Annotated in this window: 60 protein-coding genes and 1 pseudogene (2 of these 61 only partly in view); 34 read left to right on the top strand and 27 right to left on the bottom strand. The window is 59.1% G+C overall.

Annotation, left to right across the window (positions count from 1 at the left end):
- The 3 genes in view from ACLH1U_RS10505 to cydB are tightly spaced (at most 55 nt apart) and all read left to right on the top strand, a layout consistent with a single transcriptional unit that may run on beyond the window.
- Positions 1-221 carry the 3' end of a manganese catalase family protein gene (locus ACLH1U_RS10505; protein ID WP_023289215.1) on the top strand. Its footprint begins 667 nt before the window's first position, so 221 of the gene's 888 nt are visible here — the last part of the coding sequence; its start codon lies beyond the left edge, outside the window; the stop codon is at positions 219-221.
- A 55-nt stretch (positions 222-276) separates the two neighbouring features.
- Positions 277-1,683 carry a cytochrome ubiquinol oxidase subunit I gene (locus ACLH1U_RS10500; protein ID WP_023289216.1) on the top strand — a complete coding sequence of 469 codons (1,407 nt, stop codon included), beginning with the start codon at positions 277-279 and terminating at the stop codon, positions 1,681-1,683.
- Positions 1,680-2,690: a cytochrome d ubiquinol oxidase subunit II gene (cydB, locus tag ACLH1U_RS10495; protein ID WP_048297273.1), complete on the top strand. Its 1,011-nt coding sequence runs from the start codon at positions 1,680-1,682 to the stop codon at positions 2,688-2,690. Before ACLH1U_RS10500 ends, cydB begins: the two co-directional genes overlap by 4 nt.
- Here the strand turns inward: cydB and ACLH1U_RS10490 are convergent.
- The 3 genes from ACLH1U_RS10490 to ACLH1U_RS10480 are packed head-to-tail and all read right to left on the bottom strand — an operon-like array spanning position 2,684 to position 5,863.
- Positions 2,684-3,604, bottom strand: a complete 921-nt coding sequence (locus ACLH1U_RS10490) for an HlyD family secretion protein (RefSeq protein WP_023289218.1) — start codon at positions 3,602-3,604, stop codon at positions 2,684-2,686. The two genes, cydB and ACLH1U_RS10490, sit on opposite strands and share 7 nt — an antisense overlap.
- Positions 3,601-3,813, bottom strand: coding sequence for a DUF1656 domain-containing protein (locus ACLH1U_RS10485; RefSeq protein ID WP_023289219.1), 213 nt, complete (start codon positions 3,811-3,813; stop codon positions 3,601-3,603). The genes ACLH1U_RS10490 and ACLH1U_RS10485 overlap by 4 nt, the downstream gene beginning before the upstream one ends.
- Entirely contained in the window at positions 3,806-5,863 is a 2,058-nt protein-coding gene (locus ACLH1U_RS10480; RefSeq protein ID WP_374014225.1) for an FUSC family protein, read from the bottom strand. The genes ACLH1U_RS10485 and ACLH1U_RS10480 overlap by 8 nt, the downstream gene beginning before the upstream one ends.
- 77 nt (positions 5,864-5,940) lie before the next feature.
- On the opposite strand from ACLH1U_RS10480, the gene ACLH1U_RS10475 reads away from it, so the two are divergent.
- A complete protein-coding gene (locus ACLH1U_RS10475) occupies positions 5,941-6,735 on the top strand; it encodes an AraC family transcriptional regulator (protein ID WP_044522244.1) in 795 nt (264 codons plus the stop codon).
- Between the two features lie 59 nt (positions 6,736-6,794).
- On the opposite strand, the gene ACLH1U_RS10470 is transcribed toward ACLH1U_RS10475, so the two are convergent.
- Positions 6,795-6,992, bottom strand: a complete 198-nt coding sequence (locus ACLH1U_RS10470) for a hypothetical protein (RefSeq protein ID WP_023289222.1) — start codon at positions 6,990-6,992, stop codon at positions 6,795-6,797.
- A gap of 568 nt (positions 6,993-7,560) precedes the next feature.
- On the opposite strand from ACLH1U_RS10470, the gene ACLH1U_RS10465 reads away from it, so the two are divergent.
- The 4 genes from ACLH1U_RS10465 to ACLH1U_RS10450 all read left to right on the top strand — a co-directional run bounded on the left by ACLH1U_RS10465 (position 7,561) and on the right by ACLH1U_RS10450 (position 10,055).
- Positions 7,561-8,193 (top strand): helix-turn-helix domain-containing protein, encoded by a 633-nt coding sequence (locus ACLH1U_RS10465; RefSeq protein WP_023289223.1) that lies wholly within the window; start codon positions 7,561-7,563, stop codon positions 8,191-8,193.
- Positions 8,194-8,238: 45 nt separating this feature from the next.
- Positions 8,239-8,394, top strand: coding sequence for a hypothetical protein (locus ACLH1U_RS10460; RefSeq protein ID WP_048334995.1), 156 nt, complete (start codon positions 8,239-8,241; stop codon positions 8,392-8,394).
- A gap of 428 nt (positions 8,395-8,822) precedes the next feature.
- A complete protein-coding gene (locus tag ACLH1U_RS10455; RefSeq protein WP_121936184.1) occupies positions 8,823-9,509 on the top strand; it encodes an EAL domain-containing protein in 687 nt (228 codons plus the stop codon).
- 135 nt (positions 9,510-9,644) lie between these two features.
- On the top strand, positions 9,645-10,055 hold the full coding sequence (locus ACLH1U_RS10450) for a Spy/CpxP family protein refolding chaperone (RefSeq protein ID WP_023289225.1): 411 nt from the start codon (positions 9,645-9,647) through the stop codon (positions 10,053-10,055).
- Positions 10,056-10,139: 84 nt separating this feature from the next.
- Here ACLH1U_RS10450 and ACLH1U_RS10445 read toward each other — a convergent pair whose 3' ends face one another.
- The gene (locus ACLH1U_RS10445; RefSeq protein WP_023289226.1) at positions 10,140-11,642 is read right to left on the bottom strand and encodes a UbiD family decarboxylase; all 1,503 of its coding nucleotides are present in this window, start codon (positions 11,640-11,642) and stop codon (positions 10,140-10,142) included.
- Positions 11,643-11,762: 120 nt separating this feature from the next.
- Here ACLH1U_RS10445 and ACLH1U_RS10440 point away from each other — a divergent pair, with 120 nt between their 5' ends.
- Entirely contained in the window at positions 11,763-12,662 is a 900-nt protein-coding gene (locus ACLH1U_RS10440; protein ID WP_023289227.1) for a LysR substrate-binding domain-containing protein, read from the top strand.
- Here the strand turns inward: ACLH1U_RS10440 and ACLH1U_RS10435 are convergent.
- The gene (locus tag ACLH1U_RS10435) at positions 12,659-14,443 is read right to left on the bottom strand and encodes a sensor domain-containing diguanylate cyclase (protein WP_032452470.1); all 1,785 of its coding nucleotides are present in this window, start codon (positions 14,441-14,443) and stop codon (positions 12,659-12,661) included. The two genes, ACLH1U_RS10440 and ACLH1U_RS10435, sit on opposite strands and share 4 nt — an antisense overlap.
- 72 nt (positions 14,444-14,515) lie before the next feature.
- Positions 14,516-15,724, bottom strand: coding sequence for an HD domain-containing phosphohydrolase (locus ACLH1U_RS10430; protein ID WP_032452471.1), 1,209 nt, complete (start codon positions 15,722-15,724; stop codon positions 14,516-14,518).
- A 303-nt stretch (positions 15,725-16,027) separates the two neighbouring features.
- Here ACLH1U_RS10430 and fraE point away from each other — a divergent pair, with 303 nt between their 5' ends.
- From fraE to ACLH1U_RS10410, 4 genes are all read left to right on the top strand, one after another.
- Positions 16,028-17,071 (top strand): fructose-asparagine asparaginase, encoded by a 1,044-nt coding sequence (gene fraE, locus ACLH1U_RS10425; protein WP_044522254.1) that lies wholly within the window; start codon positions 16,028-16,030, stop codon positions 17,069-17,071.
- A 674-nt stretch (positions 17,072-17,745) separates the two neighbouring features.
- Complete coding sequence (lpxP, locus tag ACLH1U_RS10420) at positions 17,746-18,660, top strand: kdo(2)-lipid IV(A) palmitoleoyltransferase (protein WP_023289231.1); 915 nt, start codon at positions 17,746-17,748, stop codon at positions 18,658-18,660.
- A gap of 89 nt (positions 18,661-18,749) precedes the next feature.
- Positions 18,750-19,388, top strand: a complete 639-nt coding sequence (gene leuE / locus ACLH1U_RS10415) for a leucine efflux protein LeuE (RefSeq protein ID WP_004203730.1) — start codon at positions 18,750-18,752, stop codon at positions 19,386-19,388.
- A gap of 130 nt (positions 19,389-19,518) precedes the next feature.
- Positions 19,519-19,782 (top strand): DUF2534 family protein, encoded by a 264-nt coding sequence (locus tag ACLH1U_RS10410; RefSeq protein ID WP_004203731.1) that lies wholly within the window; start codon positions 19,519-19,521, stop codon positions 19,780-19,782.
- A 59-nt stretch (positions 19,783-19,841) separates the two neighbouring features.
- On the opposite strand, the gene ACLH1U_RS10405 is transcribed toward ACLH1U_RS10410, so the two are convergent.
- From ACLH1U_RS10405 to ACLH1U_RS10390, 4 genes are all read right to left on the bottom strand, one after another.
- On the bottom strand, positions 19,842-19,967 hold the full coding sequence (locus tag ACLH1U_RS10405) for a hypothetical protein (RefSeq protein WP_004203733.1): 126 nt from the start codon (positions 19,965-19,967) through the stop codon (positions 19,842-19,844).
- A gap of 118 nt (positions 19,968-20,085) precedes the next feature.
- Positions 20,086-20,160 carry a protein YoaJ gene (yoaJ, locus tag ACLH1U_RS10400; protein WP_137910537.1) on the bottom strand — a complete coding sequence of 25 codons (75 nt, stop codon included), beginning with the start codon at positions 20,158-20,160 and terminating at the stop codon, positions 20,086-20,088.
- Positions 20,160-20,261, bottom strand: a complete 102-nt coding sequence (locus tag ACLH1U_RS10395) for a YoaK family small membrane protein (protein WP_004150782.1) — start codon at positions 20,259-20,261, stop codon at positions 20,160-20,162. The genes yoaJ and ACLH1U_RS10395 overlap by 1 nt, the downstream gene beginning before the upstream one ends.
- Positions 20,262-20,318: 57 nt before the next feature.
- Positions 20,319-21,332 (bottom strand): sensor domain-containing diguanylate cyclase, encoded by a 1,014-nt coding sequence (locus tag ACLH1U_RS10390; protein ID WP_017898645.1) that lies wholly within the window; start codon positions 21,330-21,332, stop codon positions 20,319-20,321.
- Positions 21,333-21,633: 301 nt separating this feature from the next.
- Between ACLH1U_RS10390 and ACLH1U_RS10385 the strand changes: the two genes are divergently transcribed.
- Complete coding sequence (locus tag ACLH1U_RS10385; protein WP_023289245.1) at positions 21,634-21,873, top strand: DUF333 domain-containing protein; 240 nt, start codon at positions 21,634-21,636, stop codon at positions 21,871-21,873.
- Here ACLH1U_RS10385 and ACLH1U_RS10380 read toward each other — a convergent pair.
- Together ACLH1U_RS10380 and ACLH1U_RS10375 are read right to left on the bottom strand one after the other, a co-directional pair.
- Positions 21,863-22,201 (bottom strand): DUF488 domain-containing protein, encoded by a 339-nt coding sequence (locus ACLH1U_RS10380; RefSeq protein ID WP_072096655.1) that lies wholly within the window; start codon positions 22,199-22,201, stop codon positions 21,863-21,865. The two genes, ACLH1U_RS10385 and ACLH1U_RS10380, sit on opposite strands and share 11 nt — an antisense overlap.
- 4 nt (positions 22,202-22,205) lie before the next feature.
- Complete coding sequence (locus ACLH1U_RS10375; RefSeq protein ID WP_023289247.1) at positions 22,206-22,715, bottom strand: DUF523 domain-containing protein; 510 nt, start codon at positions 22,713-22,715, stop codon at positions 22,206-22,208.
- Positions 22,716-22,860: 145 nt separating this feature from the next.
- Between ACLH1U_RS10375 and ACLH1U_RS10370 the strand changes: the two genes are divergently transcribed.
- Positions 22,861-23,553 carry a CTP synthase gene (locus tag ACLH1U_RS10370; RefSeq protein ID WP_065806315.1) on the top strand — a complete coding sequence of 231 codons (693 nt, stop codon included), beginning with the start codon at positions 22,861-22,863 and terminating at the stop codon, positions 23,551-23,553.
- 31 nt (positions 23,554-23,584) lie between these two features.
- Here the strand turns inward: ACLH1U_RS10370 and ACLH1U_RS10365 are convergent, their stop codons facing one another.
- A complete protein-coding gene (locus tag ACLH1U_RS10365; protein ID WP_072420489.1) occupies positions 23,585-24,760 on the bottom strand; it encodes a CynX/NimT family MFS transporter in 1,176 nt (391 codons plus the stop codon).
- A gap of 107 nt (positions 24,761-24,867) precedes the next feature.
- Between ACLH1U_RS10365 and ACLH1U_RS10360 the strand changes: the two genes are divergently transcribed.
- On the top strand, positions 24,868-25,662 hold the full coding sequence (locus tag ACLH1U_RS10360; RefSeq protein ID WP_072199183.1) for an AraC family transcriptional regulator: 795 nt from the start codon (positions 24,868-24,870) through the stop codon (positions 25,660-25,662).
- Here ACLH1U_RS10360 and ACLH1U_RS10355 read toward each other — a convergent pair.
- The 3 genes and pseudogenes from ACLH1U_RS10355 to ACLH1U_RS10345 form a co-directional block, all read right to left on the bottom strand.
- Entirely contained in the window at positions 25,646-26,092 is a 447-nt protein-coding gene (locus tag ACLH1U_RS10355; RefSeq protein WP_044522266.1) for a DUF441 domain-containing protein, read from the bottom strand. The genes ACLH1U_RS10360 and ACLH1U_RS10355 overlap by 17 nt on opposite strands.
- Before the next feature lie 117 nt (positions 26,093-26,209).
- Positions 26,210-26,710: a YbaK/prolyl-tRNA synthetase associated domain-containing protein gene (locus ACLH1U_RS10350; protein WP_023289251.1), complete on the bottom strand. Its 501-nt coding sequence runs from the start codon at positions 26,708-26,710 to the stop codon at positions 26,210-26,212.
- Between the two features lie 95 nt (positions 26,711-26,805).
- Positions 26,806-26,962, bottom strand: a pseudogene (locus tag ACLH1U_RS10345) (hypothetical protein).
- Here ACLH1U_RS10345 and ACLH1U_RS10340 point away from each other — a divergent pair.
- A complete protein-coding gene (locus tag ACLH1U_RS10340; RefSeq protein WP_072096653.1) occupies positions 26,957-28,093 on the top strand; it encodes a glycosyltransferase family 9 protein in 1,137 nt (378 codons plus the stop codon). The pseudogene ACLH1U_RS10345 and the gene ACLH1U_RS10340 overlap by 6 nt on opposite strands.
- A 160-nt stretch (positions 28,094-28,253) precedes the next feature.
- Here ACLH1U_RS10340 and ACLH1U_RS10335 read toward each other — a convergent pair whose 3' ends face one another.
- Positions 28,254-28,496, bottom strand: a complete 243-nt coding sequence (locus tag ACLH1U_RS10335) for a DinI family protein (protein ID WP_032452490.1) — start codon at positions 28,494-28,496, stop codon at positions 28,254-28,256.
- A gap of 270 nt (positions 28,497-28,766) precedes the next feature.
- Here ACLH1U_RS10335 and ACLH1U_RS10330 point away from each other — a divergent pair, with 270 nt between their 5' ends.
- Positions 28,767-29,186 (top strand): translesion error-prone DNA polymerase V autoproteolytic subunit, encoded by a 420-nt coding sequence (locus tag ACLH1U_RS10330; RefSeq protein ID WP_032452491.1) that lies wholly within the window; start codon positions 28,767-28,769, stop codon positions 29,184-29,186.
- Positions 29,187-29,188: 2 nt separating this feature from the next.
- Entirely contained in the window at positions 29,189-30,454 is a 1,266-nt protein-coding gene (locus tag ACLH1U_RS10325; RefSeq protein ID WP_065805789.1) for a Y-family DNA polymerase, read from the top strand.
- Between the two features lie 6 nt (positions 30,455-30,460).
- Here ACLH1U_RS10325 and ACLH1U_RS10320 read toward each other — a convergent pair whose 3' ends face one another.
- On the bottom strand, positions 30,461-31,366 hold the full coding sequence (locus tag ACLH1U_RS10320; RefSeq protein WP_023289255.1) for a LysR family transcriptional regulator: 906 nt from the start codon (positions 31,364-31,366) through the stop codon (positions 30,461-30,463).
- 166 nt (positions 31,367-31,532) lie between these two features.
- Between ACLH1U_RS10320 and ACLH1U_RS10315 the strand changes: the two genes are divergently transcribed.
- Positions 31,533-32,282: an SDR family oxidoreductase gene (locus ACLH1U_RS10315; RefSeq protein ID WP_012542112.1), complete on the top strand. Its 750-nt coding sequence runs from the start codon at positions 31,533-31,535 to the stop codon at positions 32,280-32,282.
- 88 nt (positions 32,283-32,370) lie between these two features.
- On the opposite strand, the gene ACLH1U_RS10310 is transcribed toward ACLH1U_RS10315, so the two are convergent.
- The gene (locus tag ACLH1U_RS10310) at positions 32,371-32,964 is read right to left on the bottom strand and encodes an ester cyclase (protein ID WP_102002555.1); all 594 of its coding nucleotides are present in this window, start codon (positions 32,962-32,964) and stop codon (positions 32,371-32,373) included.
- A gap of 2 nt (positions 32,965-32,966) precedes the next feature.
- Positions 32,967-34,076 (bottom strand): alkene reductase, encoded by a 1,110-nt coding sequence (locus ACLH1U_RS10305; RefSeq protein WP_102002553.1) that lies wholly within the window; start codon positions 34,074-34,076, stop codon positions 32,967-32,969.
- Positions 34,077-34,176: 100 nt separating this feature from the next.
- Here ACLH1U_RS10305 and ACLH1U_RS10300 point away from each other — a divergent pair, with 100 nt between their 5' ends.
- The 8 genes from ACLH1U_RS10300 to ACLH1U_RS10265 all read left to right on the top strand — a co-directional run bounded on the left by ACLH1U_RS10300 (position 34,177) and on the right by ACLH1U_RS10265 (position 41,426).
- Positions 34,177-35,085, top strand: coding sequence for a LysR family transcriptional regulator (locus tag ACLH1U_RS10300; protein WP_023289259.1), 909 nt, complete (start codon positions 34,177-34,179; stop codon positions 35,083-35,085).
- 124 nt (positions 35,086-35,209) lie between these two features.
- Positions 35,210-36,067, top strand: coding sequence for a MurR/RpiR family transcriptional regulator (locus tag ACLH1U_RS10295; protein WP_064154862.1), 858 nt, complete (start codon positions 35,210-35,212; stop codon positions 36,065-36,067).
- Between the two features lie 128 nt (positions 36,068-36,195).
- Positions 36,196-37,524: an aspartate aminotransferase family protein gene (locus ACLH1U_RS10290; protein WP_032454899.1), complete on the top strand. Its 1,329-nt coding sequence runs from the start codon at positions 36,196-36,198 to the stop codon at positions 37,522-37,524.
- The gene (locus ACLH1U_RS10285) at positions 37,521-38,075 is read left to right on the top strand and encodes a carboxymuconolactone decarboxylase family protein (RefSeq protein WP_171005034.1); all 555 of its coding nucleotides are present in this window, start codon (positions 37,521-37,523) and stop codon (positions 38,073-38,075) included. Before ACLH1U_RS10290 ends, ACLH1U_RS10285 begins: the two co-directional genes overlap by 4 nt.
- 127 nt (positions 38,076-38,202) lie before the next feature.
- Positions 38,203-38,955, top strand: coding sequence for a glutamine ABC transporter substrate-binding protein GlnH (glnH, locus tag ACLH1U_RS10280; protein WP_101861471.1), 753 nt, complete (start codon positions 38,203-38,205; stop codon positions 38,953-38,955).
- A gap of 51 nt (positions 38,956-39,006) precedes the next feature.
- Entirely contained in the window at positions 39,007-39,663 is a 657-nt protein-coding gene (glnP, locus tag ACLH1U_RS10275) for a glutamine ABC transporter permease GlnP (protein ID WP_023289264.1), read from the top strand.
- 2 nt (positions 39,664-39,665) lie between these two features.
- Positions 39,666-40,388 (top strand): glutamine ABC transporter ATP-binding protein GlnQ, encoded by a 723-nt coding sequence (gene glnQ, locus ACLH1U_RS10270; protein ID WP_048295788.1) that lies wholly within the window; start codon positions 39,666-39,668, stop codon positions 40,386-40,388.
- A 21-nt stretch (positions 40,389-40,409) separates the two neighbouring features.
- Positions 40,410-41,426 (top strand): C45 family autoproteolytic acyltransferase/hydolase, encoded by a 1,017-nt coding sequence (locus ACLH1U_RS10265; RefSeq protein WP_072422042.1) that lies wholly within the window; start codon positions 40,410-40,412, stop codon positions 41,424-41,426.
- Here ACLH1U_RS10265 and ACLH1U_RS10260 read toward each other — a convergent pair.
- Positions 41,423-42,613, bottom strand: a complete 1,191-nt coding sequence (locus tag ACLH1U_RS10260; protein ID WP_048297305.1) for an MFS transporter — start codon at positions 42,611-42,613, stop codon at positions 41,423-41,425. The two genes, ACLH1U_RS10265 and ACLH1U_RS10260, sit on opposite strands and share 4 nt — an antisense overlap.
- Before the next feature lie 175 nt (positions 42,614-42,788).
- Between ACLH1U_RS10260 and ACLH1U_RS10255 the strand changes: the two genes are divergently transcribed.
- Positions 42,789-43,670 carry a LysR family transcriptional regulator gene (locus ACLH1U_RS10255; protein WP_032452499.1) on the top strand — a complete coding sequence of 294 codons (882 nt, stop codon included), beginning with the start codon at positions 42,789-42,791 and terminating at the stop codon, positions 43,668-43,670.
- Between the two features lie 9 nt (positions 43,671-43,679).
- Here ACLH1U_RS10255 and ACLH1U_RS10250 read toward each other — a convergent pair whose 3' ends face one another.
- A complete protein-coding gene (locus ACLH1U_RS10250; protein ID WP_285202984.1) occupies positions 43,680-44,732 on the bottom strand; it encodes an SDR family oxidoreductase in 1,053 nt (350 codons plus the stop codon).
- A gap of 97 nt (positions 44,733-44,829) precedes the next feature.
- Here ACLH1U_RS10250 and ACLH1U_RS10245 point away from each other — a divergent pair, with 97 nt between their 5' ends.
- Complete coding sequence (locus ACLH1U_RS10245; RefSeq protein ID WP_411299232.1) at positions 44,830-45,759, top strand: LysR family transcriptional regulator; 930 nt, start codon at positions 44,830-44,832, stop codon at positions 45,757-45,759.
- A 62-nt stretch (positions 45,760-45,821) separates the two neighbouring features.
- The gene (locus ACLH1U_RS10240; RefSeq protein WP_285202981.1) at positions 45,822-46,133 is read left to right on the top strand and encodes a hypothetical protein; all 312 of its coding nucleotides are present in this window, start codon (positions 45,822-45,824) and stop codon (positions 46,131-46,133) included.
- A gap of 170 nt (positions 46,134-46,303) precedes the next feature.
- On the opposite strand, the gene ACLH1U_RS10235 is transcribed toward ACLH1U_RS10240, so the two are convergent.
- Together ACLH1U_RS10235 and ACLH1U_RS10230 are read right to left on the bottom strand one after the other, a co-directional pair.
- Positions 46,304-46,786 (bottom strand): glutathione peroxidase, encoded by a 483-nt coding sequence (locus tag ACLH1U_RS10235; RefSeq protein ID WP_285202980.1) that lies wholly within the window; start codon positions 46,784-46,786, stop codon positions 46,304-46,306.
- Between the two features lie 143 nt (positions 46,787-46,929).
- Entirely contained in the window at positions 46,930-47,589 is a 660-nt protein-coding gene (locus ACLH1U_RS10230; protein ID WP_285202979.1) for a TetR/AcrR family transcriptional regulator, read from the bottom strand.
- A gap of 119 nt (positions 47,590-47,708) precedes the next feature.
- Between ACLH1U_RS10230 and ACLH1U_RS10225 the strand changes: the two genes are divergently transcribed.
- Both ACLH1U_RS10225 and ACLH1U_RS10220 read left to right on the top strand, forming a co-directional pair.
- A complete protein-coding gene (locus ACLH1U_RS10225) occupies positions 47,709-48,602 on the top strand; it encodes an NAD(P)/FAD-dependent oxidoreductase (RefSeq protein ID WP_411299245.1) in 894 nt (297 codons plus the stop codon).
- A gap of 55 nt (positions 48,603-48,657) precedes the next feature.
- Positions 48,658-49,038 carry an antibiotic biosynthesis monooxygenase family protein gene (locus ACLH1U_RS10220; protein WP_285202976.1) on the top strand — a complete coding sequence of 127 codons (381 nt, stop codon included), beginning with the start codon at positions 48,658-48,660 and terminating at the stop codon, positions 49,036-49,038.
- A 460-nt stretch (positions 49,039-49,498) separates the two neighbouring features.
- On the opposite strand, the gene ACLH1U_RS10215 is transcribed toward ACLH1U_RS10220, so the two are convergent.
- Both ACLH1U_RS10215 and yeaG read right to left on the bottom strand, forming a co-directional pair.
- Positions 49,499-50,782: a YeaH/YhbH family protein gene (locus ACLH1U_RS10215; protein WP_012968476.1), complete on the bottom strand. Its 1,284-nt coding sequence runs from the start codon at positions 50,780-50,782 to the stop codon at positions 49,499-49,501.
- Between the two features lie 85 nt (positions 50,783-50,867).
- Positions 50,868-52,802, bottom strand: coding sequence for a protein kinase YeaG (gene yeaG, locus ACLH1U_RS10210; protein ID WP_004203779.1), 1,935 nt, complete (start codon positions 52,800-52,802; stop codon positions 50,868-50,870).
- 416 nt (positions 52,803-53,218) lie between these two features.
- Between yeaG and ACLH1U_RS10205 the strand changes: the two genes are divergently transcribed.
- On the top strand, positions 53,219-53,459 hold the start of the coding sequence (locus ACLH1U_RS10205; RefSeq protein WP_411299231.1) for a MipA/OmpV family protein. Its footprint extends 506 nt past the window's final position; only the first 241 of its 747 coding nucleotides appear in the window; the start codon lies at positions 53,219-53,221; the stop codon falls past the right edge of the window.

The raw sequence follows: 53,459 nt of genomic DNA, 5'->3' as shown, positions 1-53,459 counted from the left end.
TACGCGGCAGCTGGAACAGTGACAAACACTTCGATTATGTCAAGGATCCGCAGCCGGCCGTGGATGGCGGAGATGGCAGCGCCTCTGTCGGCCTGACGCCGGAGCAGGAAGCGCTGTGCAAAGCGATGCTGAAGCGAACAGAGTCTGACCCGCAGGGTGATCCTTTGACCGGCGCTGAACTGGGCGCCGGTAAGCAAAACACGTCATCATCGGCTAAGTGATGTTCGCATAAGCCCCGGCTGCGGCCGGGGCGTTTCATAATGATGGGTGCGGATTATGTTTGAATTTGACGCGTTTCATCTGGCCCGACTGCAATTTGCCTTTACCGTTTCCTTCCATATTCTGTTTCCGGCCATCACTATCGGCCTTGCCAGCTACCTTGTGGTGCTGGAAGGGATGTGGCTGCGAACCCGGGATAACGTCTGGCGCTCGCTCTACAACTTCTGGCTGAAAATTTTCGCCGTCAATTTTGGCATGGGCGTGGTTTCCGGATTAGTCATGTCCTATCAGTTCGGCACCAACTGGAGCGGATTCTCCCAGTTTGCCGGCAGTATTACCGGCCCGCTGCTGCTGTATGAAGTGCTGACCGCCTTCTTCCTCGAAGCGGGATTCCTCGGCGTGATGCTGTTCGGCTGGAGCAAGGTGCCGCCGGCGCTGCATTTTTTTACCACCTGCATGGTAGCCCTTGGCACCCTGGTCTCCACCTTCTGGATCCTCGCCTCCAATAGCTGGATGCAGACGCCGCAGGGTTTTACCCTCGAAAATGGCCACCTCATCCCGCAGGACTGGCTGGCGATTATCTTTAACCCGTCATTCCCGTATCGCTTGTTCCATATGGCGATCGCCGCGTTCCTCAGCAGCGCCATGTTCGTCGGGGCCTCCGCCGCCTGGCATCTGCTGCGCGGCAACGACTCGCCGGCCATCCGCAAAATGCTGTCGATGGCGATGTGGATGGCGCTGCTGGTGGCGCCCATCCAGGCGGTGGTGGGGGATATGCATGGCCTTAACACCCTTGAGCATCAGCCGGCGAAGATTGCGGCGATTGAAGGACACTGGGAAAACCGGCCGGGCGAGGCCACCCCGCTGCTGCTGTTTGGCCTGCCGGATATGGAAGAGGAGCGGACCCGCTATGGCCTGGAGATCCCGGCGCTGGGCAGCCTGATCCTCACCCACAGCCTGCATAAGCAGGTGCCGGCCCTGAAAGATTTCCCGAAAGAGGACCGGCCCTATTCGCCCGCCGTGTTCTGGTCGTTCCGTATCATGGTTGGGATGGGCGTGTTGATGATCGCCTTAGGGATCTGCAGCGCCTGGCTGCGCTATCGGCGGCGGCTGTACCATTCGCGTCCGTTCCAGTGGTTTGCGCTCTGTATGGGGCCCGCCGGTCTTATTGCGCTGGTCGCCGGGTGGGTGACCACCGAGATGGGCCGTCAGCCGTGGGTGATCTACGGTTTGCTGCGCACCCGGGACGCGGTGTCGTTGCACAGTACGCTGCAGATGGCTATCAGCCTGCTGGTGTTTATCGTGGTCTACTGCGCGGTGTTTGGCGTGGGGTATTACTATATCTTCCGGCTTATCAAAAAAGGGCCGCAGCCGGTGACGGAGCTGACCTCGCAAACCGCAGGCACCCCGGCGCGTCCGCTCTCGGCGGCAGAGCCGGTGCGGGATGAGGAGAACGCATCATGAGCATCGATATCTCGGTGATTTGGTTTGTCATCATTGTCTTCGCCACGTTGATGTATATCGTGATGGATGGTTTCGATTTAGGCATCGGGATGCTGTTCAGCGTGGTGCATGACGCCGAAGAGCGCGATGTGATGGTTAACAGCGTGGCGCCCGTCTGGGATGGTAACGAAACCTGGCTGGTGCTCGGCGGGGCAGGGCTGTTCGGCGCGTTTCCGCTGGCTTACGCGGTGATCACCGATGCGCTGGTTATCCCGCTGACGGCGATGCTCATCGGCCTGATTTTCCGCGGCGTGGCGTTTGAGTTTCGTTTTAAAGCGGTTCCCTCGCATCGCACCTTCTGGGACTATGCCTTCGCCGGCGGCTCGCTGCTGGCGACCTTCAGCCAGGGGATTGTCGTCGGCGCCTTTATCAACGGCTTTGCGGTAGCCGACCGCCGCTTCGCCGGCTCGACGCTGGACTGGCTTACCCCCTTTAACCTGTTCTGCGGTCTGGGGCTGGTGGTGGCCTATCTGCTGTTGGGCACCACCTGGCTCATCATGAAAAGCGAAGGCGCGCTGCAGCAGCGGATGCGCGAGCTGACCCGTAAGGTGCTGCTGGCGCTGATGGCGGTGATCGCGGTGGTCAGCGTCTGGACGCCGTTGGGCTGGCGCTACGTGGCGGAACGCTGGTTTACGCTGCCCAATTTCTTCTGGTTCGTGCCGGTGCCGATCCTGGTGCTGACCCTGAGCCTGTGGATCTGGCGCCTGAGCGCGCGCCCCGCCAGCCACGCTCGTCCCTTTATCCTGACGCTGGGCCTGATATTCCTCGGCTTCAGCGGGCTGGGGATCAGCGTCTGGCCGAACATTATTCCGCCGCACATCTCCCTGTGGGATGCCGCCGCGCCGCCCTCCAGTCAGGTATTTATGCTGCCGGGGGCGCTGCTGATCATCCCGGTGATCCTGATGTATACCGCCTGGAGCTATTACGTCTTTCGCGGCAAAGTGTCCGGCAGCGAAGGCTATCACTGAGAGGACAGCAAGTCGGCTACTGATGATTGACCGGCGCGCCGCGCCGTCCGGTCAGGGATGACCGAAATGGTCGCGGACAGACCGGCGACTCGCTCCACACCCGCGGGCAGGGTATCGATATGGATACGCACCGGCACACGCTGCGCCAGCCGCACCCAGCTGAACGTTGGCTCGACCTGCGGCAGGCCCAGGGCGCCGGTTTCATCATTGGTATCGCCGATCCCGTGCCCGATGCTCTCCACATGGCCGGTAATAACCGGGTCGTAGCCCATCAGCGTGATGTGCGCGGTATCGCCAATGTGGATGTGGCGCAGACGGGTCTCTTCAAAATACCCCACCACCCAGAAGCTCTGACCATCGATAATGGCGACTGTCGTCACACCGGCGGTGGCATAGTCGCCGGGGCGCAGCCGGAGATGGGTCACGTAGCCGGATACCGGCGCCCGCACGGTGGCATGCGCTACATTCAGCTGCGCCAGCGCCAGTGCCGCCAGCGCGCCCTGGTAGTTAGCGGCCGCGACGCTGGCCGCGCTGTTGGTCTGTTTCAGATCTTCGCTGGAGATGACGCCCTGGATCTGCGCCCGACGTCTGGCGGCATCCTGGCGCATCGCCATCTCCTGGCGTCGGGCTTCCACCTCCGCCTGAGCGCTGCTGACCGCCAGCTTCAGCCAGCGCGGATCGATGGTATAGAGTACCTCTCCCCGATTGACCCACTGGTTGTCTTTCACCGCCACGCTGGCCACCGGCCCCGAGACATTGGGGGCGATCTGCACCACGTCGGCCCGCATCCGGCCATCGCGGGTCCAGGGCGTCTGCGCCTCCTGTTTCCAGAAAATGAAAGCCAGTAGCGCGGCGGCGGCGACGGCGCCTAAGGTCAGGGCATAGCGGCCCAGAAGTGTCAGATACAGTGTCATACGGATAACCCCAGCGTGTGAACGCCCTGCAGGAGCAGGAAGAAAAGCGCGATAAAAAGGGACAGCCCCCACAGCGGCCGGCACGGCAGGCGACCCGGGCCGCGGGCGGAGAAGATAAGCGGTTGCAGCAACAGTGTAGCGAGCAGGGCGATAAGGCCGACAATCAGCAGGCCGGGGAAAAATACCCCGCCCAGCGCGAGGTCACGCATGGTTCTGGCTCTCCTCAGGCAGGTGTAAGGCGCAATACAGCGCGATGAGCGCTTCCGCGCGTTCGCGCGAGGCGGCATCGGTCGCCGGTAAAGCCTGGGCCAGCAGCGCATTGACCGGTTGCTCCAGGGCCGTTATGTCCGGCTGCGGGTTCAGCGCGTCCAGGAGCGCTTGCACTGCGTCCGCCGACGCACTGTCCGCCTGCTGATAGCGACGGCGCAGATGGATCACGGCGAGACCGGTACGAATATCGCGCAGCATCGTGTCAAGCAACTGACCGGCTGCCGGTCCGCTCTGCGGCAGGCGGGGCAGCAGTAATGCGGTACGGTCGATCATCAGGTTGGTCCAGCGGTGGGCATTGTGCGCCAGCCGGCCGCGAGCGGCACGGCGGATATCGCGCTGGCACAGCGTCAGCAGACGACGGATAGCGGTTTCCGCCTGCACGGTTTGCAGCAGGCGCATACCAAACGCCGCATAACCGACGGCGATAAACAGCGCGAGCGCGGTATTGATCGCCGTCGCGAAGTCGCCGCGGTAGCTGGCCCCCAGCTCGCACAATATCGGCAGCGTCAGGGTGATGCCCATCGCCATAAAGGTGGTGGCTGGCCGCGCCTGCAGCGAGCCGGCCAGCAGATAGACCGGGGCGAGCACCGCCGCCAGCAGCGCAAATTCGTTCACCTGCGGCAGCAGGACGAAGCTGTAGAGCAGGCTGAACAGCACGCCCCACACGCAGCCGATCAGGTATTTCACCAGATGCGCCGCCGGCGCGTCGAAGCTGGCGAACAGGCTACAGCAGACCCCGAGGATCGAGACCGCGGTGCCGCCATCGGGCCAGGCGGATCCTATCCAGATCAGGCAGCCGCTAAGGATGATGACGAAGGCGCCGAAAGAAGTCCGCAGGGCGCTGAGCGGATCGCGATGGAAAACATAACCCTTCGCCGCGCCGGCGTCGGGGGGCAGGGCAGGCGACCGCCGACGATAAACCGCCTTCGCCAGCCGCTCGCTCTCCTGCAGGAGGCGGATGGCTTCCGCCAGATGGCGCGCCAGGCTGAGCCGCAGCGCCTCGTCCATGGTCTGCGCGTCAGCAGCGTACCGGACGATGAGCCGCTCGCAGCGGGAGAGAAGTCCGTCTGCCGAGGGCGCCGACCTGGCGGCTTGCGGGCCTGTCAGCCAGGCCTCTGCCTCCGCCAGCAGCGCCTGCAGGTCGTCAGGTGGCGGCCCGCTCCGCTGTAAACGGTCATACAATTCGCCATTGACGATCAACAGTCGCGCCAGCCGGTCGTGGATCGCTTTTCTCGCCTGGCGGTGAGGGACAGACAGGCCGTCATCCCAGGGCAGGTGGTGGTTGATGCCCTGGAGAAACTGCAGGCTCAGCGCCAGCCGCAGCGTTTCCGCCGCCACCGGCTTGCCTGCCAGCGTATCGGCGATCCGCTGGCGGGCGGTTGCCAGCGTCTGTGCCAGCGTGCTGTTAAACCGCCCGGCGATGCGCACCGGCAGCACGAAGCGATGGATCAGGCCGGCGCATAAGATACCGATGGCGATCTCTTCCACCCGGGTGACGGCGAGATCAAAGATCGTCCCGGGCGCGGAGACGGCGGGAAAGCCAATCAGGCTCGCGGTGTAACCCGCCAGCAGGAAGGCGTACCCGCGCGGCGTGCGTTCAAGCAGGGACAGGCAGAGGCTACCCGCGATCCACAGGGCCAGCACGACGCTGCACAGGATCGGCTGGTTAACGAAGGTGGGCACGATGATTACGGTGGCCGCCGCGCCGACGACGGTCCCGACCAGCCGATAGACGCTACGGCTCAACGAGGCGCCCGCCGAGGTCTGCGAGACGATATAGACGGTGATGATGGCCCAGGAAGGCCGCTGCAGACCGATGGAGAGCGCGAGATAGTAAGCCAGCATCGCCGCGGCGAAACTCTTCGCGGCATAGATCACCGCCTGGCCATCGCTGCGCAGCGCGGCTGAGGGTATTTGCGGCATGAAACGGTGCGCGACGGCGCCTGCGGCCCGCAGCCAGCGGGCCTGACGAAAGAGGATGATGTTCATGCCGCCGATTATTGCCGGCTTGCGCTTGCGGAGAAATACTCTATTCTGTCAAAAAATACCTGAATCTTGCCAACCGTATGCCATCACCTTTTGCCAATACGCTGTACGATCCGGACGCGTCTTCCTGCCCGGCCGTCGCGCGTCATCTTGATTTTGTCGAGTATGAAGCCGAAGTGCCGGTGCATAGCCATCGCAAAGGACAACTGATTATCGTGCTGTATGGCGCGGTGCGTTGTCGGGCGGAAAATAACCTGTGGATCGTGCCGCCTCGCTGCGCGGTATGGATCCCGGGCGGTATTGCCCACAGTGTGACCGCCACCTGGAATGCGCGCCTCAACTACCTGTTTATTGAACCCGGGGCGGCGGCGCTGCCCGACAGCTGCTGCGCGCTGGCGCTCTCTTCCCTGATCCATGAGCTGGTGGGGCGGCTTACTCGCGAAGGGGCGGACTACGCGGCGGATAGCCATGCCGGGAGACTGACCCGGGTGACCCTCGACGAGCTGGCGACCATGCCGGCGCAGCGCCTGAATCTGCCCGTCTCAGCGCACCCCAAAATACGCGCCATGGCCGACAGGCTGGTGAGTCATCCTGACGATCGCAGTACCCTGCCGGTGTGGGCGAAACGTCTGGCGCTGAGTGAACGCTCCCTGGCGCGCCTGATGCAGCGGGAGACCGGCCTCACCTTCGGACGCTGGCGCCAGCAGCTGCATCTGATTATTGCCCTGCAGGAGCTGGCCAGCGGCGTTTCGGTACAAAACGTGGCGGCTAAGCTGGGGTATGAGTCGGTGAATGCTTTCATTACCCTGTTTAAAAAAACGATGGGGACGACGCCGGCGCACTATTTTGCCGAACGGCAGACCGGCACTCGTTAAGAAAAAGGGACGGGCGACGACCGCTGGCCTGACGCCCGCCAGAGAGGGCGGGCAGGGACTTAGGCTTTCGGCGACTTGATCTTAATAATAAATCGCTCATTCAGCCGGGTGATCCTCGCGCCAATGTCGCCAAACTCGGTGGCGATTTTAAAAAAATCGTCCGCGGCGACGTCGAAATCGAGTTCAATTTTCTGATGTTGTCCTGTCGCCAGTAATTCATAGAAATGGTCAAGGCTGCGGGCTTTTTCGCTGGGCATCGTATTTCTCCATGGTCAACCAATCAGCAGGGCGTTTATGACTTATCGCGCTTTCCGGATTATTCAGCAGAATGGCAATGGGGCCTGATATAAGATTATGCAATGACAGTAAGAGTGGGGTAGGGCGATATTATTCCGTGTTGTTAAACCGTGCGGTCGCGCGTTTGCCGGCGATACCATGACGGCAGGAACAATCCTGTGGCGTCGGCTGATGATAGACATTGTTTGATGACAATTTGATGTCAGTAAAATGAACCTGCAAGGGCTCGGGATTTCATATCGCTAAATAATTTTTATTCTGTGGCTGATAAGGTAGTTCTTAACTACTTTATGGTGATGGGGCTTTATTTTTTATGGCCAACGGCGAGGGAACAACGATGCAATTACTTGATTTATTCGCAGGCTTATTGTGGTTAAGCAGCGTTATTTTCCTGCTGTTTGTTCTTGATGTGGTCATCACCCGTTATCTTTATCGTAAATAACCGACAGCGGCGACGGCGCTCGGCGTAGGGTACAGCGCCGGAGGATGATAGTATAACGCCGGGACTGATTCAGGAAGGAATGTGCGGTGGCCGGGAGAGTTGATTACGATATTGAAAAATACCAGTTTACCGAAGCCGGTGAAACGTCGCGGCTGCGGGAGCAGTGGCGCGAAGTCTATCAGGAGTGCCGTCAGCTGCAGGCCGGGGCAGAGGAGCGCCTGCGCATTGCGTTACTGAACGTCGACTATGTCACCAGCTTTGAGCTGCCTTTTCGCCTGCTGCTGGTGCGCGCGCCGCAGCTGATCGCCGACGTCCGCGAGACGCTGCAGCTCAGCCGTAAAGCCGCCGTTTTCAACGGCAAACGTTACGGCTGCGTCTACAGTTTGAAGCAGGATTTACAGGCTGTACCGGAGAGCTTCCATTACCACCTGACAAACCGCATTCGTCGCGTCGAAGCGACGGGCCTGACGGCGGCGCCGTACCAGCAGATCGCCAGGGAGATTAAACCTGCCCGGGATCGACTCCGCCAGGCATTAATCGCCGGCCTGCCGGTTACCGCGCTTGATGCCCTGTTCTGGTTCGGCAGTCAGCGGGTGGCGGCGGACATTGCCCAGCTGCGCCGGTCCGGTATGGCTATTGTCACTGAGGAGGTGGAGGTCAGCGACAATCTGTTCAATACCACCCGGCGGGTACCGGTTTATCGTCTGACCAGCGCGTGAGCGGGTCTCGCTTCGCCCAGCCGCTGCCTCTGCAGGCAGTCGACCATTGCGCCATCAAACCAGACGCACAGCCCTCTGGCGGCATGCCGCGGAGCCGGTTCCAGCCACGCGCTGGCGCTGAGCATGATCAGCATCAGCGCCAGCGGAACCACGTATATTCTTTTCACTTCCCTCTTCCCGCTTCGCCTTTTCTGCCAGTAAGGTAGCGGGAAAATATGACGTTTCGTTGACCCGGCTGCCTGATTTATCGCCCGCAGAAGGCATGGCCGGCGGGGCGTGCCGGGTGATGCGTTATTCATCTTCGGCATAACAATATGACAAAAACTGGCGGCTTGTTTTTTTCGTTTTTATTACATCATGCTTTTTATCCTGCAGGGAAAAAGCATGAAGTCGCCATGCCTGGCGGCGGGGTTATCTTGTAACTGGCTGGTTTGAAACGATATTTTAATTGTGATTTACGCGGGTCTGACAGCGGGGGCAAATTTATATTAATTCACTTTACCGATCAATAAATTATATCTTGATAGCTTTTAGCTATCGAATGTTTCTTATCGATCATTTTAAACTATTTTTGTTAGCGGGAAATATATGACATGCTTTAACCCTTTCTTATTTCTGGTATTTTTTAAATGGTTGAAGAAAACGTGAAAAATACCTCTTATCGCTTCGTTCTGGAGCCCGCTATTAGCGATGGCCGCGGCTACCACTCGTGGGAATTGCTCACTAAAGACATTATAGCACCCGCACAAAATAACACCTCAGCGCCCACGTTTTCTTTCTCCACGCTCACCGAAAGCGATAAGCTTGCACTATTTACCCGACAAATCGAGTTGCTTTCCGTATTTGATTTTTCCCAGGTCGATAATAAGCCGATCTCTCTGAATATTGATGATTTATTAAGCCATTTTATTCTGACCGACCGCTATCTCTGTGATTTTCTGCGCTCCTGTAAATACATTGCTCTGGAAATAAATGAGAATTTTCATGAATTTATCGCTGGCCGTGAACTGACGGCGCTGAGCACGCTGGCGGCGCTTTGCCCGGTCTGGCTGGATGACTTTGGTCGCGGACGAACGACGTTCCGGCTGCTGGAGCGATTTCGCTTTGATTGCGTCAAAGTGGATAAAGACTATTTCTGGGACAAAGAAAACGATCCCGCTTTGCCCGGGCTGTTACAGGCTATTCATACCCTGACCGGGCATGTGATTGTGGAGGGGATCGAAACCGAAAAGCAAAAACGGCTCATCACTGCGGCCGGGGATATCATTGGTCAGGGTCGTTACTGGAAGGATGAATATATCTTTCTTTGCTGCTGAGCGCCCGCCGGGGCCAGGTTTCGGTTACCTGCCATTCTTTTCTTATCCAGTTTTAAACGAATGCTTTGTTACAGATAGTCTTTATTCCCGCGATGATAATCCAGTCTCTTTTACTTGCCTGAAGGATAACTCATTGTGAATACACGCTTGCGTAACACCCTGATCGCCATTGCGCTGACCACCTGCTTCACCGCCGCCAGCCAGGCGTCGACCTCGGCTGACGTGCCGTCTGTCTCGCAGGACCCGGTCGTCCAGCACCTGAAGCTGAGTGAGGATCAGGTCGCCAAAATCCAGGCGCTGCGTCAGGGCTTCGAAAACAGTGTGAGCCAGATTAAAATCAGCGGCTATCAGGACGGCGCCCTGGCCGACGTGATTCACTCCGGGAAATGGGATGAAGCCAAAGTCAAACAGCAGCTGGCTGCCTTTAGCCAACTGGATCAGCAGGTGCGCTATTATCGCGTGAAATACTACTTCGACGTCAGCCAGGTGCTGACCGCCGAGCAGCGTGAGCAGGTGAAAAAAGACCTCGCCGCGGCGATCAACTAACCCGCCTTCGCCATCCGCTCCGGATGGCGCTGCATCGGGCGACAGACGCCGCGTGTCCGGCGCCTGTCGCCCCGCTTGACTGACTTACTGACCGTGGCCGTTTTCCAGACGGGCAAAATACTCCGGGGCAAACGGACGCGGGTCGACATCGGCAAACGGCGCACGCTCAAAGTGCGCTTTCAGCGCCCAGGGAACTGTGCAGTCAAAAATCGTCTTGCAGCTGATACCTTCCCCGCGGATCGACGGACTGTATTCCGGCGTCTGGGAAGGATCGAGCTGGTGACCGCGGATACCGGGGAGGGTGGTGATGCTGACATCCCCCTGCATACGGGTGGTCATCGCCCACAGGATATCGTCGCTGTCAAAGATATCGACATCCTCATCAACCAGAATGATGTTTTTTAGTTCGGAATAGGTCGCCAGCGCCAGCAGCGCAGCCTGTCCCTGACGTCCTTCGTCGGCGGGCTGACGTTTTTTCACCTGCAGGATCCCCAGAAATTTACCGCCGCCCGCGGTGTGGGCGTAGACGTTTTGTAAAAAGCCCGGGATGGCGGCCTCGACGGCATTCCAGATACTGGCTTCGGTCGGCAGCCCGGCGAGGGTGGTATGTTCTTCCCCCGGTCCCACCAGCGTCTGCAGGATGGCATTGTGCCGCATGGTTACCGCTTTGACTTTGATCACCGGCAGCGACGGGTTGGCGCCGCCGCAGTAGCCGGGAAATTCCGGCATCGCGTGGCCGCTGTTGGTGTGTTGATCTTCTCTGACGCGCACGCCGGGCAGCAGTTCGCCTTCAATGACGATCTCGGCGCGGGCGATGGCTTTCTCCGGGACGCTGACGCCCTGCACCAGCTCCACCGGGCGCTGACGCAGCGCGCCGGCGACGCCCAGTTCGTTATAGCCAAACGGCGTGGTGGGGGCTTCGAAGCAGGCGCCAATATAGATGGCCGGATCGAGACCCATGTTGATGGTTATCGGCAGCGGTTTGCCGGCAGCCTCGGCTTTCTGGCGAAACACTTCGATATGGCGGCCGGCGGCAAGAAACATCGACAGCTCATCCCGGCCCTGCACGCACAAGCGGTGGATGGTGACGTCGGTGAGCGAGGCGTCGTCAGGATCGCTGGCCAGCGCCAGGCCCAGGCAGAAGAAGGGGCCGGCGTCGATCGGGGTGTTGGTGGGCGCCGGGAGCAGGGTGCGCAAATCAAAGTCCGGATCGTCGGCCAGAAAAACCTGCTCCTGACAGGGGGCGCTGCCGGCCGGAACCACCACCGGCGCGACCGGTGTTTTCACCGCTTTACCCACCTCCAGCGCCAGCTGCGAAGCTTCGCAGCCCAGCAGCAGCGCCGCCCGCTGGCGGCTGGCGTGCATGCCCACCAGAATACGCGAATGCGGATAGCCTTTAATATTGTTAAACATCATCGCCGGGCCAATGCGGGTGGGGCGCTTCACGGTGCCGCCGGCGCCGATATGACGATAGACGCCGGCCAGCTCGGCGTTAGGGTCCACCGGATGATTGGTTTCGAGGTATTGATTGTCATGCTGTTGCAGCAGTGCGATGGCGTCGCGCAGATCCTGAATCGGTGCGGTCATGATGTTCTCCTTAGCGTGTCGATGCGCACAGTATGCTTCGCAGGCTAATGGTTATCAATTGCATCATTCATGTGTTATTGATAAGATTTTTATTATCAATAAAACCTATGGAGTCCGGGCATGTCCTTGCGAGCGTTACGCCATTTTGTGGTCGTTGCCGAAGAGTTACATATGCACCGTGCGGCGGAGCGGTTACATATCGCCCAGCCCGCCCTCAGCCAGCAGATTAAACAGCTCGAGCAGCGTCTGGGGGTGGTGCTCTTCTCCCGCGCCAACCGCCGTCTGACCCTGACCGCCGCGGGCGAGGCCTTTTGGCAGAAGACGCGGCTGGCGCTGGAGATGGTCGACCAGGCGGCACTGGACGCCCAGCGCACCGCGCGGGGCGAGCAGGGAAGGCTGCATCTGGGGTATGTCTCCAGCGCGATGTACGACAGTAAACTGCCGGGGCTGCTGCGCGAGCTGCGCGCCGACTGGCCGGGGATTGAGCTGTCGCTGGTGCATGGCGATGTGCAAATGCTCTACGAAGCGCTGCTGGATCTGCGCCTGGATATCGCCATCATCCGCGCGCCGCTGGCCTCGCCGCCGGAGGCGCTGGTGGTCAGGCCGTTTGTGCGGGAAAAGCTCTGCCTGGCGCTCTATCAACAGCATCCGCTGGCGGGCGTGGGGGCGCTCAATCTGGCCTCATTGCGCGCGGATAACTGGATCTCGCTTGACGATCCGCAGGGCACCGGGCTGGAGCAGGTGTTTATTGACGCCTGCCGCGTCGCGGGCTTTACGCCGCAGGTGGCGCAGCGGATTAACGACGTCACCTCGATGATTAGCCTGGTCTCCGCCGGGGTCGGGGTGGCCCTGGTTCCGGTCTCGGCGCGGGCCTTACGCCTCGATAACGTGGTGTATATCGATCTTCAGGACCGGCTGGCGGAGAGTGAGCTGAGCATGGTTTACCACCGCCATATCCGTTCGGCGGTGGTGCGGAAAGTTATCTCGTTGCTCAATGCGACCGAGCAATCACCCGGTTAGCTGGTCTTCAGGCGGCCAAAGCTGACAATCCTTGAGCGGCCCAGCTCTTTCGCCCGGTACAGCGCGGCGTCCGCCGCGCGTAGCAGGCTGTCGCTTTGGGTGTGCTGCGGGTAGCTGGCGATGCCAATCGACACATCCACCTGTCCTATCTCGGTCAGACCATCGCGCAGCGTCATCGCGTGCACCTGGGTATAGATCTCGCTGGCGCACTGGTGCGCCTCGGCTTCGTCAAGGCCGGGGAGCAGTACCAGAAACTCTTCGCCGCCGTAGCGGAAAGCCGTGCCGATATCGCGCACCGCGCGCTGCACGATGGTGGCGACGCTCTTAATCACCAGATCCCCGGCCTCGTGGCCGTAGCGGTCATTGATGGCTTTAAAATGATCGATGTCGATCATCAGACAGCTCAGCGGGGTGTGGGTATGGACCGCCAGCGCCATCTGTGAATGCAGCGCTTCGTCCAGATGATGCCGATTACGCAGGCCGGTCAGGGAATCGAACAGCGCTTTTTCCAGCAGGGCGCTGCGTAAGCGCTGATTGGCCAGCGCCAGGCCCAGCGCTTCCGCCATCAGCTCAAGGTAGGCCCGGGAAGGAGCGTCACTGGCGGTAACGTTCTGAAAGGTCAGCAGCCCGATGGCTTCGCCCTGGGCGATGAGCGGTACGCAGAGCGACTGGCCGGCGTACGCCTCCGGCAGATGATAGCAGGTGATATCGGGTTCGCCCTGCACCGGCGGATGGCTGAGTCCCCGACGTATCGCCCAACAGTCGTCGGGTGAAAAGGGCGTCGTCTCCCCGGCGGGCGCCAGCCACTGCGCCACGCAGCGCATCTGCCAGGGATCGGTATCGAGAATATACAGTTTCCCGGGGATCGTCGGGGCGATATTCGGCGCAAACAGTTCCGCCACCTTAATCACATCCTCAATGGTTTCACAGCCCTGCAGACGCTGGGTCATGCGCGCCAGCAGTTCGCGGATCGCCCAGTCAGCGTCGCGCTGCTGCTCCAGCTGCTGGCGGGCCAGGCCGTTCTCGCGAAAAATGCGGATGGCCTGGGCCATATCGCCAATCTCATCCACCTGAGTGAACTGCGGCGTCTCCACCGCATAGTCCTGGGAGGCGAGACGCTGCACCACGTCGCTCAGGCGAACCACCGGGTAGAGCACCCGCCGCTTGAGAATAAAGCCGAGGACGAACAAAAACATCAGCGCGGTCAGGCCGACCATGATTTCCGACAGGGTGCGCCAGATCCGCGAGCGTTCGGTGGCCTGGTCAATGGCGACGGCGGCGCGATTTTCGAGCATCTGGCGGAAGCGATCGATCTGCGTCTGCAGGCGTTCCAGCTCGGTCTCGTATGCATTGCCGTACAGCACGGCGATTGCCGCTGGCGCATCGCCGTGGGCGACATGCGCCAGGGCGGCCTGTTGTTCATCCTGCAGTTCAGCGGCAATCTGCAGGCCATCGTGCAGCAGCGCCAGCTCCTCGCGGCTGGCGCCGTTATCTTTCAATCTGGCCAGCCGCAGCTCAATGCTTTTGTCGGTCCGCTGCAGCTGCTGGTACTGCTCCAGCGTCTCCGGAGAGGGCTTAACCACGTATAGCCGGGCGAGGTCAGACAGCGCCCAGGCGTCGTTTTCCACCTCGTCGGAGAGGGTATCAAAGACCTGGCGCTGCTGTACCGCCTGGCGTTCGACGCGGTCTGCGCTGGAGGCCATGAGCATGGCGCTCCCGGAGGCCAGCGTCAGGCCGACGGTGATCCCGTAGGCCCAGTTGGTGATGGTGGCGATTCTCACCCTGTGTTTCCTTGCATGCAGATGAAGCTGTTTTAATTATAGAACCCGTCCCCGTCACGACGGCGGTCCGCTTCAGGGACGGTGCTCGCTGCGGGGGTGTTCGAGGGTCTGAAGAATGATGGCGTGTAGCGTTTCCGCATGGTGGCGCAAAACGAGAAAGACATCGCGATCCAGAGCGCCATTTATAACATCCGTTTCCATAATCTGTAAGGCCTCCTGCCAGGCCATCCCTTTACGATAAGGGCGATCTTCGGTCAGGGCGGTGAAAATATCGGCGATGGAGATAATGCGGTCGGCGAGGGTCAGGTGATCCTTTTCGAGATGCAGAGGGTAGCCGCTGCCGTCCAGTTTTTCATGATGATTCGAGGCCCAGTTGATAATGTCGCCAAGCTCGCTGTAGTCGCTAAGGAGATCCCCGGTCATGTAGCTGTGCTCGCGTACCTGGCTCAGCTCGTCGTCATCCAGCTCCCCCTCTTTTTCCAGAATAGAAAGAGGGATATAAACCTTACCAATGTCGTGCAGATAGCCGGCAACCTGTATTTGCTGGCAGATGGGCTCCGGCAGCTGCATCCAGTGGGCAAGCTGGCGGGCGATTTCCCCCACCATAATACTGTGGCTGGCGGTAAAGCTGCTGTAGGTGTCGACAATTTTGGCAATCAGCAGGCAGACATCTTTCAGACCGTCAATATCCAGATACAGCGTGTTGATGGGGGCAATAATTTCCAGCAGCCGTTGAATATGCCCGGGATGCAGGTGCTGCCAGAAGTTCGCATTTTCAGCGACCTCGCACAGGGTATCGCAGAGTAACGGATCGATCTCCCGGTGCAGGGTGACGAACTGCTCCACCACTGCCCGCGTGGGCCAGGCGGTCACGCGGCTATCCGCCGGCAGCAGCCGTTCAAAGGCATCGGCGAAATAGACAATATGCTGTTCGCGGCTGCCGCGGTGCTCCGGGCTGAAGTGGTGGTCGCGAATAAAGGGGACGATGGGCCGGAAGGTTGCTAACCCCTCGAGCATCGCCGCCCCCTGGCGCTGATGCGGATCGTGGACATTATCGATGGCATCCAGCGAATGAATGGTGCGTCTATCACCCAGTACGCCGATATCGTGCAGCAGCGCGGCGCAAAAGATGGTCTGCTGCCGCTCGGCAGGCAAGCCCAGCCTTTGCGCCAGCGTCAGGGCGATTAAGGCCGTTCGTTGCATATGCCGGTGCAGATCAGGGTTAATGATCTGAATGACGTTAGTGGTCAGCATCAGGGCCGACTTCAGGGCAATACGCATTTCTGTTCTCCGTTCGCGTCACCCGGCGGGCATAAATGACCTCGGGGGTGACGGAAGTGTCGATAATCTGATCCCAATGCGTGTTGTGTGTTGCTGAAAGGGTAAAAACTCATAATGTATGGGTTCATGGCGCTTGCCCGGTTCAGATCCAGTCATGCACCAGATTTGGGCGATGTTGATGCGAGAACCTTAATATTGTCTGATAGTTAACCATTTACCCCCCGTAAAAGATATCAATTCTGGCAAGCCCTTTGCATTAAGCAAGCGTAAGTTTGATTAATGTCTATGAAGGGAGTGACTTGTATGAATTTTAGAGCATTACTTGCCATTGCGTTACTGACGATGAGCAGCCTGGCGTTTAGCGAGACGCGCTTACCGCATATTGTCATTTTAGCCACCGGCGGGACGATTGCCGGCTCGGCGGCCAGCAATACCCAGACGACGGGCTATAAGGCCGGGGCAATTGGCGTGCAGACGCTGATTAACGCCGTGCCGGAAATAAGTAAAATCGCCCACGTCGAAGGTGAGCAGGTGGCGAATATCGGCAGTGAGAATATGACCAGCGATATTATTCTGCAGCTCTCGAAGCGGGTGAATGCGTTATTAGCCCGGGATGATGTCGATGGCGTGGTGATCACTCATGGCACCGACACCCTCGATGAAACCCCTTATTTCCTCAATCTGACGGTGAAAAGCAATAAACCGGTGGTCTTTACCGCCGCGATGCGTCCGGCGACGGCGATCAGCGCCGACGGGCCGATGAACCTGCTGGAAGCCGTCACCGTCGCCGCCGACCCGGATGCCCGCGGGCGCGGGGTCATGGTGGTGCTTAACGACCGCATCGGCGCGGCGCGCTTCGTCACCAAAACCAATGCCACCTCGCTGGATACTTTCCGGGCGCCGGAGGAGGGTTATCTTGGCGTCGTGGTGGGGGGAAAACCCCAGTTTGAAACGCGGGTGGATAAAATTCATACCCTGCGCTCGGTCTTCGATGTGCGTCAGCTGAAGGCCCTGCCGAAAGTGGTGATCATCTATGGTTACCAGGACGACCCGGAGTATATGTACGATGCGGCGATCGCCCATCATGCCGACGGTATTATTTACGCCGGCACGGGGGCGGGTTCTGTATCGGTACGTAGCGCCGCTGGTATAAAAAAAGCGCAGCAGGCGGGTATCGTGGTGGTGCGCGCCTCCCGCACCGGCAGCGGCGTGGTGCCCCCGGACGACAGCCAGCCAGGGCTGGTGGCCGATTCCCTCAACCCGGCGAAAGCGCGTATTCTGCTGATGACGGCGCTGACGCAGACGAAAAATCCGCAGCTGATCCAGCAATACTTCCACACCTATTGATCCTCTACGGCCGGGTCGTGGTTCGCGCCCTGGCCGCGTTGTTCTCTCAATCACCCGACGCGAGTGCAAACCGGCGGCGGATCATTGTCCGTCATTCACCCCCGCCTGTTTTTATGCGCGAGGCGTAAAGAAATATTTTTTTAGCAGCCGGCGAGGGCGCCATTAAAATGCCTCCGCAGGAAAAGACGAGTATTTTTAAAGCAGGCTTAAATAAGCCTATTCTTAATTATTGTCTTAAGGCGAATTTAATCTTCCTTATGCTGATAGATTAAACATGATGCATTCCACGGCGCGCGCGCTTTAATTATCACGCCCACAAATGACGATGCGACGCGATGCGCCACGCCGCTGGCCGCGCGGCTTAGCGGACGACATCTCCCCGCAGGCACGGCGCTCCCGATGAAGAATTCGGTTTTTTCTGCTAGTAACGCGGATGATTAGCGTGAAAATGATATACATGATGAATATATTAAAAGGGCCGCAAGATTTAAGTTTACATTTAGTAACATTTGTGCCGCAATTATGTTTTTTTGTCAGCACGCAGTTTTTTACTTGCCGGAAGGAATTTCGCCGGATTAGTATTGTCGAACTTGCTGTACGTACCGCCTAATGATGATAAATGGACTCTGTTTTCCTTAAGCGTTACCACAAAATTAATGTTTACAGGAAAAATCATGGCCTGCGTATTTCATAAACAACTTTTACACCCGCGCAACTGGCTGACCTGGTTCGGGCTCGGCATTCTCTGGTTGATCGTGCAACTGCCTTATCCGCTGCTGCATTTTATCGGCACCAGCGCGGGTCGTCTTTCCAGACGCTTTCTCAAACGCCGCGAACATATCGCCCGGCGCAATATTGAACTCTGCTTCCCGGAGATGTCGCCGGCGGCGCGCGAGACCCTCATCGATCAAAACTTTATGTCGCTGGGAATGGGACTGATCGAAACCGGCATGGCCTGGTTCTGGAGCGATGAGCGGGTTAAAAAATGGTTTGATGTCGAGGGCTTTGCCAACCTTAATCATGCGCTTAGCGGCGGGAAAGGGGTGATGGTCGTCGGCGTACACTTTATGTCGCTGGAGCTGGGCGGGCGCGCCATGGGGCTGTGTCGTCCAATGATGGCCACCTATCGTCCGCACAACAGTCCGCTGATGGAGTGGGTGCAAACCCGCGGTCGCCTGCGCTCGAACAAAGCGATGATCGATCGCAACAACCTGACCGGCCTGGTACATGCCTTAAAATCAGGCGAAGCGGTATGGTTTGCTCCGGACCAGGATTACGGCCCCAAGGGCAGCGTGTTTGCGCCGTTTTTCTCCGTCCCGCAGGCGGCTACCACCAACGGCACCTATGTGCTTTCCCGTTTATCGGGGGCGAAAATGCTGAGCATCAGCATGGTGCGCAAGCTGGATCGCCAGGGCTACAGTCTGCACATTAGCGAAGTGATGAATGACTATCCGGGTGAGGATAAGCAGATCGCCGCCGGCTATATCAACAAGGTGATTGAGCGCGAGATCCTGCGCGCCCCCGAGCAGTATCTGTGGGTGCATCGCCGTTTTAAAACCCGCCCGCTGGGTGAACCCTCCGTCTATTAACCTTCCCGCACAGGCTGCGCTTTCAAAATCCCGACAGTTGGGGTAACGTGAGCCGGATCATGTTTTAGTCGTGCGCGAAGGAGTGCAGAGTGTTCGCTGAGTTTGGTGTTCTGAATTATTTGACCTACCTGGTCGGGGCGGTGTTTATCATCCTCGTCCCTGGCCCTAATACGTTTTTTGTGCTGAAGACGGGCATTGCCCACGGCGTAAAGAAAGGCTATCTGGCGGCGGCGGGCGTCTTTATTGGCGACGCGGTGCTGATGTTTCTGGCCTTTGCCGGCGTGGCGACGCTGATTAAGACCACGCCGGTGCTGTTTAACGTCGTCCGTTACCTCGGGGCGATTTACCTGCTGTGGCTGGGGGGCAAAATGCTCTATGCGGTGCTGACCCAGCGTGACGGCCAGGCCGACGCCAGCGCAGAGCCGGCGAGCGCAATCCTTAAGCGCTCCCTGACCCTGAGTCTGACCAACCCGAAAGCGATTCTGTTTTATGTGTCGTTTTTCGTGCAGTTTATCGACGTCAACGCCAAAGCACCCGGGGTGGCGTTCTTTATTCTGGCGCTGACCCTCGAGGTGATAAGCTTCTGCTATATGAGCTTTTTGATCCTCTCCGGCTCGTTTGTCACCCGCTACGTCAAAACCCGCAAGAAGCTGGCCAAACTTGGCAACAGCCTGATTGGCCTGGTTTTCGTTGGGTTCGCCGCGCGCCTGGCTACCCTGCAGTCCTGATCCCCACGGGCCGGTTACCCACAGACCGGCCCGCCGCCTCTTATTCTGCCCTGTAACAAAAACCCTTCATTTTTTATTGCATTGGTGTTACATATACAGCCGTTTATCGCTCAGCAAAAAGGAAGCCCGGATGATTCTGCAAAAACTCCTCAGCAATAAAAACTGCAAAAAATACTGTCTGTCGCTCGCGGCGGTGTTTGCTATCGCGCTGGCGGTGGTGGGACGGGCGACCTTTGGCGGCGTGGTGAGCGAGTACAATATGCCGTACTCGGAGTGGACGACGTCCATGTTCTTCCTGCAGGGGGCGATGGTGACGGTTTACAGCATCGTCTTTACCGCGCTCTTCGCTATTCCGCTCGGCTTTATTTTCCTAGGCGATGAGCGTCAGGATTAAGCGTCAACGGGCGAACCAAAGTTCGCCCTGTTTTATCGGCTCATCAACAGCGTGAAGCATTAATCATCGTCATGATAGTGATGATGGTGGTGATGGCGATGGTGGTGATAGCCATCGTCAACAATGCATCCCGATAACAGCGTGCACAGCGCAATAATCAACGGTAACACGATCGGTTTTTTCATCCTTACTTCTCCCGCTATTTTTCTTTCCCCGGGGCCGAGAATGCCGCGGCGGATAACGTGAGTGTAAAGCGTTAACTTATTGATGGGATAGGACAACTCCGCATTATCGCCGCGGCGATCACCACCAGCCGAACTGGGCGCCGGCCACCGCCACGATGGCGACAACCAGCATAATAATGGTGCTTTTTTTCATTATGCCCCGCCCGGCGCCGCATAGCCGCCGACAAAAAACCAGCCGAGAAAGACGACGGCGATGATAAAGATCGCCACCGGGAAAAGAATACCCAATTTCATGATAGTGTCCCTGTACCCACGAATGATGCCCAGCATGATACTGGATATCGCGTGACTTTAGTCAATATGAATAAAATTCTCCTGCCGGCGAGACTTCTTATCCTGATACATCGCCTCATCGGCAGCGCGTAAGGCCGCTTCAACATCGATACTCTGCGGATCGCAGATGACCACCCCGAAGCTGGCGCCCTCATAGTTGATACGCTGTTCGCCGAGGAAGTAGACGCCGCACAGGGCCTGGCGCAGGGTGGTGACATACGCCTGCTGCGCCGCGGGCGGCTGGGCGCTACCGACGATCAAAAACTCATCGCCGCCAAGGCGGCCAACGATATCTTCACGGCGCGCGACGGCGGTGAGTCGTTCGCCGACCTGCACCAGAAAGCTGTCGCCGCACGGATGGCCGAACCGATCGTTAATGGCTTTGAAACCGTCGAGATCGATAAAAATGAGCGCGACCTGTTGCTGCTGAGCGCGGGCGGAGGCAAAGCGTAGCGCCAGCTGCTTAAACAGCGCGCGGCGATTAGGGAGCTGGGTGAGCTCATCGGTCGACGAATGCAGCTCCAGCGCGACGTTTGCCGCCTGCAGCTGTTGCACCAGGGTGTCTTTTTCCACGTAGTGGGAAATGAGCTTCGCGAACAGGCCCATGACCTGTTCACCTTCAAGGTTATAAGGCTGTTGTTGCCGGCTGGTGGCGCAGAGGGTGCCGAACAGAGAGCCGTCGGCCAGGCGCACAGGAATGCTTAAAAAGGTGGCGATCCCCAGCTCCTGGGCGGCGATGCAGGAGTGCCAGCGACGGGCGACGTCATTGCTAAACGTACACTGATCCTCAAGGGCGCGTTTGCACAGAGATTCATCCCAGGGGACGGAAAATCCTTCCGGGATCTGCATTTCGCTGCTGTTGTGGGCGAACATGATCTGCTGCCGCTGGGCGTTAATATCGATGCGGGTAAGGTAGGTGGACTCCATTCGCGTCACCGCCTCCAGCATCTCCAGCAGCTGGCGCACCAGGGTTTCCAGGGACTGTTCCGTAGCGAGGGTTTGCGACACCCGGGCAAGAATAAAATCTGACATGAATAATACAGCTCCAGCACGCCAAACGTCACCCCAGCATATTGGGCTGCAAACGGACATCAGCGTCGAGTAAACAGTGATATTTTTAAATTTATCACATCTGTCTGGGGAATACTTGTCGACACGGCGGGAAAAAAAGCCCCGTCGGGGGCGACGGGGAAAAACTCATTGATTATGGAATGATCTGTTCTCTGGTCAGTTCGAGAACAAGGGTTAATCTACGGGGGAAAAGTGCAGGCAAGATGGAGAAAACGTGGAGATTCAGGCTAAAATCCCCGGGAATTGAAGAAAGGGAGAAAAGATGAAAAAGTTACTGGCTATTTTGCCCCTGGCGCTGGCCGGCTGCGCCCAGCCGCAGCCCACCGCGCCGACGAAAACCATCGGCATGGCCAATCCCGCGTCGGTCTACTGCCAGCAATCCGGCGGCACCCGGGTGCCGGTGCAAACGCCGCAGGGCGTCAGCACCCAGTGCAAGCTGCCCAGCGGCGAAACCCTCGATGAGTGGGCGCTATGGCGCCGGGACCATCCGGCTAAATCGTAACCGGCAGGGCCGCCAGCCAGGCGGCCAGCACCCGGGCATGATTCTGCTCGGTGTTCTTCGCGGCGTACAGCAGCGTCAGCGGCTGGCGCTGCGCCAGCGCCGCCAGCCGCAGGCCCGTTTCGCGATGGGCGTCGAGCTCCTGACGATAGCGCTGGCTGAAGTGGTCGAAATCGATCGCCTCGCCGTGAAAGGCTTTCCGCAGCTCAGCGGACGGCGTTAACTCTTTACACCACTCATCGCAGGCCAGCGCCTCTTTTTTAATACCCCGCGGCCAGAGACGGTCGACCAGCACCCGATAGCCGTCGCTGCTTTCCTGTGGATCGTACACCCGTTTACATTGAATCATCATCCTGCTCCCTCTGTGCCATCCAGGCGAGCAACTGCGGGATCTGCCCGTCGGAAAATACCGTGATGCCGTGAGCGCGCAGCAGGTCGGCGGCCACGCCGGCGCCCGCTTTGCGCCGCCCGCGAAAGGAACCGTCATAGATAAACTGACTGCCGCAGGTGGGGCTGCCGTCGGTGAGTAATGCCGCCTGACATCCCGCTTCCCGGGCGGCGCTGAGCGCCAGCCAGGCGGCCAGCTGATAATGTCCCGTGACGTCGCGGCCGTCGCTTTCCACGATCCGCGCCCGTCCGGCAAGCACATCGCCGCCGGCGCCGCCGAGGATCTCCGCCGGCAGGCGGGGCGTCGGCAGACCGGCCGCCAGCTCCGGGCAGTGGATCACCAGACGATCCGCCTGCTGCCAGCGGGACAGGGTCGCCGCCAGCTGCGCTTTCTCGCTACCGTTATATCGCACCTGGAATCCCATCAGGCAGGCGCTGACCAAAAGCTTACTTTTCATCCTCTCTCCCTTTTGCGCTTGCTCCAGTATACCTCACCCACCGGCCACGGCGGTGGGGTGAAAATAAGGATTGTGTTCCGCGGAGGGGATCGCTATCCTGACGTGCCTTGTGCTGCTCGTCTCGTCCAGACATAAGGAACCTGCTATGAAAACCCCTTTACGCCTCGCCCTCGTCGGCGATTATCACCCCGATATTGTTGCCCATCAGGCCATTCCCCTGGCGATAGACGATGCTGCCGCCGTGCTGGAGCAGCCGGTGAAATATGACTGGCTCGCCACCCCGTCGATCGCCTCCGGCGACGCGCTGGCGGAGTACGATGCCGTCTGGGTCGTTCCCGGCAGCCCGTATCGTCACCCGGAAGGCGCGTTTGCCGCTATCAGCTATGCCCGTGAAAACAGCATTCCTTTCCTCGGCACCTGCGGCGGCTTTCAGCATGCGGTGATTGAATACGCCCGTAACGTGCTCGGCTGGCAGGACGCGGGCCATGCGGAAACCGACAGCGAAGGGCGGATGGTGATCGCTCCCCTCAGCTGCTCGCTGGTGGAGACTTCTGCCGTCGTCGAGCTGCGGGCGAATACGCTGATTGCCCGCGCCTATGGTCGGGAGAGCATTGAAGAGGGATACCACTGCCGCTACGGGGTGGATAGCGCGTTTGCCGCGGAGCTGGAGCAGGGCGATCTGCGCGTCACCGGCTGGGATGAAGAGGGCGAGATCCGCGCCGTCGAGCTGGTGACGCACCCGTTTTTTGTCGCCACCTTGTTTCAACATGAACGCCACGCGCTGGAGGGGCGTCCTGCGCCGCTGGTGCAGGCGTTGCTGCGCGCCGCGGCACAATAACCCTACCGGCAGCGGGCGCTGCCGGTCATCTTCAGGGATGAATCTCCCGGTCGCGCCCGGCGAGGGCGCCGCAGACCGCCATCACCAGCGAAATCAGCGCCACCGCCAGCAGCGGAATATGCCAGTCGCCATTGGCATCGTGGATCCTGCCCATCAGCGGCGGTCCGCAGGCGGCCAGCAGATAGCCGACGCTCTGCGCCATCCCCGACAGCGCCGCGGCCTGGTGCGCCGAGCTGGCGCGCAGGCCGATAAACGTCAGGCCGAGGATCATCGTGGCCCCGGAGCCAAAGCCGAACAGCAGCGTCCAGCCGATGGCCAGCCCTGGCAGCAGCCACAGCCCGGCGGCGCTGATGGCGCACATCAGGGCGACCAGCACCGCGATCCCGCGCTGGTCGCGCAGCCGATGCAGGATCAGCGGTATCGCCAGGCCGGGCGCGGCGGTCGCCAGCTGCAGCAGGCCATGCAGCGAGCCGGCCTGCGCTTCGCTATAGCCCATACTCTGCAGAATCGACGGCAGCCAGCCGATAATCACGTAATAGACCAGCGAGTTGATGCCGAGGAACAGCGTCACCTGCCAGGCCAGCGCCGACCGCCAGATCCCCCGGTTATGCATGGCGCCTGAGCCGGTCAGCGGCGCCTCCGCTTGACGCCGGGACTGCGGCAGCCAGCTGACGAGCGCCAGCAGCGGGAAGATCATCAGCAGCAGCAGCGCCCCGCGCCAGCCGAATCCGGCCATCGCCACGGGGACCACCAGCGCCGAGCCAAGCGCCGCCGCGCCGCCCATCGTCAGGGAATAGGCGCCGGTCATCCGGGCGACATGCTGCGAGAAATCCCGTTTAATCAGCCCGGGCAGCAGCACGTTACCCAGCGCAATGCCGCAGCCGATCACCGCCGTGCCGATAAACAGCCATGCAGCGGAGGGCAGGGAGCGCAGGGCAATGCCGGCGCAGATCAGCAGCATCGCCAGCAGCAGGCTGCGCTCCATGCCGAACCGGCGGGCAACCCCAGCCGCCAGCGGCGAGACAAGGCCAAAGGCCAGCAGCGGCAGGGTGGTGAGCAGCCCGGTCTGCGCGGTGGTCAGGCCATAGTCGCTACGAATCGCGTCCAGCAGCGGCGCCGCGCCGGTAAAGACCACGCGCAGGGTGGTGGCGATGAGCAGGATACCGGTAATCAGCAGCGCGGGGCGGCGGCCGGTGGAGGAGATCACAGAAGACATATCATTCTCAAGGTAACTAACGAGGGGGGTTACGATAGCGACTTTGCCCCCTGTTTAAATCAAGCTAAAATGACAGATTATCGCTAATATCGGACAACATGATGATCGGACTGGGTCTGGATGGTTATGAACCGGACAATGGCCACGAATCGGCCATTGCCTTTCGTATTCGGGTGGTGGAGGCGGAGCAGTATATTCCGGCGCATTCCCACCGTAAGGGGCAGCTGATCCTCGCCCTGCACGGCGCCTTGACCTGCGAGGTGGAGAACGCGATGTGGATGGTGCCGCCGCAGTATGCGGTGTGGGTCCCGGGGCAGCTTTCCCACAGTAACCGCGCCACCCCCGGCGCCCAGGTGTGCTTCCTGTTCATCGAGCCGGGCGCCGCGCCGATGCCGGACCGCTGCTGTACGTTAAAGATTTCCCCGCTGGTGCGTGAGCTGATCCTCACCCTGGCGGAACGCGGCGGCGAGTCGCTGGCCGCCCCCGCCACGGCCCGGCTGGTGCAGGTGCTGTTTGATGAGCTGCCCCGGCAGCCGCAGGAGCACCTGCAGCTGCCGGTATCGAACCACCCGAAAATTCGCCAGATGGTGACGATGATGGCCGAGGATCCGGCGCGCTGGCAGACCCTGAGCCAGTGGGCGGCGGAGTTCGCGATGAGCGAGCGCAATCTGGCGCGGCTGGTGGTGCGTGAAACGGGGCTGAGCTTTCGCCGCTGGCGCCATCAGCTGCAGCTGATCCTTGCGCTGCAGCAGCTGATCCGCGGGCAGACGGTGCAGCAGACGGCCCAGGCGCTGGGCTACGATTCCACCACCGCCTTCATCACCATGTTTAAGAAAGGGCTCGGACAGACGCCGGGCCGCTATCACGGCAGCCTGGCTACGACTTCCCAATAAACAACGAGATGATCCCGGCGGCAATCAGCGGCCCGACCGGGACGCCGCGAAACAGGGCGACGCCGAGCACCGTACCGACCAGCAGTCCGGCCACCAGCTGCGGCTGGGAGCCCATCAGCGAGACGCCGCGCCCGCCAAGCCACGAGACAAACACCCCGACCGCAATCGCCAGCAGCGATTTCCAGTTCATAAAGGAGTGGATCAGGGTCGACGGCGGCAGCGTGCCGCTGGCGATGGGCGCCATCACGCCGATAGTCAGAATGATGATCCCGACGGTCAGTCCCTGTTTCTCAATCCAGGGAAAGAAGGCGTTCAGCGGCGTGACGCGCACGATAATCAGCACGAGGATGGAGATCGCTACGGTGGTGTTATGGCTGATAAAGCCGAGCGCCGCCAGACCCAGCAGGATCAACAGGGTGGTATCAAACATGTACAGAGGTCCTTGCCAAAAAAAGAATGCCAAAAAATATCCCGCTTACTCTACGCATCATGGCGTGAATAAACAGGATTTTTGCGCCATGCGGCGGAAATCAGGGCCGATGCCCGGTTAGCTAAGACGGCGAAAGGTCGCGATCTCCGGTCGGGCGATATGTAAATAGTCTTCGGTATCGAGAATGATCGACCGGTCCAGGCGCCCGGCGTTAAAGGCGATTTGTGGAAAGCGCTCAAACAGCAGCGGGTCGGCCACCAGGCGCAGCGCCGGATGGAAGCTGAAGGGGGGAATGGCGCCGAACACGCAGGCGGTGAGCGCCTCCACTTCCGCCGGGCTGGCCAGCGAGGCTTTGCTGCCGCCGATATGCCGGGCCAGGCTGGCCAGATCGGCCTGCTGATCGGCGGCGAGGATCGCCAGCACATGCTGGTTGACGCCGTTTCCTTTTACTTTACAGACTAACGCTTTCGCGCCCTGGCCAAGCGCGGTGCCGCGGATCGCCGAGACGGCTTCGCACTGGCCGACCGCGTCGTGCGCCATCACCCGGTAGCGCGCCTGGTGTTCGTCGAGCAGCGCGCACAGCCGCTGGTGGATATTACCTTCTACTGCTTCAAGCATAGCGTCCTCCTGACAGCATAAAGCAGCCAGCTTAGCGCTGTTGCGCCGGCCTGCCAACGGTGGGCCGGGAAATTCACCATTCGCTCATTATTGCTTCACAGTGCTGTGTTGCAATCCCGCAGGGCTGGATGAGTTTTGTAAATAAAAAAAAGAATGATTTTCATTTTCAATCGAACTTTTTTTATTTCGCTCAGTCTTTATCGGACGACACAGAATATTAATGATTGCCGTAATGAGGTTAGGATGATGCACGATGCAACCATGCAGGGTTCCCCACGCAAGAAGTTTAATAAAATAAGGGAACTCAACAGACGGCGAAATTACTTCACTAAGAAAGTACGTAATGCCCTGCGGGTGGGAGTGGCGAAAGCGCTCTGGGACCGCCGACGCCGTCAGCCGGTGGATTTGTCGTCCGCGAAAACCGTCTTACTGATGCGCAATGAGGGGGCGGTCGGCGATGTGGTAGTGGATTCCGCGCTGGTGAAATGCCTGCATCAGTCAGGCTATATCGTTGATTTCCTGCTGACGACCTCTAATAGCCAGGTGATGCGTTATAACCCGCGGATCCGCCATATTTATGAAGCTGACCCGGTCACGTCCGCCGATTTTTTGCGAAAATTTAATCATAACGTTCCCCGCGACGTTATTAATGAACTGGCTAATAATAAGTACGATATTATTATTGACCCTTCGCTGTTCGATATTCCCGTGCATCGTCTACGGCTTTTCCGACAAATAAAAGCGAAATCGGTGCTCGGGTTTAATAAATGGCCGTCGATTAAGCACTACTCCCACTCATTTGATTTTGACTGCCAGCGCTGGCACGTGACGAAAACGTTCGAGTTGATCGCCGACTATCTCAAACTGGACACCTGCGGGCTGGATGCTTACGACCTGGCGATCCCCGGGCCGATTATGCAGGAGGTGGCGCAGTATCTGGCGTCGCTGAGCGGAAAAGCGGTAGTGATTAATATTTTTGCCGGCCATGCCGACCGGAGTCTCTCCCAGACGCAGCTGGCCGAACTCCTCGACAAACTGCTGGCTCGCCATCCGGGGATCGCGGTGATTCTGCTCGATCACCGGCGCGAGATCCGCATCCCGCTGCCGCCGGAGGTGGTGGTTAATCCATTTAACACGTTGCACCATGCGATGGCGCTGATTGCCCAGGCGGAGCTGATTATCTCCCCGGACACCTCGGTGGTGCACATGGCGGCGGCGTGGAACAAACCGCTGATCGCGGTCTACAAGGACGTTCTGCTCAACAACCGTCTGTGGGCGCCGGGCTATGACAACGCCAGGCAGGTTATCGTTAAATGCGGGAAGGTGCATCAGCATCGCGAGCTGGTGGATCGGATAATGGCGGCTCTGCCGGAGACGCTGTGAGGCGATGAGGGGAGGCTCACCTGCTGGCCGTATGCAAGAGCCAGCAGGTGAGCGAAGGTTGCATTGCCAGTCTGCAACCGCCGCTATTGTACTGTTGCCCGTGGCTCTGCCACATCCGGGAAAGCTCTTAAAGAGGGGGGGCCGCGAGGGACGGGCGGGATTACTCTTCAGTGAGCCACATGTCCGCCTCTTCAAACATCTCCTGCACCGTGCGGCTGATCAGCTCTTTTTCATGCTTGCTGGCGTCGGTGTTGATCGCCGGGAGCGTCATCATCGGCTTCACCCGCACTTCCGCCTGCGGAAAAATGCGCTGCATGCGTTTGGTCAGCTCGTTAAGAATGGTCTCTCTGGCGCCCGGCAGCCCGGCAAAATTGCGCTTGTCATAAATCAGTTCCACAAACATCTTCTGTCCTCTGTATGCTGATCGCGGGCGATAGTTTTACTGTATTAATGTACAGTGTCAAGCGATTGCCGCGGCGCTGCGCATCCGCCATCTCGCGCGGCGGGCGGGCTGCGCGCAAAAGCAGCAAACGGTTCGCCACCGACGACGGTGACCTTTAGTGACATCAAGGAGTTATTTCAGTGCTGGCGATTGATAGCTGGAGCCGATATTGACCGGCAAAACCGGCAAAACTACTGTATATATATTCAGTATTATATGGTGGGTTGAAAAATGAACTTTTACACGCCGGTTGAGCTACGTCAGATTGTCTCCTTTCCCTTTTTTGCCGACCTGGTGCAGTGCGGCTTTCCCAGCCCGGCTCAGGACTATGTCGAGAAGCGAATCGACCTCAACGAGCTGCTGGTGCAGCATCCCAGCGCGACCTATTTTGTCAAAGCCGCTGGCGACAGCATGATCGACGCCGGCATTGACGAAGGGGATCTGCTGGTGGTGGACAGCGCGCGCAAAGCGGAGCATGGCGATATCGTGATTGCCGCCGTCGGCGGCGAGTTTACCGTAAAAAAGCTGCAGCTTTTGCCGCGGGTGCAGCTTAACCCGATGAACCCGGCCTATTCGCCCATCGTGGTCGGCCGCGAGGAGACGCTCGATATTTTCGGCGTGGTGACCTACATCATCAAGGCGGCGGGCTGATCATGTTCGCGCACTGTGATGTGAACGCCTTCTATGCGAGCTGCCAGACCGCCTTCCGGCCAGACCTGAAGGGGCGGCCGGTGGTGGTGCTGTCGAACAACGATGGCTGCGTGATCGCCCGCTCGGCGGAGGCGAAGCCGTTTGTGAAAATGGGCGAACCCTACTTTAAGCAGAAGGCGGCGTTTCTTCGCCACGGCGTCGTGGCGTTCAGCAGCAACTATGAGCTGTACGCCGACATGTCCAGCCGGGTGATGTCCACCCTGGAAGAGCTCGCCCCGCGCTGCGAAATTTACAGTATCGATGAAGCCTTTTGCGATGTCAGCGGCGTGCGCCACTGCAGAGATCTGACTGACTTTGGCCGGGAAATCCGCGCCACGGTGCAGCAGCGCACCCATCTGACGCTGGGCGTCGGGATCGCCCCGACCAAAACCCTGGCGAAGCTGGCCAACCACGCGGCGAAACAGTGGCAGCGGCAGACGGGCGGGGTAGTGGATTTATCTTGCCCGCAGCGGCAGCGAAAGCTGATGGCGCTGCTGCCGGTGAGTGAGGTCTGGGGCATCGGGCGGCGGATCGGCAAAAAGCTCGAGGCGATGGGGATCGGCACGGTACTCCAGCTGGCGGAGAGCGATATCCGCTTTATCCGCAAGCACTTCACGGTGGTGCTCGAGCGAACGGTACGGGAGCTGCGCGGCGAGCCTTGCCTGGCGCTGGAGGAGTTTGCCCCCGCGAAGCAGGAAATTATCTGCAGCCGCTCGTTCGGGGATCGCATTACGGCCTATGAGGATATGCGCCAGGCGATCTGCAGCTATGCCGCGCGGGCAGCAGAAAAGCTGCGCGGTGAGCATCAGTACTGCCGGTTCGTCTCCGCCTTTGTCAAAACCAGCCCCTTCGCGCTGAATGAACCCTATTACGGCAACAGCGCCTCGCTGAAGCTGCTGACGCCGACGCAGGATTCCCGGGATATTATCGCCGCGGCGACAAGCTGCCTGGACGCCATCTGGAAAGCGGGGCACCGCTATCAGAAGGCCGGGGTGATGCTCGGCGATTTCTACAGCCAGGGCGTCGCCCAGCTGAACCTGTTCGACGAGCTTGCCCCGCGGCAGAACAGCGCCAGGCTGATGCAGGTGCTCGACCAGCTGAATGCGAAAAACGGCAGGGGGGCGCTCTATTTTGCCGGCCAGGGGATCCAGCAGCAGTGGCAGATGAGGCGAGAGATGCTATCGCCGCGCTACACCACGCGATACGGCGACCTGCTCCGCGTCAGATAACGCGCTTTATCCCTGCACCGCAGCCGGAAAAACTGCCGCCAGCCAGTCAATAAAGACGCGGAGCCGGGGCGGGACGTGCCGGTGCCGGGCATAGACGACGTGAAAGGGATAGGGGGCCGGGCGCCAGGCGGCGAGGATCTCCACCAGTTTGCCGCTTGCCAGCGCGGGTCTTAGCGAATAGGTAAAGGTCTGCACAATGCCTAAGCCCGCCTCGACGGCGGCAATATGCGCATTGCTCTCATTGATGCCGAGATGGGGCTCTGTCTTGAGCTCGGTACTGACGCCGTGACGCGTAAAGCGAAACGGAAACGCTCTGCCGCTGGCCGGCGACAGATAGCTGATGAGCTGGTGGCCATGATGGAGTTCATCCGGCGAGGCGGGCGTGCCGCAGCGCTGAAGATAGCCCGGGGTGGCGCAGGTAACCAGCGTCGCCTCGCCGATTTTACGGGCGATCAGCGTCGAGTCTTCCATCGGCCCGCCGCGGATGGCGCAGTCAATATTGCCGCTGATGAGGTCCGCGGGTTTATCGGCCACCTGCAAATCAATACGGATATCCGGCCAGGAGGTCATAAAGTCCGCCAGCAGCGGGATCAGCACATCGCGCGCGGTCGACCCGCCGATGGCGATCCGCAGATGGCCCTTCGGCTTATTGTGGGCGGTATTGAAGGAGGCGTCGATCTCTTCCAGGTCTTCCAGCAGGCAGCGAGCTTTTTCATAGTACTCCCGTCCTTCCGGCGTTACGGTAATACGCCGGGTGGTGCGCTGCAGGAGGGAAACCCCCAGGTGCGCTTCCAGTTGCTTGATGGTTTTGCTGAGGGTGGCGTTGGGCATATCCAGCGAGTCCGCGGCGCGGGTAAAGCTGCCGGCTTCGACAACGCGGGTGAAGGCTTTGAGGGCTGAAAACCGGTCCATTATGGGCGTGATCCTGGTTATTGGACGTCATTATCCACGGAGGGGAAAAGTGTTTTTCAGATTAGGCCATTTTTCCGCCTCTGTGAGGCGATTACAGTGCTTTCCATACCCGGCGGGGCGCTTTCGCGAGCCTGGCCTGTTTATACTCTAACCAAGGAAATGCACCATGAGCAAAAAACTTGCGGATAAAGTGGCGTTAGTGACTGGCGGCAGCACCGGGATTGGCCTGGCGTCGGCGAAAGCGCTGGCGGAGCAGGGCGCGAAGGTGTATATCACCGGCCGCCGACAGGAGGAGCTGGATGCGGCGGTAAGATTCATCGGGCCCGCCGCCCGCGGGATCCGCGCCGACGCCGCCGTGTTAAGCGACCTTGACGCGGTATTTGCGACCATTGCCGACGAGTCCGGCCGCCTGGATGTGCTGTTCGCCAATGCTGGCGGCGGGGATATGCTGCCGCTCAGCGCCATCACCGAAGCGCACGTCGAGCGGATTTTCGCCACCAACGTGCGCGGGGTGGTGTTCACCGTGCAGAAAGCGCTGCCGCTGCTCACCGACGGCGCCTCGGTGATTTTGACCGGCTCTACGGCGGCGGTCAAAGGGACGGCGAACTTCAGCATCTATAGCGCCAGTAAAGCTGCGGTACGCAGCCTGGCGCGCTCCTGGGCGCTGGAGGTGAACGACCGCGGGATCCGCATCAATGTCGTCAGCCCGGGGCCGGTGCGTACCCCGGGTCTGGGCGGGCTGGTGGCGGAGGCGGACCGTCAGGGCCTGTTCGATGCTCTGGCCGCCAGCGTACCGCTCGGACGGCTGGGCGAGCCGGAGGAGATTGGTCGGACGGTGGTGTTTTTAGCGTCGGATGAGTCGAGCTTTATTAACGCCGCAGAGATCTATGTCGACGGTGGAATGGCGCAAATCTAAGCACAGTCTGTCGCCAGGCGAGCCGCCCTGGCGGAGACCGGGGCGGCTCGTGGTTTTGGCGAGCGTTGACGCACCGTCCGGGAGCAGCTTATTGCGTACCCAGCTGTTTCATCAGCGTCAGGTTATCTTCAATATGCCAGTTGGCGGCAATTTTACCGCCGCTGATCTGATAGATATCGGTGGCGATAAAATCGATATTTTGTCCTTTACCCTGCCGGGTGCCGAAGGTCCCGGTAAAGTGGCCATGAAAATGTAAGTGTGAGACCACCCGGTCACCGGCCACGATCATTTGTTCGACATCACAGCGTAAATCCGGCACCGCCTGGCGAAACGCTCTGGAGGCAAGGATCGCTCCTTCCGGCCCCTGTCGGCGCCCTTCCGGGGGCGTTTTATCGATAAAATTCCCCGCCAGCGCCGCCCGGGCCAGCGCTTCATCGCCGGTATTCCAGAACGTGGCGTATTGCCTGGCGACATATTCATTGGCGGCGCGTGTGGCAGCGGGAAGGCTGCTATCAACGATGAGCTGGGCTGGCTTCAGCAAACCCTGCGGGGCTGAAAACGCGGAGCCGGATATCCCGGCAAGCAGCAGCGCGGTGGCGCAGCGACGGCGCGTGATGCCGCGTCTGGCCTGCGTGCAGACCACAGCGACACCACGCCCGGCAGGTAACATGTTGTGGGTCATTTTCACTCTTTATGCTCCGTATAGAAGGGATAGTCGGTATAGCCCGCCGCCGTTCCGCCAAACAGCGTGCCGGGATCGCTGACGGTCGCCAGCGGCCAGCGGTGCTGAAGCCGCTGCGGCAGGTCGGGATTGGCAATAAACGGCCGGCCGAAAGCCACCAGGTCGGCGAGACCGGCGCCAAGAATACGCTCCGCCTTCTGCTGATCGTAATTGCCGGCCACGATCAGCGTGCCGCTGAAGGTTGCGCGCAGCGTGTCGCGGAAGTGCCGGGGAACGGCTGGCGCATCGTCCCAGTCCGCCTCCGCCAGATGGATAAAGGCGATACCCTGCTGTTCGCACCAGGCCGCCAGGGCAAGGATGGCGTCGATCACCTGCGGGTCATTCATCCCGCGCTGGGTAATGAAGGGGGAAAGGCGGATGCCCGTCCGCTCGCGGCCGATAGCGTCGCTGATGGCGGTCAGCACCTCCTGGGCAAAACGGATCCGGTTGTTCAGGCTACCGCCGTACTCATCGGTGCGCTGGTTGGCGGTACGCCGCAGGAACTGGTCGATCAGATAGCCATTACCGCCGTGCACCTCCACGCCGTCAAACCCCGCCGCGATCGCATTGCGCGCCGCCTGGCGGTAATCGGCGACAATACGCTGGATATCCGACCGGGAGAGCGCCCGCGGCGGTGGGCAGTCCACCATCTGGCCCCGGCCCTGCTCATCCACCACCCAGACCTGGGCGTCCGGCGCCAGCGCCGAGGGGGCCACGGGTTGACCATCCGCATGAAAACGGGCGTGCGACATGCGTCCCACGTGCCAGAGCTGAGAAAAAATAACGCCGCCGGCCTGGTGTACGGCCCGGGTCGTCAACTGCCAGCCGGCAATCTGGTCTGCGGAATGCAGGCCGGGCGTCCAGGAGTACCCCTGTCCCTCAGGAGAGATTTGCGTCGCCTCCGTGACGATTAACCCCGCGCTGGCGCGCTGGCGATAATACTCCGCCATCAGCGCGGAGGGGATATTTCCCGGCTGCAGGGCGCGCGCCCGGGTCATGGGGGCCATGACGATGCGGTTTTTCAGCGGCAGCGTACCGATGCGATGACGATCAAAAAGTGAGAGCGTATTCATAATGATGTCCCTTGCGAGTGGAATGGAAATCACTTTACAGTCGGGATCTGATTTTGATAATTAGACGAAAAACAGATTCACTTTTCGGGAAATGCGAAAAATGGGCAAACTGGAAGATATGGCGCTGCTGGTGGCCGTCGCCGAGGCGGGGGGACTCTCCGCCGCCGGCAGACGGTTGTCGCTCTCGCCGGCCACCATGACTGCACGTCTGAAGGCGATGGAAGAGCGTTATCAGACCCGCCTGTTCCATCGTTCCACGCGGGCTATCACTCTGACCAACGCGGGGGAAGATTTTTATCATGCCGCGCGGCGCGTGCTGGAGGAGGCGCGCCACGCCGAGTCGTTGCTGACGCAAAAAGAGGGGGTCCTGAGCGGCGATATTCGCCTTTCCGCCCCCTCCGACTTTGGCCGACAATACCTTAGCCCGGCCATCGTCGACTTTACCCGCCGTCACCCGGAAGTGACCTTTTCCGTCTACTTAGGCGAGCGCGTGGAGGATCTGGTCGCCAACCGGCTGGATATGAGCATTCGCGTCGGTAACCTGCCGGACAGCAGCCTGGCCATCCGCCACATTCGTCCTAACCACCGAGTGCTGGTGGCCTCGACGGCTTACCTTGCCGCCCGTGGAACGCCTGCTTCGCCCGAGGCGCTGCATCATCATCGCTGCCTGGCGCTGGAGCGGCACGGCGTGGTGATGAACGAGTGGCGCTTTGAGGAGGCGGGAAAAGAGCAGGTCATCCGGGTGACGCCGGCGATGGTCTGCGACGATGGGGCACTGCTGCGGCAGTGGGCGCTCAGCGGGGCGGGGATCGCCGGTAAATCATGGTGGGATGTGAAGAGGGATGTCGAGGAGGGGCGGCTTCAGGTGCTGTTTGCCGACCGCTTCACCGGTTTCAGCCGGTTAGACCGCAAGGAGGTTGGGCTGCAGTTTGTCTTTCCCCAGCGAAAGCTGCAGCCCCCTCAGGTATCGGCGTTTATGGCGTTTTTTATCGACTGGCTGGAGAGGTGACGGGCACGGCGGTTAGTCATGCTCAGAACCGCAAAGGATGGCCCCCGGGTGTTATGCCAGCCTATAGAGTCTTGATCTCAAATATGATTAGATAGCTTTCACTTAAAACCAGTCAGTGGCTGCCATGAATCTCAGGGAAAAAATCATTAATGAATTCGGCGGGTTGTCGCCCGAGCTGCAACGCGCCGCCGAGTTCTCACTGCAAAATGCCAGTCAGCTGGTGGTGTTATCCATGCGCGCCTTCGCGGCGGAAGCCGGGGTAAAACCGGCGACGCTGCTGCGTCTGGCGCAGCGGCTGGGCTACCGCGGCTGGAGCGAGCTAAAAAGCGATTTCATTGACGACCTGGGGCTGCGCAATGATACATACGTATCAAAAGCGGAAAAAATGATGGCCCGCGGGACGCAAACGCAGCTGTATAAAGAGGTATTTCAGGCGCATCAGGCGAACCTGACCTTTACGCAAAACGAAAATGCCCAGCAGATGGAGCAGGCGGTGACCTTGCTCGATAGCGCGGAGAATGTCTATATCTGCGGATTCCGCGCCAGCTTTCCGATCGCGTGGTCGCTGTTCTATGTCTATCGACTGTTTAACCGCCAGGTGTCATTGATCGATGGCCTGGCCAGCAATATCGAAGTCTTTACCCGCGAACTCACCGCCCGGGACTGCGTCTTACTCACCAGCTTTGCGCCCTATTCACGCGAATCACTGGATGTTTTACGGGCAGCCCGGCAGGCCGGGGCGAAGATCCTCGCCATTACCGACTCGCCGGTTTCCCCCTTAGCGCAGGCGGCAGACTGCACGCTGCTGTTCTCCATCGACAGTCCGTCATTTTTCCCTTCCGTGGTCTCCGGCATGGGGCTGGCGGAGTGTCTGCTGGCGATGCTGGTGGTGCGCCACGGCCGGGAGGCGGTGAGTAAAATTGAAAGTGCCGAACGCTATCTCATTGAGTCTGGCGCCTACGTGATCCCCGGTAAGTCCTGATAAATGATTCAAATGTATCAGTTATAAGTATAATGGATGCATTTATATCTTTAATTCGTTGACGTGATCCAAATGGATCCTGCAAGATACGCTCAATTAATGTAGCGGATTCAGGAGCAGAACCCAGTATGAGTCATGTCATTCACCGCAGCCTGCGTAGCACGCCGATGGTGGCCTCACGTGCGCAAGGGGCCTATATCTTTGATGCCCAGGGAAAACCGTATCTTGATGCCTGTGGCGGGGCGGCGGTTTCCTGCCTCGGACACGCGCATCCTGATGTGCTGGCGGCGATGCACCGCCAGATCGATCGGCTGGCCTATGCGCATACCAGCTTTTTCACCAGCGATGCCGTCGAGCAGCTTGCCGAACATCTCACCCGCACGGCGCCCGGCGAGCTTAACTACGCCTACTTTGTCTCGGGCGGTTCTGAGGCGGTAGAGACGGCGCTGAAGATGGCGCGGCAGTACTTTGTGGAGATCGGCCAGCCATCGCGCACCCGCTTTATCGCCCGTCAACAGAGCTATCATGGCAATACGCTGGGCGCGCTGGCGGTGGGCGGTAACGAATGGCGCCGTCGCCAGTTTGCCCCCTTATTAATGGATGTTATCCGCGTCTCCGCCTGCAATGAGTACCGCGATCGCCGGGCTGACGAGACCCAGCAACAGTATACCGAACGTCTGCTCAATGAGCTGGAGCAAGCCATCCTTGAGGCCGGCCCGGAAACGATCATCGGTTTCTGTGCGGAAACCGTGGTGGGAGCGACGACGGGAGCCACGCCGCCGACGCCGGGCTATCTGCAAGGGGTCCGCCGCCTGTGCGACAAATACGGCATCCTGTACATCGCGGATGAGGTGATGTGCGGTATGGGGCGGACCGGGACGCTGCATGCGTTTGAACAGGACGACGTGGTGCCCGATTTAGTGACCATCGCCAAGGGACTCGGCGGAGGCTATCAGCCGATTGGGGCGGTACTGGCGAGTGAGACCATCGTCTCCGCGCTGAAGGCGGGCAGCGGGTTGTTCCAGCACGGTCACACTTACATTTGTCATGCCACCGCCGCGTCGGCAGCCCTGGCGGTGCAGCAGGTGATCGCGCGCGATAATTTACTGGACGCCGTCAAACAGCAGGGCGCCTATCTGCACAAGGCGCTGCGCGAGGTGCTGGGGGAGTTACCGCATGTCGGTGATACGCGCGGACGCGGCCTGTTTGCGGGGGTCGAACTGGTGCGCGATAAAGACGCCAAAACGCCATTCGATCCTGCCCTGAAGCTGCACGCCGCGATCAAAGCAAACTGTATGGCGCGCGGACTGATGGTCTATCCCATGGGCGGCACGATCGATGGCCAGTCTGGCGACCACATCCTGATTGCACCGCCGTTTATCATCACCCCGGCGCAGCTCGATTTTGTGGTCGATACCCTGAACAGCGTGATCCGCGAAGAGACGGGGAAATTATGATCAATCGTTTACCGCCCCTGGCGGAACAGGAATGGGACGATCGGCAGCGTCAGTTAGCGGAAGAGATCATCAACGGACCGCGCGGCGCCTTACTGCCGCCTTTTGAGCCGCTGTTGCGTAGTCCCGAGCTGATGGCCCATGCCCAGCGTATGGGGGAGTACCTGCGCTATCGCAGCGCGCTGGGCCAGCGTCTTTCTGAACTGGCGATTTTGCTGACCGCGCGGCACTGGTCGCAGCCGGTAGAGTGGGCGATCCATGCGCCGATAGCCCGCGAGAAAGGGATCTCTGCCGCGGCGGTGCAGGCGATTAAGGAAAGGCGCCGGCCCGCGGATCTGCGGCCCGATGAGCAGGCGATCTATGACTTCTGTCAGCAGCTGCATCAACAGCAAAAGGTCAGCGATGAGACCTGGCAACAAGCCATTGAGTTATGGGGCGAGAAGGGCGTGGTGGATCTGATTGGAATAAACGGTTATTACAGTTTTCTCTCCATGGTGATGAACAGCGCGCAAACGCCAGTACCGGATACCTCTGACGCTCTGTTTTCTGAATAAGTTATCGATTTTATTCGGGCGCATAAAACTGCGCCCGGCATATCAGCTCTTATTATTGGTTCTTCCGGCGAGATATTTCGCAGGATGACGTTCGTTGTAGGCTATTTCACTGACGCTGAGGGTAATTATGAGTGGATTATTTAAGAAATTAAAGCTGACGCTGGCATTAGTTATTTGTTCAGCCAGTTTTGTGACAGCAGCAGAAGATAAAATAACGGTGGGTGTCGATACTGCCTTTGTTCCATTTGAATTTAAACAAGGCGATAAATATGTCGGCTTTGATATCGATCTGTGGGACGCGATTGCGAATAAAATGCATATCAGCTACGAATTAAGGCCAATGGATTTCGGCGGCCTGATCCCCGGTCTGCAGTCGCGTAATCTGGATGTGGCGATGGCGGGAATAACGATTACCGATGCGCGCAAGCAGGTCGTGGACTTCAGCGAAGGATATTATAATGCCGACCTGCTCATGGCCGTGAAAAGTACCGACAACTCCATTGTTAAATTCAGCGATTTGACCGGGAAAAAAGTCGGCCTTAAGCAGGGGACAGCGGCAGCCAGCTTTATGAAAAGCAAATATAAAGCGAATTATATCGAGTTCCCGAATATCGATAACGCCTACCTTGACCTGCAGGCCGGTAATCTCGATGCCGTGGTTCATGATTCACCGAATGTCCTTTACTACGTGAAGACGGCGGGTAACGGCAAGGTCAAATCCACCGGTGAGACGGACAGCATTCTGCCACAGCAGTATGGCTTTGCGATGCAGAAAAACAGCAGCCTGACGCCAAAAGTCAACCAGGCCCTGCAGGCCCTGCGCGCCGATGGCACCTACGACAAGATTTACGTAAAGTGGTTTGCTAAACAGCCGAAATAACCCTGCCAGGTCGGAGCAATCCGACCTCATATTTTCTTTACGGGTAGAAGCATGAATTTTGACAGTCGCTATATTTGGGATGCATTGCCGCTGCTGATGCAAGGTTTGCAGCTGACGCTGATTATTTCGTTATCAGGCTTGTTAGGTGGATTAATCATTGGCTTGCTGGCCGGCACCTGCCGCGCATTAGGCGGAACAATATCCAAAACGGTATCGCTGGTGTTTGTGGAAGTCATCCGCGGGACGCCAATTATGGTGCAGGTGATGTTTATCTACTTCGCCCTGCCGATGGTGTTGCCAGTGCGTATTGATCCGGTTCCCGCCGCCATTATCACCATTGTGATTAACTCCGGGGCTTATATAGCGGAGATCACCCGGGGGGCGATTCTGTCGATTAATAAAGGATTTAAAGAAGCCAGCCTGGCGATGGGATTATCGCCGCGCAGCACCCTGTGGCATGTCATTATGCCGCTGGCTTTTCGGCGGATGATCCCGGCATTAGGCAATCAGTGGATTATCAGTATAAAAGATACCTCGCTGTTTATTGTCATTGGCGTGGCAGAATTAACCCGTCAGGGACAAGAGATTATTGCCGGCAATTTTCGGGCGCTGGAGGTGTGGACGGCGGTGGCGATGATTTATCTGTTTTTGACATTGTGCCTGAGCTTCCTGCTGAAACAACTTGAGAAAAGGATCCATATTTTATGAGCATGGTTGAATTTAGCGCGGTGGCGAAAAACTTCGGCGCCACTCAGGTGCTGCACGATATCAATTTAAAGATTGAAGCGGGCGAGGTAGTGGTGATCATTGGCCCTTCCGGTTCGGGAAAATCGACCCTGCTGCGCTGCATTAACAAGCTGGAGGAGATCTCTTCGGGAACGCTGCTGGTGGCGGGCATGCACATTACGGATCCGCACGCGAATGAGTGTGATATTCGTCGCGAAGCCGGTATGGTGTTTCAACAGTTTCATTTATTCCCGCATCTGACCGCCCTGGAGAATGTTATGTTCGGTCCGCTTCGCGTGCGCAAGCAGAGTAAGGCCGCGGCGCGGGAGCAGGCGCTGGCGTTGCTGGACCGCGTGGGGCTGCGTGAACGCGCCAACCACTATCCGGCAGAGCTCTCGGGCGGTCAGCAGCAGCGCGTGGCGATAGCGCGCGCCCTGGCGGTGAAACCCAAAATGATGTTATTTGATGAGCCAACATCCGCCCTCGATCCCGAACTGCGGCATGAGGTGTTAAAGGTCATGCGATCCCTGGCCGAAGAGGGCATGACGATGGTGATTGTGACCCATGAGATTGGCTTTGCCAGAGAGGTGGCTTCCCGGTTGATCTTTATTGATGGCGGCACCATTGCCGAAGATGGTTCACCTGAGGCGCTGCTCACGGCCAGCAGCAATCCGCGTCTGCAAGAGTTTTTGCAACACGTATCCTGAACATAAGTGAATGATGACAATATGAAAACAATCGCAATCCGTGGTTCCGCCTATGCGGTCGGTCAGCAGCTTGGCGCGTTTGGTCGTGAGGCCTGGCATACTAAAATCAGGCAAACGGCGCTGTGGCAAACCGTAACCGCCCTGAAAACGGCGGAACAGACCCAGCGCATGCGCGCAGCCGTGCAGGCGCAGTTCCCGCTGATTTGGCAGGAGCTGGAGGGCATGGCGGAGGGGCTGCAGGCGCCGGTGGATGAGGTGTTCGCCTGGAACTGTCGCGGCGATCTGGTACGTTCGACGTCAGATGGCTGCACCACCCTGGCGGGGAGAAGCCCGGAGGGCGCGTTGATCATTGCGCACAATGAAGACGGCTTCCCGCAGCTGCGTGAAGAGTGCGCCATCGTCAGCGTAACCCCGGAGGTGGGCCTCGCCTTCACCAGCTTTGCCTATCCCGGCTCCCTGTGCGGGCATACCTTCGCGGTGAATGAGAAGGGGATAGTCAATACGGTCAACAATATTCGCGCCGTGCATCGTCCGGACGGCATGCCGCGCCAGATTGTGGCCCGCGCATCGCTGAACGCCGCCACCTTAGAGGAAGCCGTCACTTTGCTGAGCGCCACGCCGCGCGCGGGCGCGTTTCACCACACCCTGGGCCAGATGGGCGATAGCCGTCTGTTTAGCGTGGAAGCCACCGGCTCCGGCAGCTCGGTGCTCGAGTTGTCCGCCACCGGCGGGCATGCCAACCATCTGATCCATCCCCAGCTTGCGGCCATTGAACAGATCGTGACCGGGAGCTCCGGTTCGCGCCAGCGGCGCCTGGACGCGTGGCTGACGACGAACCCGCCGCTGGATGGCGTGACAGCGAAAGCGATGCTCTCCGACCAGCAGGATCCGCTGTTACCGATTTACCGGCTGTCTCCCGACGATCCGGATGAGGAAAATACGCTGGCGACGGCCATTTTTACCTTGAGCGCGACCCGCGTCGTGTGGCAGGTCTTCACTCTGGACCGTGAAAACGCGGTTTTACAGGGCAGCGTTTAGCGGGCTGAGGGCGCTTTCAGCAGGGCGATCAGCAGCGTACTGCCCACCATGATCCCCGCCGCCAGCCACACCATTCCCGACAGGCCAGCTGAGGCGATCAGCTGGCCGCCGACAAGCGCCCCGGTGCCGATGGCGGCATTAAAAATGGCCACGTAAATGGCTGACGCCGGCTGGGCGACCGCGCCCGCGCTGCGCAGCAGCCAGGTCTGTAAGCCGACGAACACAATCGCGATGCCGGCGCCCCACAGGGCTAACAGTAGCCCGCTAAAACAGAACGGCAGTGGCGCAAGACGGGCGGCGCCAAGGATCGCCAGCGCGCCACCGCTCAGCAGCAGCGCAGCGAAAATCAGCCCCTTCAGATGACGATCGATAAGCTTACCGGCGATAACGTTACCCAGCAGCCCGGAAACCCCTGACAGCAGCAGCAGGCCGGAGAGGGCGGTCGCCGGGACTCCCTGCAGATTTATCAGCAGCGGTTCAATGTAGGTGAAGGCGGCAAAGTGAGCGGTAATGATGCAGGCCGTGGCGCCATACAGGCCACCGAGCAGCGGATTGCGGAAAATATCGCGATAAACACGCAGCCTGACGGAGGCAGGGGCGGCCAGCGGGGGCAGCGTCGAGCACAGCGCCGCAGCGGCGGCCAGTGACAGCAAGGCCATCGCCATAAACGCGTGTCGCCAGCCCGCCAGGGTGGCGATAAAGCTCGCCAGCGGTACCCCCACTACGCTTGCCGCCGACACGCCGCCAAAAATGATCGCCGTGGCCAGCCCCAGCCGGTGCGGCGGCACCAGCTGCGCGGCGACGATGCCAATTAAGGCCCAGAAGGCGCCATGGGCCAGGGCGCCAATCATGCGGGCACTCATCAGGGCGAACATCGAATAAGACCGGGTTGCGGCGAGGCAGGAAAGCGCCAGGATCAGCATCAGCCCGACCAGCAGCGCCTTGCGGGAAATACGCGCCGGCATCGCGCCGGAAAGCAGAGCCGCCAGGGCGCCCACCCAGCCATAGGCGGTGACGGCGAGGCCCATGCCGGATTCCGTCTGGTGAAAATCCGCCGCCAGGGCGCTGAGCATGCCCACCGGCGCCAGTTCGCTGGTGACGATCGAAAAGGCGCAGATCCCGAGCGCAACGACGGCTATCCAGACGCGCGCCGGCGCCGGGTGGAGGGGTAAAGCAATCTCTTTCATATTAGGCGTATCCTTAGGAAAGGTGCGTTCCGCGCGGTGCGCGGACGTTCCGGTGAGAAGCGAGCAGGCGACCGGATGGCCTGGTTGTCTCCGCGAGTGGCGTGCAGTATCATCCCTGCGAAACTGATAAAAAAGAGCGGAAAACGGAGAGTCGTTTTCCGTAAATGGAAAATAGATGACCGCAGAATTTAACTGGGATGATGCGCGCATATTCCTCGCCATCGCCCGGGCGGGAACGCTGAGCGGCGCCGCCGACAAGATGAACATGGGGATTGCCACGGTCTCCCGCCGGCTGGATCGGCTGGAGCAGGCGTTGAACGTTCCGCTCTTCAGCCGCCATCAGAGCGGCTATCGCCTGACCGACGATGGCGAAGCCCTGCTCGCGCGGGCTGAGGCGCTGGAATACGCAGGCCTGGCGTTCGGCGAAGCGGCGCAACTGCAGGGGCATGTCGCCGGGGTTGTCCGCCTGGCCACCGCGGACAACCTGGCCACGCATTTTATTCTGCCCTCCCTGAAAGGGCTCCTGGACCAATATCCCGAGCTGCGGGTGGAGGTGCTGAGCGGCGTGCAGCCGGTGAACCTGCACCGTCGGGATGCCGATCTGGCGATCCGCATGGTCAAGCCTGAGGCCGGGCATCTGACGTTAAAGCGTCTGGGGACAGTGGGGTTTGGCGTCTATGGCGCCGCCGGCTATCTGCCCGGCGCGGACGGCCTGTCGCTGAGCGAGGCGGACTTTGTGGGGTGGCCGGAAACTCACCAGCACCTGCCGGCCGCCCAATGGATCACGCGCACCCTGCGCGGCCGGCCGTGTAAAGTCGAAGCCAATACGCTCGTGGCCCAGGTTTCCGCGGTATCCGCGGGCCTCGGACTGGGCGTCCTGCCGCACTTTATGGCGCGGGCCAGCGGCCTGCAGTGCCTGCAGCCGGAGATCGGCGCGGATCAGACCCTCTGGCTGGTGATGCATTCCGACCTGGCCGGGTCAAGACGCGTGCGGGTTCTCGCCGACCATCTCATCGCTCTCTTTGCGGATCATCAAGAGCGGCTGGCGATGCCCTGACGCTAACGCTCAGGGGATCACCCGCGCCGTTCTCAGTTGCGAAAACAGGCTGAAAAACATCTCGTCTGTGGCCTGCATTCGCAGGAAGCCAGCCCGGCGCAGTTTACTGCCATCGCCAAACATATCGTACTGCCAGCCGAACACGAAATCGGCAAACTCACCGTCGCTCAGGCGCAGAATGTCCGCTTCCACCAGCCGCTCTGCGGCCAGCTCGCGCCAGACGGCACGGTAGTCGCTGAATAACTGATGAAATGAGAGCCTGACCGGCGGGGCGCATTCCAGTTCAAACCACTGCGCGATGCGCGGCCACAGCTCGCACCAGCGCCAGATATCACCATTATTGACGTTGAAGGCCTCGTTTTCCCCCGCCGGTGAGGCGGCGGCCCACAGCGTGGCCTCCGCCAACAGGTCGGCGTCAGTATGATCGACAATGCTGTGCCAGGTGGTTAACGTGCCGGGAAAGCGCAGCGGTAAGCCCAGGGCTTTGCACAGCGATGCGTACAGCGCGATGCTCAACGCAAGATTCATGGCGTTACCCGCCGCCGGGCTGCCCACCACGCCGGGCCGGACAGCGCTCCAGTGCCAGGCTTTGCCTTGTTGAAAGTGGCGGAGCCACGCGAGCTGGGCGGCATTAAATTCAGCCCCGGGTACGCCGGGATCGCTTTCCCGTGCCGGTGTTTTAAAAGGGCCAAGATGGGCGCCATACACTTTATACCCTTGCATCAGGCTGACCGCCTGCAGCGGGGCGTTTTGCTCGACGTGACTGACCAGATTACGCAGCATGGTAACGTTCGGTTCCACCATCTCGCTCCAGTTTCCGGCATTCCTCCAGGCACTGTAAAAAATGTGGGTCACGGTGGACAGCGGCTGGAGCGCTTGTGCGCTATGCCGGGCATCGCGTAAATCGACGTGAATCATCGGGATCGTCCCTGGTTGCGACAGGGCGCGGTGGCTGAGGCCGATAACCTCCCATCCACGACGTAACAGGGTGTTGACCAGCTGGCGGCCAACGATGCCGCTGCTGCCAGCGACCAGTGCGACCTGAGAGGATGTCTTGTTCATGGCGTTTCTCCTGGGAAGGTGACCGACACAGTGTGCTAGATTATTTTTTTGCCACCTATCCCATGAAACGGATGACACTTATCAGCAGAATCATTAAATGAATAATAAGCTCACCGCCATCGCCACCTTTCTGCGCGTTGCCGAAGCCGGCTCCTTTTCCGCAGCTTCCCGGCAGCTCGGGATGAAGCAATCTGCCGTCAGTCAGCAGATCGCCGCGCTCGAAGAGGAGCTTGGCGTGGTGTTACTCCATCGTACGACGCGGGCCATGATGCTTACCGAGCAGGGGGAGCATTACCGGCGTGATATGCAGCGGGTGCTGAACGCCATGCAGGAGGCGGAAAGGCGGCTCAACCCGGCGGAGCCTCAGTTTCAGGGACGGGTGCATGTCCAGCTGCCAAGCGGTCTCGGCAGCCTTCTGCTGCCGCATCTGCTGGCGCTGCAGAAACAGTATCCTGAACTGCACCTGATGCTGTCGCTCGACGATCGGATCGCCGATCTGGTTACCGAAGGGGTGGATGTGGCGCTGCGTCTCGGCCATGAGCCGCCGCCATCCCATGCTGCGCGGGTTCTGGCGCGGATTGAAACGGCGCTCTTTGCGGCACCAGGTCATTACGCCGTCCAGTCCGTGGACGACCTGGCGGTGTATCCACACGTTCGGTTTAGCGGCCTCCCGCGTGATGCTCCGCTGCGGATAATTTCCGCAGACGAGACGAGAGAAGTGCAGGTTAAGACCGTTTTTCGGGCCAACACCAGCGATGCGCTGTTACAGGCGCTGGAATCCGGCATCGGCATCGGAGGGATGCAGCGACCGCTGGCGGCCAGGGCCCTCAGGGCCGGAAGGCTGGCGCCGATCCTGGCCGACTGGCGATTACCGGACCGCTTCCTCTATGCCGTCTATCCCGATGCCCGTTTTATTCCGCCGCGGGTCAGAAGCGTGATTGCTTTGATTGAGGCGCGACTGCCCGAGATAACCGCGGGGGCTGAGGGAGAGGGGCCACCTGATTCAGAACCGTGCGCGGTATCGTGACGCTCCCCTACAGGTGGCTCCTGATGTTAAGGTGAGACGTTTATCACCACAGGAGAACGCAAATGATTGTCAGGACCTGGCACGGCTGTGTGCCATTGCAACATGCCGAGGGGTTTGCCCGGCACCTCGAGCAGACCGGCGTGGAGCACGCCCGGGGTATCTCCGGCAACAGGGGCGCGCTGGTACGCCGGGAAAACCAGGGCGAATGGGCGCATTTCTTTCTCGCCACCTACTGGCAGGATCTCGCGGCGGTCAAAGCCTTCGCAGGCGAAGACTATCACGTCGCGGTCACCTATCCGGACGACGAAGTATTCGAACTGCTCTCCGACCCTTACGTGTTTCAGCATGAAGTTGAGGCCGTGTCGCCGCTGTAGGCTGATGGCCGGGCAGGCGGAAGTTAGGCCAGCAACAGACGGTTGCTGGCCAGGAGAGTGTGACGTTGTCCTCCTTTTGTACCGCCATCCCGCAATGGCGGGAAGCGGTACAACGTCCGCTTTGATGGGGGACAGGCACGAAAACAGCGTGTGTCGAATGACAGGAACACTTAGCGTTTTAGTGCGGTAACAATGGCGGCTTCCATTTTCTCCGGCGTCGTGAACGGCGCGTAACGCCTGAGGGGGATGCCGTCGCGACCGATGAGGAACTTGGTGAAATTCCACTTGATCCGTCCGCCGAGCACGCCGGGCAGCGCTTGTTTCAAATAGCGAAACAGCGGGTGCGCGGCAGGGCCGTTGACGTCCACTTTCTCAAACATCGGGAAGCTCACGCCGTAGTTAACGTGACAGGTCTGCTCGATTTCATCCGCACCGCCGGGTTCCTGCTTGCCAAACTGGTTGCAGGGGAAACCAAGCACAACCAGCCCCTGAGCCGCGTACTTTTTGTAGAGCGCTTCAAGGCCGGCATATTGCGGCGTGAAGCCACAATGGCTGGCCGTATTCACCACCAGAACCACCTTGCCAGCATAGTCAGCCATGGAGAGAGGCTGTCCGCGCAGACTGGTGGCGGTAAAGGGATAAAAGGGGGTCATATCAAGGCTCCTGAGAGTCGAAACCAGTCAACGCCGACGCCGTCACGCAGCGCATTGACGCCTGGGTTCGCAATTTGTGGGTCATGACATAAGTCTGGCAGAAAGCTTTCATGGGTGGCTCCCTCTGCGGAAGATTTTCAAGATTAACCTTGTGTATCCCTATTCTGGTTGCCACCGTGCGCGGCGATAAACATGGCGACGGCCGACCGACAATAAGATTCTATTTCGTTGTCGTCCTGTGCTTTGGCCTCATCGAAGCGCGCGATCATCAGAAGGTCGGAGCCTTTAAAAAGTGCGGCAAACAAACGAGCGGACTGGTGAGGATCGGGCACGTTCAGAAGGGTCTTGGCGTGCAGTTGATGCAAAAGCGCCTCGATTTGGGCGATGACATGCGCGGGGCCAGCTTCATAATGGCGTTTGCTTAATGACCTTTGATGCGTCTTGTCGGCCATGACCATGGCTTCGACACTACGAACGTCTGCTCTCAACAGCGTACGAAGCAGGAGTGCTCCTACCACCATCAACTGATCTTCAACCGAACCCTCAACGCCTTCAAGAAGAGCCTGTGGTGCAAAAAACTGATGGCAGCCGGCCATGATGGCCGCGCTGAACAGCGCCTCTTTATTATCGAAGTGCCGATAGATGCTGAGCTTAGATATCTTCGCTCGCTGGGCGACCTTGTCCAGCGTCGTCGCCTGAAATCCCAGTTCCAGAAAGAGTTCAGAGGCGGCGGCGACGATGGTCTGGCCAAGCGCCTCGTTGACGGGCCGGCCCCGTCGGGTCTGGCTGTTTTTATGCGTCATTAAATATAGTCCTTGACAGTATCTTAATTTTGTAATTAGGATACCATGCAGTATCGTAAATGTACAAGATATCCCTGATCCAGCCTCTCTCCCTTCATCCAAATATGGAGCGCATCACCATGAATGACGTCATCATCATCGGAGGAAGCTTTGCCGGCCTTGCCGCAGCCCTACAGCTTGGCCGTGCCCGCCGCAAAGTTACCGTCCTCGATACTGACCGGCAGCGCAATCGCTTTGCCGGCCATTCGCACGGTGTGCTTGGCCACGATCATAAGCCGCCTCGGGACATCCTGGACGAAGCACGGCAGCAACTGGCGCGCTATTCAACGATCAGCCTGGTCACTGCGCGAGCCGAGAGCGTATCCGGCACCATCGACGATTTCTGCGTCGTCACTGACGATAGCGAAAGCCTGCGGGCGCGTCGCCTGATCCTGAGCTATGGCGTCGCTGACCAGATGCCTGATATTCCTGGTTTTGTCGAAGGTTGGGGGACGTCCGTCATCCCGTGCCCCTATTGCGACGGCTTTGAAGTTGCCGACCAGCATTGGGGACTCGTGTGGTCCGGGCCCCAGTCGCACAACCAGGTCCGGCTCTTCCATGACTGGACCGACAGATTGACCGTCTTCGGCAATGGTCACAACATCGCCCCCGACATACGGGCCGATCTGGCGGCTCGCCAGGTCCCCCTCGTTGATGGACGGATCATCGAAATCGTCGGTCAGGCGAGCCGTAGCGCCACCATCAGGTTAGAGACCGGCCCCGATGTCGCCGTCAATATCCTCTTCGCACATCCGCGTACCAGGCCGTCTGCAAACCTTCATGGCACCCTTGGACTTGCCACGGTCAATACGCCAACTGGCATCGCCCTCAAGACCGACGAGCGCCGCGAAACCAGCATGCCAGGCATTTACGCCGCTGGCGACCTCGCCAACCCGGGAATGCCCTCGGTCACTACGGCAACATGGCAAGGCGCGATGGCGGGTATCTTCGCCCAGCAGTCGATGCTCGCTTGAGTGAAAACGGCATCGATCAACCCACTTCAATTTCACAACAGACAGGAGCTCCGCCATGACCGCCATAAAACCATTCAAACCTCTGGACGAGAAATTTCCGTTTGACCGCCAACTCGGTATCGCGGCCGCGCCTCTTGTGCTCATCAACCTGTTTACGGTCGTCGAGCCCGCAGACGAAGCGGGCTTCCTGGACGCTTTCAGGGCGGCTGCCGGGGTCATTACGAAGCAACCGGGCTTCATTTCCATGCAACTGCATCGGGCGATCGGCGATAGTCCGACTTACCTGAACTATGTGATGTGGGAATCAACTGAGGCGGTGCGCGCCGCCTTCACCGATCCCGCGTTCCTCGCGAAACTTCCGGCATATCCTTCATCCGTCGTGGCCAGCCCGCACCTGTTTCAGAAAGTCACCGTCCCCGGGTTCTGTACGGCCTGATGCCGGAAAGATGGCAAAGTGCGACGGCGGCTATCTCCGCCTGGAAATGGATGCTGAGCGGAGAAAAATGACATCCGAGTCATCGATTTTCTGACGAGATATCGCTGTCTAGCCAAAAAGAAACGGATCGCTTTCGCCCAGCATTGACATAGATGACTAATACAGGCTTTTAACGTCCGCTCTGGCACACCGGGGACTACACCCAAGCGAAAACTTTTGCTCGTTTTAGCATTTCATCACCGCATTCAAATCAGGATCGGTTGCGTTGTGGAAAGTTGCTCACGAATAGGCGTTGAAGCGGGATCCTGGGGGCAAAAACGGCAGAAAGAAGAGACTAGCGAGGGACTTATTTGTCCTTTCCCACAATGATATTCAAGACATTGATTCATCGGCTAATAAAGCGCCTTACAGGACAGGGAAATCAGCCAGGAAGTTATGCTAACTGGCTGATTTTATTTAACTACGCTTCACTTTTAGACGATTGTTTGTGAAACAGTTCGCGGAATACCGGGTAGATATCCTCCTGGTCGCGGATATGCTGCATGGCGAAATTATCAAAGGTCGCCTGCAGGTGTTCATACTCGCGCCACAGGGTCTGATGCGCCCGGCGGGTAATTTCGATATAGCTGTAATAACGCACCACCGGCAGAATTTTCTTCGCCAGCAGTTCGTGGCACAGCGGGGAGTCGTCGGCCCAATTGTCGCCATCCGACGCCTGGGCGGCGTAGATGTTCCACTGCGCCGGGTCATAACGCGCCTGCACCACTTCATCCATCAGCTTCAGGGCGCTGGAGACGATGGTGCCGCCGGTCTCCTGAGAGTAGAAGAACTCGTGTTCATCCACCTCTTTCGCCTGAGTATGGTGGCGGATGTAGACCACATCGACGTTTTTATAGGTCCGGCTGAGGAACAAATACAGCAGGATATAAAAGCGCTTGGCCATGTCTTTGGTGGCCTGGTCCATCGAGCCTGAGACGTCCATCAGGCAGAACATTACCGCCTGGCTGGAGGGCTCCGGCCGTTTTTCGTAATTTTTGTAGCGTAAGTCAAAGGTGTCGATAAACGGCACCCGTTCAATTTTAGCCCGCAGCTCGGCAATCTCTTTGCGCAGGCGCTCCTCCTCCAGCAGCTGCACCGGTTCGCTGCGGCTGATGGTCTCCAGATCCTCCTCCAGGGCGCGCAGTTCACGGCGCTTGCCGGCGGTCATCGCCGTCCGGCGGGCCAACGAGTTCTGCAGCGAACGCACCACGCTGATGTTGGCCGGCACCCCGTTAGAGGTAAAGCCCGCGCGATGGGTTTTAAACTCGTTCAGCTGCCGGTGCTGATTTTTCTTCAGGTTCGGCAGGGCGAGATCTTCGAACAGCAGATCCAGGTACTCATCTTTCGAAATCTGGAAGACAAACTCATCCTTCCCTTCGCCATCGGCGCTGGCTTGCCCCTGACCGCCGCCCCCGCCGCCGCCGCCCCCTTGTGGGCGTTCGATGCGGTCGTTTTGCACGAAATGGTCGTTGCCCGGGTGGACGCGGTTGCGCAGCCCGCCGCGACCCTGATGAAACATCGGCTCGTTGATATCGTCCGTCGGGATCGAGACGGATTCTCCGCTCTCAATATCAGTCACCGAGCGCTTGTTGATGGCCTCGGAGATCGACTGTTTAATCTGCGCCTTATAACGGCGCAAAAAGCGCTGACGATTGACGGCGCTTTTGTTTTTCCCGTTCAGGCGTCGGTCTATGAACCAGGTCATATGCCCTCCTGTACTGCATTAGCCAACTTTACTTATCATCATTCAGCTGCAGTTGGCCCGGCGGCGCACCGCCGGGCTGGACGCATCAGGACGATTTACGAACCCGCAGGTACCACTCGCACAGCAGGCGAACCTGTTTGCGGGTGTAGCCTTTCTCCATCATGCGGTCGACAAAGTCGTCGTGTTTTTTCTGCTCATCGGTTGAGGTTTTGGCGTTAAACGAAATGACCGGCAACAGCTCTTCGGTATTGGAGAACATTTTCTTCTCAATAACCGTGCGCAGTTTCTCATAGCTGGTCCAGTTCGGATTACGTCCGCTGTTGTTGGCTCTGGCGCGCAGCACAAAGTTGACGATTTCATTACGGAAGTCTTTCGGGTTGCTGATCCCGGCCGGCTTCTCAATTTTCTCCAGCTCGGCATTCAACGATTCACGGTCAAACAGCTGCCCGGTGTCCGGATCGCGGTATTCCTGATCCTGGATCCAGAAGTCAGCGTAGGTGACATAGCGATCGAAAATGTTCTGCCCGTACTCGGAGTAGGATTCCAGATAAGCGGTCTGGATCTCTTTGCCGATAAACTCGGCGTATTTCGGGATCAGATAGCCTTTGAGGAACTCCAGATAGCGCTCGGCCTGCTCCTGCGGGAACTGTTCGCGCTCAATCTGCTGCTCCAGCACATAGAACAGATGCACCGGGTTGGCCGCCACTTCAACATGGTCGAAGTTAAACACCCTTGAGAGGATCTTAAAGGCAAAACGGGTGGAGAGCCCGTTCATCCCTTCATCCACTCCGGCGTAGTCGCGATACTCCTGATAGGATTTCGCTTTCGGGTCGGTATCCTTCAGGCTCTCGCCGTCATAGACCCGCATTTTCGAGTAGATGCTCGAGTTTTCCGGCTCTTTCAGGCGCGACAGAATCGAGAAGCGCGCCAGCGTTTCCAGAGTGCCCGGGGCGCATGGCGCATGCGTCAGTTCGCTGCTGTTGAGCAGTTTTTCATAGATACGGATCTCTTCGGAGATCCGCAGGCAATAAGGCACTTTGACGATATAGACGCGGTCGAGGAAGGCCTCATTGTTTTTGTTATTACGGAAGGTCACCCATTCCGATTCGTTGGAGTGGGCAAGGATGATCCCGTTAAACGGCAGGGCGGAGATCCCTTCGGTCCCGTTATAGTTACCCTCCTGGGTCGCGGTCAGCAGCGGATGCAGCACCTTGATCGGCGCTTTAAACATCTCGACGAACTCCATGATCCCCTGGTTGGCGCGGCACAGCGCACCGGAGTAGCCGTAGGCGTCCGGGTCGTTCTGCGCATAGTGTTCCAGCTTACGGATATCCACTTTACCCACCAGCGCCGAAATATCCTGGTTGTTCTCATCGCCCGGTTCGGTTTTGGCGATGGCGACCTGCTCAAGAATCGATGGCCAGACTTTGACCACGCGGAATTTCGTGATATCGCCGCCAAACTCATGCAGGCGTTTGGCCGCCCACGGCGACATAATGGTGCCGAGATAGCGGGTAGGGACGCCATATTCTTTCTGAAGGATCTGCGCATCCTCCTGCGGATTGAACAGGCACAGCGGGTGATCGTTAACCGGGCTGCGCTCGCCGTTGGCGCTCAGCACATAGATAGGCACGCGCTGCATCAGGGCTTTCAGCCGTTCAGCCAGCGATGATTTACCACCGCCCACCGGTCCCAGCAGATAGAGGATCTGTTTCTTCTCTTCCAGCCCCTGGGCGGCATGCTTGAGGTAGGAAACGATCTGCTCAATGGCGTCTTCCATACCGTAAAACTCTTCAAACGCCGGATAGCGTGCGATGACCCGGTTTGAAAAGAGACGGGATAGCCGCGGCTCGAGAGCCGTATCAACCATGACGGGTTCACCAATGGCCATCAACAGACGTTCTGCCGCATTGGCATAGGCACTGCGATCTTGCCGGCAGATGGTAAGAAACTCCTGCAGTGTGAACTCTTCGTCCTTGGCAGCTTCATAGCGCTGGCGATAGTGATCGAATATATTCATGGCATGCCGTCCTTTCGTTTTTTAGCACAGGTTGAGAGCCGTTCATATGAATAGTGGGGGCCCCCGGAAGACATAAGCTGAACATCGCTCTCCTGGTATCCAGCAACCCTTATGCCAGGTTGCGGGTGGGGTAGCGTGAATGTGCCCTGCAATTACACCTTCTAAATTTAAGCGTAGATGCATTTAGAAATCTTGCATGCCGCAGAAAATCAATTTCAATGACATATCAATAACTCATCCTGAAAAAGACGCTTTTTGATTCGCCGGGACGTGAAGCTGTCATCGGGCTGTCACCAGATGGTAAGAGAAGGGTGGGAAAGTGAACGATTTGTGTCATATCGGGTAAAGAATTTGAGGCATGAGACCTACGACGGTAAACTGCACGGGCTGATTATTTGACAACGGGAATATGGATTGTGACTAAAATCAAACTTCTGGCACTCGGCGTGCTGATTGCGACCTCCGCCAGCGCGGCGCATGCCGATGGGAAGTTCACGCTTGGGGCTGGCGTCGGCATCGTTGAGCATCCGTACAAGCAGTATGATGCGGATGTTTATCCGGTGCCGGTCATTAGTTATGAGAGCGATAACTTCTGGTTCCACGGTCTGGGCGGGGGTTACTACCTGTGGAATGACACCAACGATAAGCTGTCGATAA

Origin of the sequence: Klebsiella sp. 1SOBk5mer (assembly GCF_046603115.1) — a bacterium.
Taxonomy (GTDB): Bacteria; Pseudomonadota; Gammaproteobacteria; order Enterobacterales; family Enterobacteriaceae; genus Klebsiella; species Klebsiella quasipneumoniae.
The sequence above is the reverse complement of the archived record's forward strand: the minus strand, read 5'-3'. Positions and strand labels throughout refer to the sequence as shown.

What these genes read in the sequence shown, in the direction of transcription:
- ACLH1U_RS10500 (WP_023289216.1), top strand. Translation starts at nt 277, where the DNA reads ATGTTTGAATTTGACGCGTTTCATCTGGCCCGACTGCAATTTGCCTTT.
- cydB (WP_048297273.1), top strand. Translation starts at nt 1,680, where the DNA reads ATGAGCATCGATATCTCGGTGATTTGGTTTGTCATCATTGTCTTCGCC.
- ACLH1U_RS10490 (WP_023289218.1), bottom strand. Translation starts at nt 3,604, where the DNA reads ATGACACTGTATCTGACACTTCTGGGCCGCTATGCCCTGACCTTAGGC.
- ACLH1U_RS10485 (WP_023289219.1), bottom strand. Translation starts at nt 3,813, where the DNA reads ATGCGTGACCTCGCGCTGGGCGGGGTATTTTTCCCCGGCCTGCTGATT.
- ACLH1U_RS10480 (WP_374014225.1), bottom strand. Translation starts at nt 5,863, where the DNA reads ATGAACATCATCCTCTTTCGTCAGGCCCGCTGGCTGCGGGCCGCAGGC.
- ACLH1U_RS10475 (WP_044522244.1), top strand. Translation starts at nt 5,941, where the DNA reads ATGCCATCACCTTTTGCCAATACGCTGTACGATCCGGACGCGTCTTCC.
- ACLH1U_RS10470 (WP_023289222.1), bottom strand. Translation starts at nt 6,992, where the DNA reads ATGCCCAGCGAAAAAGCCCGCAGCCTTGACCATTTCTATGAATTACTG.
- ACLH1U_RS10455 (WP_121936184.1), top strand. Translation starts at nt 8,823, where the DNA reads ATGGTTGAAGAAAACGTGAAAAATACCTCTTATCGCTTCGTTCTGGAG.
- ACLH1U_RS10445 (WP_023289226.1), bottom strand. Translation starts at nt 11,642, where the DNA reads ATGACCGCACCGATTCAGGATCTGCGCGACGCCATCGCACTGCTGCAA.
- ACLH1U_RS10440 (WP_023289227.1), top strand. Translation starts at nt 11,763, where the DNA reads ATGTCCTTGCGAGCGTTACGCCATTTTGTGGTCGTTGCCGAAGAGTTA.
- ACLH1U_RS10430 (WP_032452471.1), bottom strand. Translation starts at nt 15,724, where the DNA reads ATGCGTATTGCCCTGAAGTCGGCCCTGATGCTGACCACTAACGTCATT.
- fraE (WP_044522254.1), top strand. Translation starts at nt 16,028, where the DNA reads ATGAATTTTAGAGCATTACTTGCCATTGCGTTACTGACGATGAGCAGC.
- lpxP (WP_023289231.1), top strand. Translation starts at nt 17,746, where the DNA reads ATGGCCTGCGTATTTCATAAACAACTTTTACACCCGCGCAACTGGCTG.
- ACLH1U_RS10410 (WP_004203731.1), top strand. Translation starts at nt 19,519, where the DNA reads ATGATTCTGCAAAAACTCCTCAGCAATAAAAACTGCAAAAAATACTGT.
- ACLH1U_RS10405 (WP_004203733.1), bottom strand. Translation starts at nt 19,967, where the DNA reads ATGAAAAAACCGATCGTGTTACCGTTGATTATTGCGCTGTGCACGCTG.
- ACLH1U_RS10395 (WP_004150782.1), bottom strand. Translation starts at nt 20,261, where the DNA reads ATGAAATTGGGTATTCTTTTCCCGGTGGCGATCTTTATCATCGCCGTC.
- ACLH1U_RS10390 (WP_017898645.1), bottom strand. Translation starts at nt 21,332, where the DNA reads ATGTCAGATTTTATTCTTGCCCGGGTGTCGCAAACCCTCGCTACGGAA.
- ACLH1U_RS10385 (WP_023289245.1), top strand. Translation starts at nt 21,634, where the DNA reads ATGAAAAAGTTACTGGCTATTTTGCCCCTGGCGCTGGCCGGCTGCGCC.
- ACLH1U_RS10375 (WP_023289247.1), bottom strand. Translation starts at nt 22,715, where the DNA reads ATGAAAAGTAAGCTTTTGGTCAGCGCCTGCCTGATGGGATTCCAGGTG.
- ACLH1U_RS10370 (WP_065806315.1), top strand. Translation starts at nt 22,861, where the DNA reads ATGAAAACCCCTTTACGCCTCGCCCTCGTCGGCGATTATCACCCCGAT.
- ACLH1U_RS10360 (WP_072199183.1), top strand. Translation starts at nt 24,868, where the DNA reads ATGATGATCGGACTGGGTCTGGATGGTTATGAACCGGACAATGGCCAC.
- ACLH1U_RS10355 (WP_044522266.1), bottom strand. Translation starts at nt 26,092, where the DNA reads ATGTTTGATACCACCCTGTTGATCCTGCTGGGTCTGGCGGCGCTCGGC.
- ACLH1U_RS10350 (WP_023289251.1), bottom strand. Translation starts at nt 26,710, where the DNA reads ATGCTTGAAGCAGTAGAAGGTAATATCCACCAGCGGCTGTGCGCGCTG.
- ACLH1U_RS10340 (WP_072096653.1), top strand. Translation starts at nt 26,957, where the DNA reads ATGCACGATGCAACCATGCAGGGTTCCCCACGCAAGAAGTTTAATAAA.
- ACLH1U_RS10335 (WP_032452490.1), bottom strand. Translation starts at nt 28,496, where the DNA reads ATGTTTGTGGAACTGATTTATGACAAGCGCAATTTTGCCGGGCTGCCG.
- ACLH1U_RS10330 (WP_032452491.1), top strand. Translation starts at nt 28,767, where the DNA reads ATGAACTTTTACACGCCGGTTGAGCTACGTCAGATTGTCTCCTTTCCC.
- ACLH1U_RS10325 (WP_065805789.1), top strand. Translation starts at nt 29,189, where the DNA reads ATGTTCGCGCACTGTGATGTGAACGCCTTCTATGCGAGCTGCCAGACC.
- ACLH1U_RS10320 (WP_023289255.1), bottom strand. Translation starts at nt 31,366, where the DNA reads ATGGACCGGTTTTCAGCCCTCAAAGCCTTCACCCGCGTTGTCGAAGCC.
- ACLH1U_RS10315 (WP_012542112.1), top strand. Translation starts at nt 31,533, where the DNA reads ATGAGCAAAAAACTTGCGGATAAAGTGGCGTTAGTGACTGGCGGCAGC.
- ACLH1U_RS10310 (WP_102002555.1), bottom strand. Translation starts at nt 32,964, where the DNA reads ATGACCCACAACATGTTACCTGCCGGGCGTGGTGTCGCTGTGGTCTGC.
- ACLH1U_RS10305 (WP_102002553.1), bottom strand. Translation starts at nt 34,076, where the DNA reads ATGAATACGCTCTCACTTTTTGATCGTCATCGCATCGGTACGCTGCCG.
- ACLH1U_RS10300 (WP_023289259.1), top strand. Translation starts at nt 34,177, where the DNA reads ATGGGCAAACTGGAAGATATGGCGCTGCTGGTGGCCGTCGCCGAGGCG.
- ACLH1U_RS10295 (WP_064154862.1), top strand. Translation starts at nt 35,210, where the DNA reads ATGAATCTCAGGGAAAAAATCATTAATGAATTCGGCGGGTTGTCGCCC.
- ACLH1U_RS10290 (WP_032454899.1), top strand. Translation starts at nt 36,196, where the DNA reads ATGAGTCATGTCATTCACCGCAGCCTGCGTAGCACGCCGATGGTGGCC.
- ACLH1U_RS10285 (WP_171005034.1), top strand. Translation starts at nt 37,521, where the DNA reads ATGATCAATCGTTTACCGCCCCTGGCGGAACAGGAATGGGACGATCGG.
- glnH (WP_101861471.1), top strand. Translation starts at nt 38,203, where the DNA reads ATGAGTGGATTATTTAAGAAATTAAAGCTGACGCTGGCATTAGTTATT.
- glnP (WP_023289264.1), top strand. Translation starts at nt 39,007, where the DNA reads ATGAATTTTGACAGTCGCTATATTTGGGATGCATTGCCGCTGCTGATG.
- glnQ (WP_048295788.1), top strand. Translation starts at nt 39,666, where the DNA reads ATGGTTGAATTTAGCGCGGTGGCGAAAAACTTCGGCGCCACTCAGGTG.
- ACLH1U_RS10265 (WP_072422042.1), top strand. Translation starts at nt 40,410, where the DNA reads ATGAAAACAATCGCAATCCGTGGTTCCGCCTATGCGGTCGGTCAGCAG.
- ACLH1U_RS10260 (WP_048297305.1), bottom strand. Translation starts at nt 42,613, where the DNA reads ATGAAAGAGATTGCTTTACCCCTCCACCCGGCGCCGGCGCGCGTCTGG.
- ACLH1U_RS10255 (WP_032452499.1), top strand. Translation starts at nt 42,789, where the DNA reads ATGACCGCAGAATTTAACTGGGATGATGCGCGCATATTCCTCGCCATC.
- ACLH1U_RS10250 (WP_285202984.1), bottom strand. Translation starts at nt 44,732, where the DNA reads ATGAACAAGACATCCTCTCAGGTCGCACTGGTCGCTGGCAGCAGCGGC.
- ACLH1U_RS10245 (WP_411299232.1), top strand. Translation starts at nt 44,830, where the DNA reads ATGAATAATAAGCTCACCGCCATCGCCACCTTTCTGCGCGTTGCCGAA.
- ACLH1U_RS10240 (WP_285202981.1), top strand. Translation starts at nt 45,822, where the DNA reads ATGATTGTCAGGACCTGGCACGGCTGTGTGCCATTGCAACATGCCGAG.
- ACLH1U_RS10235 (WP_285202980.1), bottom strand. Translation starts at nt 46,786, where the DNA reads ATGACCCCCTTTTATCCCTTTACCGCCACCAGTCTGCGCGGACAGCCT.
- ACLH1U_RS10230 (WP_285202979.1), bottom strand. Translation starts at nt 47,589, where the DNA reads ATGACGCATAAAAACAGCCAGACCCGACGGGGCCGGCCCGTCAACGAG.
- ACLH1U_RS10225 (WP_411299245.1), top strand. Translation starts at nt 47,709, where the DNA reads ATGAATGACGTCATCATCATCGGAGGAAGCTTTGCCGGCCTTGCCGCA.
- ACLH1U_RS10220 (WP_285202976.1), top strand. Translation starts at nt 48,658, where the DNA reads ATGACCGCCATAAAACCATTCAAACCTCTGGACGAGAAATTTCCGTTT.
- ACLH1U_RS10215 (WP_012968476.1), bottom strand. Translation starts at nt 50,782, where the DNA reads ATGACCTGGTTCATAGACCGACGCCTGAACGGGAAAAACAAAAGCGCC.
- yeaG (WP_004203779.1), bottom strand. Translation starts at nt 52,802, where the DNA reads ATGAATATATTCGATCACTATCGCCAGCGCTATGAAGCTGCCAAGGAC.